Origin of the sequence: Acinetobacter sp. 826659, from assembly GCF_000588515.1 — a bacterium.
Lineage (GTDB): Bacteria > Pseudomonadota > Gammaproteobacteria > Pseudomonadales > Moraxellaceae > Acinetobacter > Acinetobacter pittii.
In genome coordinates this window covers 56,068-113,738 of record NZ_JFYD01000003.1, presented here as the reverse complement: position 1 = coordinate 113,738, position 57,671 = coordinate 56,068, and the positions used below count along the sequence as shown (strand labels likewise).

The following is a 57,671-nucleotide window of genomic DNA, read 5'->3' as shown; positions in this document are numbered from 1 at the left end:
ATGGCTAAAAGATACGCAAGTGAATAACGGTAACTCTTAATCGTTATTCTCAAGAACGAAAGTTCTGCAACAAGACGAGAAGCAATGCTTCGAGTTAAAGCATAATTCTATTTATTGAATAGTTTTATGTAAATTTAAAGGCTCTTTATAGACATATTGTCGTAAAGGGAAAGATAAACGGGTTGATATGCGCTTTAGCCTCTATCCCCAGCGGAAATTCAGACCTCTTCTGACTCCGCACATATTGGAGATTCCCACAATGAGTGGTAAACATCCTTTAGTTCAAGCTGTTGAAAATGCACAGTTAAAATCTGATATCCCTGCTTTTGCTCCTGGTGATACTGTCATCGTTCAAGTAAAAGTAAAAGAGGGTGATCGTGAACGTCTTCAAGCATTTGAAGGTGTTGTAATCGCTAAGAAAAACCGTGGTTTGAACTCTGCGTTCACAGTACGTAAAATTTCTAGCGGTGTTGGTGTTGAGCGTGTATTCCAAACTCACTCACCAGTTGTTGCTAAAATCGAAGTGAAACGTCGTGGTGACGTTCGTCGTGCTAAACTTTACTACCTTCGTGACTTGTCTGGTAAAGCTGCACGTATTCGTGAAAAATTACCAGCTCGTAAAGCGTAAGCTTATAGCGAGTAAAAAAATGCGCCTTTTGGCGCATTTTTTTGTTTAAAAACTATAGTCCTTGAAGTTTCAAACGGTTTGCGTGTTGACGATAAACTGATACAGGATCGGAAGCGAAAATAGAACGTATACCAAGTACTTGGTTCACTTCATCTAAATGATTCCAGTTGTAATCATCACGAATTGTTTTACCAAATTTGGCACTGCATCGGGAAACAAGTCCATCATTATCACCAAATGGATCAACCACTAAACTACTGCCTGTCAGCGCAATATCAAATGGATCTAATGGGTTGGTCAGCGCTTTATTCCCCGAGAAAGAATACATATAAATACCTTTCTCTTGATATGTTCCTTCACCACAAGAAGTAGTTGGTACACCCATAGGGAATTGAGCATTAAATTGAGCTGAACCTTGAGTTGATAAGCTATGAGCACCTGCTAAAGAGTCGTGCGGATAGCTTGTTGGGTCTAGGCCTCCTGCCCAAGTAATGGCTGCTGAAAACCAGTTTACTAACGTTGCCAGTCTAGACAGAGGAGTACCCTCAACGTTCAGGATCACATCTGCCATTGGTGATCCCTTGTGAGGTGCACCGATCGTGGTGAGTGAGGCAACTTTCTCTGGCATGATACCGGCCACATAGCGAATTGTCGGGCCCCCATGGCTATGACCGATCAAGTTGACTTTAGGCTTACCAGTAATGGCAATAATCTCTTCTACTTGCTGGGCAAGTTGTTCACCACGCACTTCTGTTGAGTTAAAAGGTGACACTCTGGTGGCCCAGACATTTCCTCCATTACGAGCAAGATCCGGAAGGATTTGGTACCAGTAATCGAGACCAAGTGTATCTGTCCCAACTCGGTTAAACCCTGCCATACCGTGGTTAAAAACCAGTGGATATTTGGTTTGTGCATAAGATGAATAGACGAACGAGTTTTTAACTTGTTCAGCATTTGTGGCATGGGCCGCTGAAACACTCAATCCTGAGAGCATTGCAGCGCAAAAAAACATTAACTTCCTTTTCATTTTTTACTCACTATTTTTATTTTGTATGAAAAGCAGCTTCTTACTGCTAGTGCTTGTTTAGCCAGTTCCTAAAAGAAAAGGCTTAATAATTAAATGGCAGTTCACCTCCCTGATCATGGACCGTTTCAAAAGTTCGAAGTCTTAATTGTTCTTGTGATGAGTTAAATTGTTGTTGGCGTAATTGTTGTATGGCTTGGTTTTTAGCACTATCGCTCATATTGCTTTTAATAATTTCATCTCGTCCATTCAAGTAACTTGTGACCCTTTGCTGCCAAGCACTACGCTGTGTATCTAAAGTTTCTAGCCTTTGAGTTGCTTCAGCTCCAACAAGTGCTGTACGCATCTGCCGAAGTTCTTCTGCTGAACCATGACGTGCTTTAATTTGTTTGGTCAGTGCATGTAAGTCATCAAGTTTAGAGAGTTCTTGTAGGTTCTGTTGCCAGTCTTCTGGTAGCTGTTCAAAGCGTTCTTTAAGCCTTTGAGCCTTTTCAATTTCGCTTAAAGAAGAGTCCTCAAGTATTTGCATACGATCTAGCGTGTAGTTCTGATAGATATCTTCAGTTGAGAAGAGCCCATCAATTTCAGCGGACGAAAAGAAACGTTTTCTTAGATCTTGAATTGAATTAAAGATTTTTTGAAAATAATTTTTATCTTGTTGTTTTGATGGAGGCGTTTGGATTTGAGCAAGCTGTTCACGGTATTTTAAGTAGCGGGTCCATAAATCCAGAATCTGTGAGCGAGCTGGCTCTAAATATTTTCCCTGAATAAATTGTCCAAAGTGATTTTTAATTTGCTCTAAATCATTTTCTCCATATTGAGTAATAAAATATTCAAAGCAGTCACGAGTTTGACTGTTAACCACCAAATGTTGGGAACTATCAATTTTTAACTGACAGTTAACTTCAGTATCTTGCTGACTTTTACTATGGTAATAAGCATCTGCATTTAGCGTTGAGTTATTTGTGGGTGGAGCTGATGCTAAATTTTGAGCTGTGTTTTCACTGACTTGAGTTGATGTGTTTTTTGAATCAGGACTTAACCAATATACACATGCAATGAGGCTCAAAATAAAAAATCCGAGCACGCACCACAATACCTTCTTCTGCATCCCTTGCATAAAGATATCTTCCTTAAGTTTTAATTTGTTGTTTTTTTACTCGATCATTAATGTGCCATAAAATAAGTGAAAAGGCACCTAAATATTGTGAAAATATCTTGCCGAATTTGCTAACATGTCGGCACTTTTTTCTAGCTTTGTGTTCCAGTAAAAATGACGACAAAAAATCAAAAAATTTCTCGTCGCCATATCAGTGGTGTATTTCTATTAAATAAACCATTAGGCTTAAGTTCAAATGCCGCTTTGCAAAAAGTGCGTTGGTTATATCGCGCCCAAAAAGCAGGCCATACTGGAGCGTTAGACCCCTTGGCGACAGGTTTGCTCCCGATTTGTTTGGGAGAGGCAACCAAGTTCTCACATTATTTGCTGGACTCAACAAAGCGTTATCAAACCACTGTTCGATTGGGACAGACCACAACAACAGGTGATGTGGAAGGGGAGATTTTACAAGAGCGTCCTATTCCTGTTCTTAACCAAGAACTTATTGAACAAACTTTAGAAAAGTTTAGAGGCGATATTCAACAAGTTCCGCCCATGTATTCGGCTTTGAAAAAAGAAGGTAAGCCGTTATATGAGTTGGCGAGAAAAGGTATAGAGATTGAGCGAGAAGCGCGTCCAGTCACGATTTATGCTTTAGAGCTTATTGAATTTACCGAAAATAGTATCACTCTGGATGTAACCTGTTCTAAAGGGACATACATCCGTGTATTAGGTGAAGATATTGGTGAAGCACTTGGTTGTGGTGGGCATTTAACGATGCTGAACCGGACTCAAACAGGACATTTTGAGCTTATACCGAGCTATACCATTGAATATCTGGAAAGTTTAACAGAAGAGCAAAGAGAGGCTTTGCTACTTCCAGTTTATGCACCAGTTGACCATTTCCTAAAAATTCAAGTTCCGGAAGGGCGTGAAAAATATTTTTGCAACGGTTTAGAAAGCAATATTGAGCATTCTGCAGAAGCAGAAGTTTTGGTATTTTCGGGTGAGCGCTGTTTAGGTTTAGCCGAGATTACCGATAAAAAACGGTTGGTACCTAAGCGTATCTTAAATTTGTAGTAGATGTAGAGTATAGAGCATGGGCATGGAATGGGACGTTATCCTTAGTTTGATCTTTTTTGCGTTTACTGCAGGAGCAATTGATGCTGCTGTAGGCGGCGGTGGACTTATCCAAATTCCCGGGATCATGAGCACTTTTCCTAACATGTCGACTGCTACGGTGATTGGTACCAATAAAGTCTCATCCATTTTTGGTACTGCATCGGCGGCTTATACATTTGCTAAAAAAGTAAAATTGCAATGGAAGCTTTTAGCCGTTATTGCCATTTGTGCTTTGATTAGTTCTTTTGCCGGCGCTGCATGTTTGTCACTTATTCCTCAATCGGTATTGCGTCCTTTCGTTTTCGTGATGTTGATTGTGATTGCGATTTATACCCTAGTTAAAAAGAACTTCGGTCAAGTTCATACCGAGCAAAAAATTACCACGAAAATGTTAATTTTAGCTGCTATTGGTAGTTTGGCTATTGGCTTTTATGACGGTATTTTTGGGCCGGGTACTGGTAGTTTCTTTATTTTCTTTTTTATCCGTTTTTTACAAGTTGATTTCTTGCATGCTTCAGCTTTGTCAAAAATTGGTAATTTTATGACTAACTTAGCTGCGCTGAGTTTTCTCATCCCGACTGGTCACGCTATTTTGCATATTGGTTTAATGATGGCGGCGGCTAACGTGCTAGGTTCTATTGTTGGGGTGCGTACTGCGCTTAAATATGGTAGTGGTTTTGTGCGAATTATCTTTTTAATCTTGGTGAGTATTCTGATTTGCCGTTTGGGCTATCAAATGTTTGTTACGGGTTAAATAAGATTAAAAAAGTATGAGCTGTCCCTAAAATGCAGTTCATACTTTTTTGTATCATTTGAAATTAGAAATATAAAAATCATTACAGAAGTTTACTAGAAAGAAAACTGTGTAAAAAATAGTCTCATTTTAAGCTACTTAAACATTATAAATTTCAACGTATGATAAACCTTGAAATAAAAAAGATTTTTTAGCTAAAAAATGAGGAAGAGAATGAATATTTTCGAAGCATTAAGAGAAAGCCATGAAAATCAACGTAACCTTTCTGAACAACTTATTCAGACACATGGTTTAACTGAAGAAAGAAAAGAACTATTTGATGCATTAAAAAATGAACTTTATGCCCATTCAGTTGCCGAAGACCGTTACCTCTATATTCCTTTAATGTTTGACGATGTCGGTTTAGATATTACGAGACATGCTTTATCTGAGCATCACGAAATGGATGAGTTGGTTGAGCAGCTCGAAAAAACCGATATGAGTAGCCCAAGCTGGTTAGCAACCGCCAAACAGTTGAGTGAAAAAGTCCATCACCATTTAAAAGAAGAAGAGCATAAGTTTTTCCAGCAAGCTGGAAAAATTCTGAAAGACAGTGAAAAAGAAACGCTGGGTAATAAATATTTAAAGGAATATAAAAAGTATAAAAAGCAGCAGTAGAGCAAACCTACGCAGCTTTTCTAGTGCTTCTTAAAGTAACCCCAATCGAGGCCAACATTACACAAGCCAAAGCCACCCATTGCAGCATGCTGATTTCTTCGTGAAGCAATAAGAAACCCGTTAATGCTGCCAATGCAGGTGCTAAACTCGTTAGAGTCCCGTAAGTTAATTTATTGAGTTGTTTGAGAGCCATTAAGTCGAGTGCATATGGAATTGCAGTCGCTAACACCGCAATAAGTAAGGCTTTACCCCAGTACTGTGTCTCAAGTAATGCAGGAGCATTATGCCAGATTCCAATTGGCAATAAGGCAAGTGCAGATACACCGATCCCAATCGTTAAGGCGTGCATCCCGATATTTTGGGTCACAACTTTATGACCGAAATAGATATAGAAGGCCCAGCAAAGTCCTGCACCTAGCGCACATGCTGCACCTACATACGAGAAATGGTGTTGAATAGGGTTTTGCCAAGGTACCATGAGTGCAATGCCTAACATGGCTAGTGCTACCCAAATGTAGTCGCTCTTTTGTTTAATAGAAAGAAGCGCAAGGCCTAATGGACCAATAAACTCTAATCCAACAGCAATTCCCTGAGGTAATTTTCCAAGTGAGGTATAAAATAGGATATTCATTAAGCCTAAAGATGCGCAGTACATCAATAAATCACGCCATTTTAAATAGGGTAAGCGTGACCAGATTTTCCAAGATCGGAACATAATTGCGACAATAACCGTTGCAAAACTCAGCCTTAAAATTGTAACGGTGAGAGGGTCTAATGTTGCAATGAGCTGTTTGGCAAATGAAGCGCTGATTTGATACGAAACCATCGACAAAATCATATACAGCACAGCAATAATTGGAAGATTTTGCATGGAAAATACTCTAGCGCTTCATCTGATGTCTAAAAATAATGGTGGACAATTATAACGAATACTATGTTTTAGCTGGCAGATTTCATTAAATTAACTTGCTGCTTTTTCACGTTCTTGACGAGCTTTTTGGGTGGTTACGGTACAACCAACGGAAGCAGTGATAATAGTTGCAAGTGCTAGCCATTGATTCCATAAAAGATATTCACCCAAGAAGATAAATCCGGAAAGTGCTGCAACTGCGGGCTCTAGGCTCATCAATGTTCCAAAGCTTAAAGGTGTCAAATTGCGCAGTGCTAACATTTCTAAAGAGAATGGGAGAGCACTGGCTAAAATAGCCAAACCAATAAAATAAAAAAGATAGGGAAGTTCTATAACTTGTGCAATTGAGCCTGAAAAAAAGGTAATGGGTAATAAGATGCATGCACCTACACTCATTCCTAAACACACCGTATGATTACCTGAAATACCAGAAGGTTTCTGGCCGGCAATAATATAAAGCGCCCAACAAGACCCTGCACTAATTGCAAATAAAACGCCGATCCAATCTAAGCTATGAGCCTGATTGAAAGGGAAAAGTAAAATCAGCCCAATAATTGCAAAGCTGACCCAAACAAAATCATATTTTTGCCGTGCGTGATATAACGCCACACTTAAAGGGCCAATAAATTCAAAAGCAACCGCAATTCCAATGGGTAAGCGTTCGATCGACAGATAAAATAAGGCGTTCATGCCTGCAAGCGCAAATCCATAAGCTAAGATTGCTTTCCAGCGGACCTGATTAAAATTAATTCGCCAAATTTGAAAAATAATCGCAAGAATAATTGCACCTAAACATAGGCGCATTGCAGAAACAGTCAGTACAGGGAAGTTCTGAAACAAAATTTTAGCTAAAGATGCGCTACTTTGAACGCTTAACATGGCAAGAATAAGAAAACCCAAAGCATGTAGCTGAGATTTCTGGTTTAAAGTGGACATTTTATTATTTGATCAATTGGTATACTTTTCACATGATAATGTAAATACCCATAAAAAAGCCACAGACAATGCTGTGGCTTTTGAATTTACAGTCCGTATTAGAACAATACGCGCACGCGAATTGTACCTTCAACTTCATGTAACATATCTAAAGCTTCTTGAGAAGCAGAAGCGTCAACATCCATTACGAGGTAACCGATGTCACCTTTAGTCATAAGTGACTGACCAGAAATGTTGATGCCTTGTTCAGCAAACAAGTTGTTGATTTTAGACAATACACCTGGCACGTTTTTGTGGATGTGCAATAAACGGTGTTGGCCAGCTGTCAATGGTAACGCGATTTCCGGGAAGTTCACCGCAGAAAGTGTCATACCTTTGTCAGAGTAAGCAACAAATTTCTCTGCAACTTCTAAACCGATGTTTGCTTGCGCTTCCATGGTTGAACCACCAACGTGAGGAGTTAAAATCACGTTGTCTAGGCCGCGAAGTGGAGATTGGAATTCTTCACCATTTGCTTTAGGTTCTTTCGGGAACACGTCAACCGCTGCACCAGCAATATGACCAGACTTGATTGCATCAGCTAAATCTTCAATCACTACACATGTACCACGTGCAGCATTTAAGAAGATCGCGCCTTCTTTCATTTTCGCAAATTGTTCTTTAGTGAAGAAGTTACGTGTAGACGGAACATCTGGCACATGTAACGTTACAACATCTGCAGTTGCTAAAAGTTCATCTAAAGAACCAACTTGGCGAGCATTACCCATTGGTAATTTGGTTACTGCATCATAATAAATAACATGCATACCCATGCTTTCAGCAAGAACTGAAAGTTGAGAACCGATGGAACCGTAACCCACAATACCTAAAGTTTTGCCACGAGTTTCAAAAGAACCGACAGCAGACTTGTCCCAACCACCACGATGACAAGCCGCCGATTTTTCAGGAACACGGCGAAGAAGAAGAATCGTTTCAGCAAGTACAAGCTCTGCAACCGAACGCGTATTTGAATACGGTGCGTTGAATACAGGAATACCACGTGCCATTGCTGCTTTAAGATCAACTTGGTTTGTTCCGATACAGAAACAACCTACTGCGATCAATTTATTTGCAGCTTCGAAAACTTCTTCAGTCAATTGGGTACGCGAACGAATACCAATAAAGTGAGCATCTTTAATTGCTTCTTTAAGCGCTTCGCCTTCAAGAGCAGTTTTACGATAGTCAATATTGGTGTAACCCGCAGCGTTTAAAGTATCGACTGCGTTTTGGTGAACGCCTTCTAACAAAAGGAAACGGATTTTATCTTTAGGTAGTGAAAGATGTTGGCTCATTACGGCTCCGCTACAAAGGCCAAATTTGGTGGCGGTATAATAACATACTGGGCGGTGCTATAGATATTTCGTTTATACCATCGCCTTATGGCAATTTTATCTATGTCTAATCACTTCTGTTTATGGCTTGTCGAGCATTTTAAAATATGCTTGGTAGGGGGGTAAATGTGATTTTTCTCTGAAAGCCCCATAGAAAGCATTTATTTACGTTAAACATGTTTTGTAGTGACAGTATCTCTATTCTGAACTTTATCGCTTGCGCGGATACATGTAGAATATAGAAGTTCCTTGAACATTATGGCTTTGCTCAGGTGAGAACCTTGAGAATTATGAGGTCATAGTCCCACCACAGTTTACTTCTTGCTAGGTCTGCAAACGATGAATGCTCCAGTCGCTTTAACACCTGAGTTACTCACCCAATTAACAGCAATTGTCGGTGAAAACCGTATTAAAACTGATGCTGATAGTCTCGAAAACTGGGGTAAAGATCATACCAAGCATTTTAATCCGAACCCATCGGTCATCGTTTTTCCGTCAACGACTGAACAAGTTCAGGCGGTTGTGAAGCTTGCGAACCAATTTAATGTTGCGATTACACCATCGGGTGGTCGTACTGGTCTCTCTGCTGGTGCGGTAGCAACCAATGGCGAAATTGTCATTAGCATGGACAAAATGAACCAAATTCTTGAGTTCTTCCCGGCAGACCGTATGGTGCGTGTTCAAGCTGGTGTTGTGACTGAGCAATTGCAGAATTATGCAGAAGAACAAGGCATGTATTATCCGGTGGACTTTGCGTCAGCGGGTTCTAGTCAGATTGGCGGTAATATTGGTACCAATGCCGGTGGTATTAAAGTTATTAAATATGGCATGACACGTAACTGGGTACTTGGTTTAACTGTAGTGACTGGTAAAGGTGACATCCTGCGTTTAAACAAAGGTATGGTTAAAAATGCGACTGGTTATGCATTACAGCATTTATTTATTGGTGGTGAGGGTACACTAGGTTTAGTGACTGAAGCAGAAATTAAACTTGAGCGTCAACCACAAAACTTACAAGTTTTAGTTTTAGGTGTTCCTGATTTTGATGCAGTAATGCCTGTATTACATGCGTTCCAAAAAGACATCGACTTAACTGCATTTGAGTTCTTTGGTGAACTTGCAATGCAAAAAGTTTTAGATCATGGACATGTACAACGCCCATTTGAAACTCAATGTCCGTTCTATGTATTGCTTGAGTTTGAAGCACCATATGAGCCGATTCTCGATAAAGCAATGGAAATTTTCGAGCATTGTATGGAGCAGGGTTGGGTACTTGATGGCGTAATGAGCCAGAGCCTTGACCAAGTAGAAAGCTTATGGCGTTTACGCGAAGATATCTCTGAATCAATCGCGCCATTTATTCCATACAAAAACGATATTTCAGTATTAATTACTCACGTACCTGCATTTATTCGTGAAATTGATGCGATTGTTCAAGAAAACTATCCAGACTTTGAAATTTGTTGGTTCGGTCATATCGGTGACGGTAACTTGCACTTAAATATTTTAAAACCTGAAAACTTAACCAAAGATGAGTTCTTTGCGAAGTGTCAGGTAGTCAATAAATATGTGTTTGATACCGTGAAAAAATACGACGGTTCAATCTCGGCTGAACATGGTGTAGGCATGACGAAAAAGCCATATTTGGAATATTCACGTTCGCCTGAAGAAATTGAATATATGAAAGCTTTGAAAAAAGTGTTTGACCCGAATGGTTTGATGAACCCAGGTAAATTGTTTGATCTTTAAATTAGATCTATTTTGTAGGACTACATAGTTTCTACAGAGTAACCGACAAAGCCATAGCATCATAAAGCTATGGCTTTTGTTTTTGGTGATAAAAATGCAACGTTTATTTTTAATTTCAGCGCTTTGTGCTGGGCTTTTCACTGGGTGTGCGACGACCAGTAAATTAATTCCTTTTGTGGGGTCGGAAACTCCGATGCAACAAGTACTTAAAGCTCAGCCTGAGATCGTAAAAGAGCACAATAATACCTCAGTTCAGCAAGTATTTAACCGAGTAGAATCTCCAACAGTTTCCCGTATTACCGTGATTCAAACAGGTTTAATGGATGATTCTGTTTCTGCAATCCGAACAGAATATTCATTCAAATTGGTTGATGAAAAGTGGCAATTGCAAAATAAGCAAAAGAGCTACCAATGTGCGAGAGGGAAAGGCTCTAGAGGTTTCCAAACCCAGCTTTGCTCTTAAAAACAAAAAAGACGATAAATATATCGTCTTTTTTAATGACCTAAATTATACGCCGCTTTCTAAAATTTTAATTTTGACATCCACAACATCATCTTTGACTGCTTCATGATGCGCTTGCATATGAGGCGTCGCTAAATGCGCTTCAAGATGAGCAACACTTTCCCATTTTTCTAGCATGACAATCGTATCAGGCTCTTGGGTTTGGAAGCTCGCATTTGATTTGTGATCAACTAAAGGTTCATAACCATGACAACCATCTTCTGCTAAAACAGTTGGAATGATTTTTTGAAAGGCATCCAATACGTTCTGGCGATGCTGTCCACCCGATTTAGTACGAATTTCCGCAATAATGGTTAGCATGGATTTCTCCTTATTAGGCTGCTGCAAATACAGTATTTAAGTGTGCTTTATATTCTTCAACATAACTATCAACGTCAGGCATTTTAATCACGTCATTTACAATAAATGTCGGAAGGGTGCTCATGCCTAAGAACTGATTGGCTTTATGAAATGGTAAATAAACGCCATCTACACCTACGCCGTGGAAGAATTGATCTGCATCTTCAAATGCTTCCATTGGAGCATTCCAAGTCAAAGACAGCATATATTTTTTGTCATGAATTAAACCACCTGAACCATATTTTTTTGAGGCATCAGAACGGCTACGGCCATCACTTGCATAAAGTGAACCATGACCAGTGGTAAAGACATCATCAATGTATTTTTTGACTGTCCAAGGTGCGCCCATCCACCAGCCTGGCATTTGATAGATAACGACATCTGCCCATAAGTATTTTTCAACCTCACTTTCAGCATCATAGTTGCTGTCTGCACGGGTGACTTGGACTTCATGGCCGAGTTCCGTGAGGTGTGTGGTTGCTAGGGTGGTTAATGTGTCATTTAATTCACCGTTTGAGTGGGCAAATTGTTTAGCACCATTAATCACTAAAATCTTACTCATGGAGGTTGCTCTCATTAAATTCCTGTATTTGACGCATACTCTATGAGATTTACTGTTATATAAAAATGCATGAATAGGAAAAATATTGTTGATAAAAAATCAATAATGATTGTTAGATTTCTATTTAAAATTAATCTATCTCATTAATATCAATAAATTTATAACTATTTACAAAGCTCAAAAGGAAAAAGTGGCCTATTATCTTTAGCATTAATTTTGAGTAAATAGAGGGGAAGAGTGATGAAAAAGAATGGTTTGTTGATTATTTTCAGCTTAAGCATATTAACAGCTTGTGCTCCCCCTCAAAATTCTTCTGCTCAACTTGCTGATAGTCCTATACAGGCTGTATTACTCGATCAACCAGATCTTTTAAATGATGCAAGCAATTTAGATATTTCACAGCAAATGAATGCTTCGGATGACCCTTCCAATGCTCAAGTTACTATTTTGCAAATAGAACCTAGTCCAGATGCGGTGTCGAAAACACGTACTGAATATTTATTAAAACGAGATCAGCAAATCTGGAAAATTGTGAATAAAAAGCAAAGCTATCAATGTACAAAAGGAGAGGAAACTACAGATTTTCAAGTTAATCCTTGCCCATGATGCTTAATTTTTTATCGAATATGTGGATAACTTTGAGTTTGTGCACAACCATAATTTGCATGCCCTTTTGTGCAAAAAACTGAAATTTAAGCTTCTTGAAATTGCATGATTGCTGATCAATTTAAAAAGTGCTATTGTTGCGCTCGGCAATTGTGCCAATTGGTAAAAATTACCGAATCTCACGTCATATATTTTTTCTTGTTTTAGACACCTTGTGAATACGGTGTTTCACACTCTAAACATGCACTCTCACGGCATATAACAACTTAACGAAAGATTGATTGACCATACATGTCATCGTCATGACTACATCTTATTTTATAGGTAGTCGTACAGACATATGGCCGCTATTTTGAAGTGTACAACTCATGAAAAATATTCAAACGACAACGTTGAACCGTACAACGTTGATGTTTCCGTTGGCCTTAGTGCTATTTGAATTTGCGGTTTATATTGGTAATGACCTGATTCAGCCAGCCATGTTGGCAATTACTGAAGATTTTGGTGTAAGTGCAACTTGGGCACCATCTTCGATGTCATTTTATTTATTAGGTGGCGCATCTGTTGCATGGTTACTTGGTCCTTTGTCGGACCGTCTCGGACGTAAAAAAGTACTATTAGCAGGAGTTTTATTCTTTGCTCTATGCTGTTTTTTAATTTTACTGACGACGCAAATCGAGCAATTTCTAGCTTTAAGATTCTTGCAGGGAATTGGCTTAACCGTAATTTCAGCAGTTGGATATGCGGCTATTCAAGAAAGCTTTGCTGAACGTGATGCGATTAAAGTCATGGCACTCATGGCAAATATCTCATTACTTGCACCCTTGCTAGGACCTGTACTTGGCGCTTTCTTAATTGATTATGTGTCTTGGCACTGGGGCTTTGTCGCCATCGCTGTATTGGCATTACTCAGTTGGATCGGGTTGAAAAAACAGATGCCAAGCCAGCAAGTCAGTGTAACCAAGCAACCTTTTAGTTATCTTTTTGATGATTTTAAAAAGGTGTTTGCCAACCGCCGTTTTTTAGGTTTAAGCCTCGCATTACCTTTAGTGGGTATGCCTTTAATGCTATGGATTGCTTTATCTCCAATCATTTTAGTAGATGAATTAAAGCTCACCAGTGTGCAATATGGCTTAGCTCAATTCCCCGTATTTTTGGGTTTAATCGTAGGCAACATTGTCTTAATCAAAATTATTGACCGTTTGCCTTTGGGTAAAACCGTCATGATGGGTTTGCCGATTATGCTAACTGGTACACTCATTTTAATATTAGGTGTAGTGTGGCAAACCTATCTCATACCATGTTTGCTTACAGGCATGACACTGATTTGTTTTGGTGAGGGGATTAGTTTCTCGGTCTTGTATCGTTTTGCGCTCATGTCATCTGAGGTATCAAAAGGAACTGTTGCAGCAGCAGTTTCAATGTTACTGATGATGAGCTTCTTTGCAATGATTGAACTTGTACGTTATCTCTATACACAATTTCATTTATGGGCTTTTGCATTGTCTGCATTTACTTTTATTGCTCTTTGGTTTAGCCAACCGCGAAGTGCTTTGAAGCAGGAAATGCAAGAAAGACTTCAACAAGGCAACAATTAAATAAAAAAATACCGGAATTGATATTCCGGTATTTTTTTATTCTACTTAATCTCTTGTTCTAAAAGTTTGTCTTTAAGTGTTAATAATTCTGGCAAGGTTTCTAGCAATAAACTGATTTGTTTTAACACGAGTGTGTAATTCTCTGAAAAGTGCTCATGAGTAGTTAGGCTTTGAATTTGCGCTAAAGTCTGCTCAAGGAAATTGAAATCAATATAAGCCGGATCAAATAAGCTCTGTTTAAGAATTTGCTGACAATCCAGTAAGAGTTGTAATACCTGTTGATCATCAATTTTTTGTCGTTGGCTTCCTAACGCTGCTACGTAACTCAGTTGGCTGTGGCTATAAACCAAATAACGAAAAGCATAATGGATGAGTTGAGGGTTCGGGTTCGGTTCAGCACTTAAGCTTGAAATCATGTTGGATAGCTCAATCTGAGCGTTATGTGCAGCACGGCGAATTCGGCGGTACTCTATATCCTGATTTTTGCCATATTGATATTGCTCAACAATCACATTGAAATAATCTAAGGTCGATTTGCTGCTTTTATTAATATTGTTGGGGATGTTCCGAAAGTTCCAGTCGGGCCAAATAAAGTTTACGGCGAGCCATGCAATAAAGCAGCCTAATAAGGTATCTATCAGTCGAGGTAAAATAATACTGTAGCCAGCGCCTTTTAAGTTGAAAATTAATAGCACCATAAGGGTGGCCATGAGCGTAGCCAAAGCATATTTCTTTTGACGTAAGTAAAAAAAGCAGACTCCACAAATAATTGTAATGATGAGCTGGCCTTCAATACTCGGTACAAAATATAAAATTGGTATTCCTAATAAAACACCGAGTAGAGTACCAATCGTTCTTAATTTAAGACGGCTTTTAGTCGCAAAATAAGTAATCTGACAGACAAATAAACTGGTGAGTAAAATCCAGTAACCATGCTGCGCAAACGGTAATAATGAAATTGCGTAACCTGCGGCAAAAACCACAGCAATTCGTATGGCATGCCTAAACAGCGCTGACTGTGGCGTAAGTTGTTGCCGAAGTTTTAAGATAAGATCTGAAAATCCTTGAATATCATCATCAAGTAAATTTAAGTGTTCTTGTCTTGTTTGAGTGTTATTTTCAGGAACAGGTTGGGCATATTGCAGTTGTTCAAACTGTTCATGCATTCCTTTTAAATTATCAAAAATAAGTTTTAAATTCTTAACTTCAAAATTTTGTGGATGTTGTTGTATCCAATCTTTTAAAGAACTTTCCAAATGTCCTAATACTTTCTGACTTTCTTGCGAAGGCTGATATGGCTGGGTATATAAAATACATTGAGCTAAGTCTTGGCATGCTTGTGCTTGTAGACGCAGGTTTTTTTGGAAACGGAAAATAAGATCACTACGGCTAAAATTCTGTTGAATATGTTCGTAATGTAAATAATTAGAGGTTGCTTGCTCGTGAATGTCCCGCGCAAAAAAATACAGGTTTAGCCAATAGATACTTTTATTACTGACTCTGGAAGCTTTCAATCGAGTAAGTAGTGAACTGCGTATTTGATTGAGACTTTGGGCAACTTGAGTATTTTGTAGAGATAACTCATATAAAAGCTGCTCAACATTCTCTTTATTGTCCGGATCAAACAAACGAGCTTTTGCTTGTAGTAGAACAGAAATTTCTTTAAAAATTTGTGAGAGCTTATCTTGTAAGGGAAGTGTCGGTTTAATAATAAAAAATAAAATAGAAGTTAAACCGTACCACAGAGCACCATAAACAAAATAAGTAGGTTGTTGATACCAATGTGCGTATTCGCCTAAACCGAACATACTATAAATAGAGAGCAGAATCGTGCCAAAAGAAATCGTGGCATAACGTTGCCCTAAGGCGCCTAGTAATATAAAAAAAGCGCTTGAGATAGAGAGATATAAAATAAAGAAAATTTTGTAAGGAGCTAAAAAGCCAAGAATACTACTGACTGTAAAAAAGAGCAGGCAGACATAGACCAAGTTGCGTAATCGAATACTTAAGCGATCATCAAAGTCTGTTAATGCTGCTGCAATTGCGCCTAAGGTTACGGGAACAATAAGTTGATTATAGCCCAGCCACAGCAAACCTAAAGTTGTGCCAGTCAGTACAATCAGAATTTGCAGGCAATAAATTAAAATAGAGTTTGTCTTAAAGCTATTAAATATTTGGGTCAGATAATTCACGGCTTTTGTTCTAAATTAGAGAATACGTGAGAAAGCAGTATGTAACTTTAAATTTTTATTACTTCAAAAATATTATTCTTTTTATCTACAAAAGTCAGTCATTTTTTAAGATTTTATTAGGCTTACATCAAGTTGTAACGATCAATAAAGTAACAAAATTGTGGATATCTTTTTAGATACCCACAATTTGAAAAATATATAAATTATTTAATCACACCACATGCAATTCGTGCTCCGCCACCGCCCAGAGGTTGAGGTGAGTCTGAATAATTGTCACCACCCGCATGGATCATAATCGCTCGACCCTGAATATCAGCAAGTTTTAATCGAGGTGCGATTACGGCAGTTGTTGCAACACCTGTATTATCGACAACTAAAACAGGTAGATCGCCTAAATGGCCAGTCGTTGGAGTACCGTGATGAGGGGCTTGGTTCGGGTTATAGTGGCTACCTGCAGCTAAAGCAGCGCCAGGTTTTCCATCTTTTACAGCAGGTGCACAAGAAGCGTTTTCATGAATATGGAAACCACGAGTACCACTTGGTAAGTCAGCAAGAGCAGGGGTAATAATTAAACCTTTGTCACTATCTTGAAAGCTAATCGTACCTATTTTTTTGCCAATACCGTTAGCTGTCACTTCATTTACATCGACCACTTTTTTTGTATGCATTGAGGTTAATGCTTGAGCTGTGTCAGATACAGTTTTAGTTACCGAACTACAGCCAACGGTAAAAAGGGCTGTAAGCGCACAGACTGCGCCAATTTTATTAAACATCTGCATGATTGGATGTCCTTATAAATATATATGATTGTTTGATTCAAACAAACAGAGGTCTGACCTACAAGTTAATTTAAATAGTTAATTTGTATCTAGAAACATTTTTAAATTAAATCGCTATGTCACTTTTCATCACTAGACGATTCACTCTCAGAATCATAAATCATGGTCGTTTTTGGCATAGGTTCGGGTTCAATCGTTTCATGTAACCATTCACGCCAAATTGCCAGTAAAATAGCCAAAATTACAGGACCAATAAATAATCCAACCAAGCCAAAACTCGCAATACCGCCTAATACACCAAACATAATTAATAAGAACGGAATTTTGGTTGCACCAGAAATGACGAGTGGCCTAATCACATTATCTGAGCTACTGACAATCAGCACACCCCAGACCACAACACCAATTGCCTCCATAGTTTGTCCCTGAGAGAACAACCATAAGCCAACGCCTAAATAAGAAATTGGAGTACCAAATGGAATTAAAGCCAATAAGAAAGTAACAATAGTGAGTACCATAGGGTTTGGTACACCTGCTACGAAGTAACTTAATCCAGCTAAAACGGCTTGAGCAATTGCAGTTAAACCCACACCATAGACTACTGCACGAGTTGTTTCAGAAATTGTATCGAGATAATGATGAATACGAGGGCCAATGACCATTTCTAAAGCTTTACTCACTTGAGATAAAATCATTTGTCCATCACGATAGAAGAAAAATAGGCTAAATACTGCAAAGCCAAGTTTGACAATATTTTTACTAATTTCACCAAGCAGCACACGGCCATAACTTAAATGGCTTTGTACCCAAGCTGCGATATTTTGAATCGTGCTGTTAGGATCGTTATTTAACTCATTGAGTGTACGAGAAATCTCTTTTCCAACAAAAGGAAGGTCACGAATAAAATCTGGAACGCTTAAATGACCCGAAAAAACCTGACGTTGTAAATCAAAATATAAGTTACGTCCCTCATGCTGCAAAATAAAAACCGCGCATGTAAAGGGGATGCCAACTACCAAAATGACCAGACTAATCATTAGGGTTGCGTTTAAAGTATTACGTGATTCTCCAAAAAAGCGCTGAATTCTTAAATAAATAGGCCAAGTCATATATGCAATGATGGCAGCCCAAAGTACAGGAACAATAAAATATTTCAGGATATTAAATCCTAAAAAAATCAAAATAAAAAACAGCCCAAACAATAAAACGCGCTGTAAATTAGGAGCGTATGGATGCACGAACAATATTTCTCTAATTTTCTACATAGAATAAAGTCATATTAACTGAAAAATAACCTGAGGCAAATTTTAAGGCCGTAATGTAAAGAACCTTATACATCCAGTTTCAAAGGCTAAAATTCCTTTAAAACCACTCAGCTTTATCTTCAATTAACTTGTTTAGAACAGGTTGCCATTGATTTTGGATACTAATAAAGTTCTTTTGCGGTTTATCAAAAATGCTTAAACCTTGCATTGCTAAGCTGCCATAGGCAGTGCGTTCAGCAATCCATGCAACAGGTTCCTGTTCAATTTTTTCAAAGAACTGCTGGATATCTTTTGAGCTTGCACTGTTTGGTTTTACACGGTTAGCAAGAAGCAAAATCTGTACTTTGCCTTTGCGAATACGTTTAATATCTTGTAAATGCTTCAAAAATCGACGAGTACTGTCTATGTCAAAAAATGAAGGCTGAAGCGGAGTAATAATGGCATGAGCTTCACTAATAAGTTGTTCAGCATGCTCACCTGAAAGTGCACCAGGTGCATCAATAATTAAATAGTCCAGATTTTTGGGTGCATCACCAATTGATTTCTCATGACGCCAGTCTAGGCTTTGAATCGTTGCAACGGTATCAGGGCGCTGTTTTAACCATTGTAAAGCCGATTTTTGATTGTCCGAATCTGCTAATGCTACTTTATATCCTTTTTGTGCCAATGCTGTTGCCAACGTAATGGCCGTCATGGTTTTTCCGCATCCGCCCTTTTGATTTGCAATAAGTATCGTTTTCATAAATCCAATTATTTTCAGCAGCACATTTGTTTATGTTTTATACCTTAGCATCTTTTTATGTGAAGGAGATGACCACATTTGACAAAAGTTTAAGCTGTTTCGTTATTTTAGATATGATTAGATCTGTAATCTTAATTCGTGCTTTTTAAGGAAAATTTATGTCTGTATGGCTTGCCATGCTTATTGGTGCTGGAATTGGCATCATTATCACTACACTTATTTTATCAAATACACGTAATGGACGAATTAAGGCTGAATATGAGCAATATATTGCTGAACTTGAACTAGAGCATCAACAAGCGCTCACTCAAGCACAAAAGAGAAGTGTAAATACAAGTCGTGCGGTGTTGAAAGGAAAAATGGCAGAACAATTTGCTCCGGTTTTACCTGAATTTCAGTATTTACCAAGCGATGCAAAATTCATGGGCGATCCGGTGGACTATATTATTTTTGATGGATACACCGATTTTCGCGATGGCGATGGTACGGCAGAAGATATTAATATTATTCTGCTTGATGTAAAAAGTGGTGGAGCTAGACTTACGAAAGGTCAACAGGCAATTGCACAAGCTGTTCAACAAGGTAAGGTTCGTTTTGAAACGTTGAGAATAGATTTCGAAGATTAACAAGCTGTTTAATTCAGCACAAAAATAGACGAAATTGATCTGTATTGTTACTAAATTTCGATATTTTTTTCATCGCTTAAAGCTATTATAAATTGAAGATCTATTCACTTTGATCGAGCAATATTTGAGGTGTAACACGATGAAAAAACAACGTTTGATGATGGGCTTACTCGCCGCCATTGGCATGAGTTCAACATTTGCATCGACCTCAAGTGAATATAATATTGCCAATGGTTTGAGCCCGATAGAAAAAGATCAATCTATTTCTGTATTACAACCTTTTCAAGGCAATTTCAGAATCTTGGGTTCAAAAGTTTATCAAAATGATGAACAAGCTAAATTTTCTCCTATTGACTATGCCGTAAGTTGGGGATTGTTTGCACAACCTGAAATCGCACGTCATATTTCAGTGAAACAATATGACCGTTATTTAAACTGGAAAATTCCTAAATTACCTGTTCCAGCAGAGCAAGCAATGCAAATGGTGTCTAACATGCACATCATTCCTGCAAACCCTGAGATTGCTCAGCAGATTAAACAGGTTAAACGTGGTGATTTAGTTTATCTAAAAGGTGACCTTGTCGAGATTAAGGACAAAAATTTGGTCTGGAAATCTTCACTTACGCCGACTGATACGGGTGATGGTGCATGTGAGTTATTCCGCGTTCAGGCAATTCATTGGGTTGAAAAGCAAAATATATAATTTGAAAAAAAGCCTTCATAAGTTTGAAGGCTTTTTTATAACCACTACATTACTTATTTCTGTTGCGATGCTTTCCAATATTTTAATTGATTTTGTGCTTGTAAATAGTCGGCAAGATCATTGATCTGTTCATCTTTATTGGCTTGCTTATCACCCAAGTGTTTTTTTTGGTTTTCCCAATATTGATAAAGTAGACCCTGAATGTAACGGCCTTGCTCAGTTTTTAAATCTAAATCTTTTAACATGGTCAGAGAAGAGCGCACATTATCGAGAGTACGCTGTTGCTCAAACTCTGTAGTGAGGGTTCCAGCTTCATGCATTTTTGCTAATTCACTTTCCATCTCGTCACTCATTTCTGTAAAGCGACGGTCATAATCCTCTAACAGCGCAATATCGTGTGCATCATCAGCAGTGGCAGGGAAGGTCTTAACAGGTCTTTCATTCAGTTTTTCTAAAACCTGATCGGTAGATGAGGTACTAGAAGGTTGCTCCGTCTTAGCAGGCTCATCCGCTTTTTTACAAGCAGTCAGAAATAGGCTAGAGCAAAGCAAAGACATTAATATGATTTGAGGTGTTTTCTTCATAACTTTCAACCAAACCTATTCACTAATTATTTAATGGGTAACGTACTTTTCTGAAAGTGATATGCATACGTAATATATGGAAAATCAATCTGATCTTGAGGACCTAATCCCGTAAAATCATAAACAATTTTTTCAAACTGTGCTTTGAGTTGTAATTGATCTTTTTCAGTCATTGCAGCAATAAAACTTGTAGAGAGTAAACGTTTACTCACGACTTGTTCGACAGAACCATGTTGTGACTGTGTGAATGTTTGTAGGCTATCAAATACAAATAAATCTTGTTGTTCAAACACACGTTTCCACTTTTCACTATGATAACGAGGTGTGTCACCTTCAAGAGGAAGTAGGAAGTCAGCTAAAGCCTTGACCCAATCTGTACGTTCGTCGCGTTGATTCCAAACTAGCCCTAAATGTCCTTCTGGTTTTAATACTCTATGCATTTCTGTTAGGGTGTCGAGGTTGTCAAACCAGTGAAAAGATTGCGCACAAATAATGGCATCAATTTTATGGTCTGCTACAGGAATTGAATTGCTAAAAGCCTGTAATGTTTTGATATCAGGATAAACTTGTTGAAGCTGCTGTAACATCTCGCCAATTGGCTCAACTGCAATAACATCAGCATGTGTTTGTTTTAAGTAGGGTAAGAATTTGCCAGTACCCGATCCAAGATCAATAACAGTAGAGTTTTCCTGTATTTGTAGGCAATTTTGCAGCCAACTTACTATTTCTGCGGGATAATTGGGTCTAACTTGCTGATATAGTTCAGCAGCTGAACTGAAGCCTTTTTGAGCGGCAGGATGTAAGGATTGTGTCATATTTTGCGCTTTTTAATCTGACTGGCATCTATAAAATAAGATACTCCGCAATCATAAATTGGCAAAACACCTATTTTGTTTCATTTTTGACGTTGTATGTGGGAGTAAATTTTCTTTCGGTGTGAGCATGGATAAGCAAATTATTTTTGAAGACGAACACATTAGAGCCATTTTTTTACCAGGCGATTCTAATACATTAGTTCTCTCTTTTGGCGATTTGATTACCCGAGCGAGTGGCTTATCTATCAATGCTGAAAAGTCTCTAATTAAATACCAATATAATGTTATTGGGGTAATGCCAAAACAAAAATCATGGTTTCCTCAAGCAAGCATGATTGAGCTGGCAAAAGCAATTTCGCCTATTCTAGAAGGCTTTAAAAATATTGTGGGTTATGGCGGTTCAATGGGCGGCTATGCGGCAATCAAATATTCTAATTTATTGAATATGAACCGTGTGATTGCATTTGTGCCTCAATATTCAATTGACCCAGAGCATGTTGAAGACCGACGCTACGCTGAGTTTTTTGATTCGGTAGCAAACAAGGACATGCAGATTCAGCCGCAAGATGTCGATTCAGCGCGTGAATACGTTATTGTTTATGACCCATATTTCTCGATTGACCGTGAACATTACTTAAAAATAAAAGAGCTGTTACCAAGCTTACATACGATTCATTTGCCATTTACTGGTCATGAAGCATTGTCTGTATTGGCTAGTTCAAGTTTATTACATGATTTTATTGAACATGATTTCGATGAAATCTATTTTTATCAGCAAGTTCGTAAGGTCAAAAAACAAAGTAAGTTTTACTTCCGTAATGTACTTGCGCATGTTCTTACCCAACATGATGAAATGTTGTTAAAAATATTGCGTCAAAATGATTTTCAGTTAGATGAACGTTATTTTGATAACCCACTTAAACAGACTATTACACGTAGTCTGATAAAAACAAATCAAGCAACTGAGTTAGACTTTCAAAAGCTTGGTATTAAAGTGCTGCGAATTCAAGAAGATGCAAATTACACAGAAGGCTTGCAGACTAGCTTTGGTTTAATTTTGGTATTTAACCTTATCAATTCAAAGTTTGAAAGTTATACAGTAGATACTCTACTGGTGAATAAATCTTATTTGGTTCCAATTGTGGCTGAGCAAACCGGTGTAGTGCATATTGAATTAAATAATGAAATTTATTTGTTAGCGATGAATGATCGTAAGATTATTAAATTGTTCAAGAGTGAAGAGCCTTTAACATTGGATATGAGTCCTTTTGTAATCAAAAAATATTCGGATTCTTTTGCGATTAGCTATAAGCAACTAAATTTATCTTGTGATGAACAAGGGCTGTGTGAATTTACGGAAGGTTCAATTCAACCTACAGAGCAGTTGACCACCATCAGCTATTAAAACTTTATAGTGTTTAAATAAAGCTCAGACCTTTAGGTTTGGGCTTTATTTTTTGCTTAAAAAATATTTTTTTATAAACTTATTTGTATATTATTTTAAAATTCATTATTTAAATAAATAGTAGGTTTATTATATGGTGATCTGCTGTATTTAAAGTAGGCATAACTAGTAATATATATAAATACTATATTTAAAGATAAATGGGTTTTAACAATACATAAATTGTAGAAATAATATAAGATTAATTAAAATACAGTCCTAGCTATAAAAAAATATAACTAAATGTTTTTATTATATATTTTATTTTTGCCTGAAGAGCTTGGTTAAAATAAGTTCACTATTCAAAGATAATTGCATATTTATTTTTTTCTCCTAAAATGATTTTTTACTAAATTGTCGTTACAGTTTTTTATATGCAATCATTAAATTATCGGAATAATGATGCATCGCAACATGGAAGTTCTGCACCTTTGAAACGAGCAATGAGTACTCGACATTTGGTGATGATCTCCCTTGGCGGTGCCATAGGTACAGGTCTTTTTTTAGGGTCTGGTGATGTAATTTCCCAAGCAGGCCCAATTGGCGCAATTATTTCTTATTTTTTGGGCGGTTTAATTGCCTATACCGTGATGTTATGTCTTGGTGAGCTTGCGGTTCATGTACCGGAATCAGGTTCTTTTGGTGAATACGCCCGCCGTTATATTGGTCCGGGTACGGGCTATATGATTACTTGGCTCTATTGGTTAACTTGGACTGCAACTTTGGGGACTGAGTTTACTGCGGCAGCTTTATTGGTGCAGGAGTGGTTTCCATCTACCTCGGTATGGGCTTGGACTCTTTTTTTTGGCGCCTTAGTTTTTTTCCTTAATATCAGTTCAACTCGATTATTTGCCGAATCTGAATTCTGGTTGGCACTCGTCAAAGTTATTACAATCATCTGTTTTATTGGTTTAGGTTTGCTGGCAATTTTTGGTTTTATTCCTTACCACGGACATGAAACAGCGCCATTATTTAGCAACCTGACTGCTCACGGTTGGTTCCCAAACGGTCTCTTCCCAATTTTTGCTACTATGCTGATTGTTAACTTTGCTTTTTCGGGCACAGAATTAATTGGAGTAGCGGCGGGGGAAGCCGAGAATCCAGCACAGACAGTTCCTAAAGCAATCAATGCGGCTATTTGGCGTTTACTGATTTTCTTTGTTGGTACAATTGTGGTGATTAGTTCATTACTGCCGTTCCAGCTTGCAGGCCTTAGTGCAAATGAAGTAAGTAATAGTCCTTTTGTGACGGTATTTAACTATATTGGTATTCCATACGCAGAAGACATTATTCGCTTTGTAATTATTACGGCTTTACTATCTGCTGCAAATTCTGGTTTGTTTGCTGCTTCACGTATGATGTGGTCGCTTTCGGCAAAAAATCAATTACCAAAAATATTTTCTAAATTAACTCCTTCTGGAACACCGATTGTTGCCATTACTGTAACTATGTTTGGTGCAATTCCTGGATTGCTTTCAGAACAATTCGCGCCAGAAACAATTTTTAAGAATTTGTTGGGCGTTGCAGCTTTTACAATGGTTGTGGTTTGGATTGCGATTTGCGTTTCACAGTTTAACTTCCGTAGACAGTGGTATAAGTCGGGTAAAACAGCAAAAGATTTACGCTTCGCGGCACCTCTTTTTCCTCTTACTCCAATTGTAGGTGGGCTGTTCTGTATCGTTACCTGTATCAGTATGGTGTTTGACCCATCTATGCAAGTTGGTTTTATCTGCTGCATTATTTTTATCATTTTATGTTATGCAAGCTACTTCATTTTTTATCGAAAGAAAGATCTAGTGCAAAGCTAAGCTTTTTAGTCGAAAAATGTGTTTTTAAAGGTCCCGAAAGGGGCCTTTTTTTGTGCCTTAGAGGAACTACAAAAGAAAGAATTTCTGTATTTTTTTTAAAAATGAAGTTTTATTTTTGATCATGAAAACAAATATTGTTTTATAAAATTACCATTTATCGGATTCTTATTAATATTTATTTATTATTAATAGTTGATTAAGTCTATGTTTAGCTTGGTTATTTGATAAAGAGGTTTTTGGGTTTTTATAAAATATGAATTAGAAATGGACTTATTATAGATTTAATGTAGAGAGGGTATAATTTTTTGACAAATTCATAAAGGTGATTAATTTTTAAGTTATTGTTATTTATGATTTTAATTTGGTGTATTTTTTTAAATTATGATTTTGTGTTTTCTATAAATTTTTTTTATTAAAGTTAAGCTTTTTTTAATATTTGTTGTTTTTTTATTATAAAGATTAGTGCGATTTGATTATTTTTTCTCTGCTTATTTATTTTAAAATGTTCTAAATGAGTGTGCTCTATGCTATATTTATTGGAAGATTTTATAGCTATGTTCCGGCTTAATTTTAAGCGGTGTGTGTAGAGATAATTAATCTGTAGCATTATTGAACAATGTTTATTTTTAAAAAGACTAATGGAGGGATCTATCGATTAGTCAAAATAATTTTTATGGACATATGATTTTTTTATAAATCATCGTTCTTTTTAACTCCCAAACGGTTATGCCATTTCTTTTGTATTTATATTTCAGCCGACTGGATTAAGTGGGTTGTGGTTAAACTTTGCTTTTATAAAGATAGCTTTATAAACAGTAAGTTACATGAAAGAAAGCTTGTAAAAGATATCGATATATAAAAGTAGATCATACTTTTAGTATCAACAAATGGAATTTAAAAAATCTAATGCTTTAGAAGAGCAGAAGGTTTAGTAAATAAACTAAGACTTTGTTATTGCAAGGTTTTGGTTGCTGAATAATAAAGACTACGGATTTATCAAATCTGAGTCTATGAAGGTATATAGGAAAAAAGATGTCAGATCTTTCATACGTAAACGAACATAGCGATGCATGGCAAACTTACTTGGCACAAATTGACCGTGTAGCGCCATATTTAGAACACTTAGCTGATTATATCGATACTTTAAAACGTCCTAAGCGTGCGCTTATTGTTGACGTGCCAATCGTGATGGATGACGGTTCGATCCAGCACTTTGAAGGCTACCGTGTACAACACAACTTGTCTCGTGGTCCGGGTAAAGGCGGTGTTCGTTACCATCCGAATGTTGATTTGAATGAAGTAATGGCGTTGTCTGCATGGATGACAATTAAAACTGCTGTTTTGAACTTGCCATTTGGCGGTGCAAAAGGTGGTATCCGTGTTGATCCACGTAAATTATCAACTCGTGAATTAGAGCGTTTGACTCGTCGTTATACGACTGAAATTGGTCATATTATTGGGCCTCAAAAAGATATTCCTGCTCCAGACGTTGGTACGAATGCCAATATCATGGGTTGGATGATGGATACTTATTCTACTAGCCAAGGTCACACGGTAACTGGTGTTGTAACTGGTAAACCAGTCCACTTAGGCGGTTCTTTAGGTCGTGTGAAAGCAACTGGTCGTGGCGTATTCGTTACAGGTCGTGAAGTAGCAGCAAAAATTAATTTACCAATTGAAGGCGCGAAAGTTGCTATTCAAGGTTTTGGTAACGTAGGTAGTGAAGCAGCTTTCTTATTTGTTGAATCAAAAGCGAAAGTTACACACGTTCAAGACCATACTGGCACAATTTTCAATGCTGATGGTATTGATCTTGAAGCATTACGTGATCACGTAAATGCAAATCAAGGTGTTGGTGGTTTTGCTGGTGCGCAATCAATTGCTGACGAAGATTTCTGGACAGCTGAAGTTGACATTATTGTTCCAGCTGCATTGGAAGGCCAAATCACTGTTGAACGTGCTCAAAAACTTAAAGCTAAGTTGATTTTAGAAGGCGCAAACGGCCCGACATATCCTAAAGCTGAAGACGTATTAGTTGAGCGTGGCATTGTTGTAGTTCCTGACGTGGTATGTAACGCCGGCGGTGTAACTGTAAGTTACTTCGAATGGGTTCAAGACATGGCGAGCTACTTCTGGAGCGAAGAAGAAATCAACGAGCGTTTAGACAAATTGATGGTTCAAGCTATGGAAGATGTTTGGAATACAGCAAACAGCAACGCTTGTACTTTACGTACAGCGGCTTACATCTTGGCATGTGAGCGTATCTTAAAAGCTCGTAAAGAACGCGGTATTTTCCCAGGCTAATCTGCGGAAATTACTTTTAGAAAAAGTGGTCTGAACAAATATAAAGGATGTTATAGGGTTTATTTGTTCAGCCCCTTTTTCTGAATTATTCAAATTTAAGTGTTATCGAATATATTAAATAAATACTGAGGTAAGCATGGAACAGCCAATTTCTGTAACTCGAAGCAACTTTAACGACTGGATGGTTCCAGTTTTTGCACCGGCAAATTTCATTCCGGTACGTGGCGAAGGTTCACGTATTTGGGATCAAGAAAATAAAGAATATATCGATTTTGCAGGCGGGATTGCAGTAAACGCATTAGGTCATGCGCATCCAGTGGCAGTAAATGCTTTAACAGAACAAGCAACAAAACTTTGGCATGTAGGCAATGGTTATACAAATGAACCCGTTCTACGCCTTGCAAAACAACTCACTGAAAATACATTTGCAGATAAAGTATTCTTCTGTAACTCAGGTGCAGAAGCGAATGAAGCGGCATTAAAACTAGCTCGTAAAGTTGGACTCGACAGTGGTGTTGCTGGCAAAAGCGGTATTGTGGCATTTAACAATGCTTTCCATGGCCGTACCTTATTTACCGTTTCGGCGGGTGGTCAACCTAAATATTCACAAGACTTTGCACCTCTTCCAAATGGTATCAACCATGTTGCCTTTAATGATTTAGAAGCTGCAAAAGCGGTCATTAATGAACAAACTTGTGCCGTGATTGTTGAGCCAATCCAAGGTGAAGGAGGCGTTATTCCTGCTGACATCGAATTTTTAAAAGGCTTAAGAGCACTGTGTGATGAGTTCGGTGCCTTACTTATTTTTGATGAAGTACAAACTGGTGTTGGCCGTACAGGTGCACTATATGCCTACATGAACTCTGGCGTTATTCCAGATGTATTAACCACTGCAAAAGCATTAGGTGGTGGTTTCCCAGTCGGTGCAATGCTAACAACAGATAAATTTGCTCCGCATTTTTCGGTCGGTACACATGGTACGACTTATGGTGGTAACCCGTTAGCAAGTGCGGTTGCTGGTGCAGTCTTTGAGTTTATTAATACGCCTGAAGTACTTGAAGGCGTAAAACATCGTCATCAATATTTCCTAGACGCATTAAATAAATTAAATGCTGAATACCCGATTTTTGAAGAAATTCGTGGTCAAGGCTTACTCATTGGTTGCGTATTAAAAGCTGAGTATGCAGGGAAAGCGAAAGACATTACGACTTGGGCGGGCGAAGAAGGTTTGCTGGCTTTAATCGCGGGACCAAACGTGGTTCGTTTTACACCGTCTCTGATTATTCCTGAACAAGATATTGATGAAGGAATTGCTCGTTTAAAACGCGCATTGGCAAAGTTGGCTAAATAAAAAAAAAGGAAAGCTAGCCATGATGATCGTCCGTCATGCCGAGTTTCGAGACCTTGAAGATATTTATAAATTAGCAGGTAAGTCGGGTGTAGGCCTGACTTCCTTGCCGCAAAATATGGATACACTTTCGGCTCGAATTTCACGTACTCGCAATACTTTAAATGGCAATGTCCATAAAAGTGAACAAGGTTATTTATTTGTTCTTGAAGATACAGAAGCTCAACGTGTTATTGGATTAAGTGCAATTGAAGTTGCTGTAGGGCTCATTGAACCTTGGTACAACTTTCATGTTGGTACTCAAGTACACGCTTCAAAAGCATTAAATGTCTATAAGTCATTACCTACTTTATTTTTAAGTAATGACAGAACAGGTAGTAGCGAACTCTGTACACTATTTTTAGATCCAGAGCGTCGTGAAAACCAAAACGGTAAGTTCTTATCGAAAATCCGTTTTATGTTTATCGCTGCCTTTAAGCAATATTTCGAGAAAAAGTTAATTGCTGAAATGCGTGGTTTCTCGGACGAAAATGGATGTTCTCCATTTTGGGATGCGATTGGTCACCATTTCTTTAATATGGATTTTTCAACAGCAGACTATTTGAGTGGAATTGGGCAAAAAGTGTTTATTGCAGAGCTTATGCCACGTTTCCCAGTCTATGTAGATCTCTTGCCAAAAGATGCGCAAGAGGTAATTGGAAAAATGCATCCACAAACTTTGCCTGCTTATCATGTGCTTGAGTCGGAAGGCTTACGCTATCAAGGATATGTCGATATTTTTGATGCTGGTCCAACCATTGAAGCCAATATTGATGAATTGCGAGCAGTAAAAGAAAGTCAGTTACTAAACGTCAAAATTACAAGTGAAGCTGCGGTCGGTAAGACCCAATATCTCATTGCCAATGATAATTATCATGACTATAAGGCAATGCTGTTAAAGCTTGATCTTGTTGATAACACAATAAATTTAACATATGAACAAGCTGAAAAACTCGGTGTACAAGAAGGTCACGTTGTTCGTGTGTTATCACTAAATCCAATGGAAGTATCCTGATGTCAAACTCTTTATTTATAAACGGTGTCTGGTTACAAGGCAGCGGCGCAACATTTGAAAAAACAAATCCTGTTGATAACCAAACTGTATGGTCTGGTGCCGAGGCTACTGCTACTGATGTAGAGCAAGCTTGTCAGGCAGCGCGTACTGCGTTTCCAGCTTGGGCGCGTTTACCACTTGCAGAGCGTGTAGCGATTGTTGAAAAATTTGCCGCTTTGCTTGAAGAAAATAAAAAGCATTTAGCAGAAGTCATTAGCCAAGAAACCAGTAAGCCATTTTGGGAAACGTTAACTGAAGTTCAATCAATGATTGGCAAAGTTGCGATTTCGATTCGCGCTTACCACCAGCGTACAGGCGAAAGCTCAACTGAAATGGCCGATGGTGTAGCATCTTTACGTCATCGTCCGCATGGTGTGCTTGCAGTTTTCGGTCCATATAACTTCCCGGGCCATCTACCAAATGGGCATATTGTTCCTGCATTGCTTGCTGGCAACACAGTTGTATTTAAACCAAGTGAATTAACGCCTTGGACTGCTGAAGAAACTGTAAAACTTTGGCAACAAGCTGGTCTGCCAAATGGTGTGATGAATTTGGTTCAAGGTGGACGCACAACTGGTGAAGCCTTGGCTGCCTCACATGAAATTGATGGTTTATTGTTTACCGGAAGTGCAAACACTGGTTATCACTTGCATAAGCAAATGGCGGGGGCACCTGAAAAAATTCTTGCGCTTGAAATGGGTGGCAATAATGCATTGATTATTGATGAAATTGTTGATGTCGATGCAGTAGTTAATCTTGCTATTCAATCTGCTTTTGTTTCGGCAGGTCAGCGTTGTACATGTGCGCGCCGCATCTTGGTAAAAAATGGTGCTGAAGGTGATGCATTTATTCAACGTTTTGTTGAAGTTGCTAAAAACCTAAAAGTTGGTCGTTGGAATGATGAACAACAACCATTTATGGGTGGCGTTATCTCGTCGGTTGCTGCAACAAACATGATGCATGCTCAGCAAAAATTACTTGAGTTGGGTGCAAAAAGTTTATTAGCCATGACACGTCCTCAAGAAGACAGCTCATTACTTACTCCGGGTATTGTTGATGTCACAGGCGTGAAAGATATTCCAGATGAAGAATATTTCGGTCCACTTACCACCATTCAACGTTATGACAGTTTTGATGAAGCATTAAAAATTGCTAACGCAACTCGTTTTGGCTTGTCAGTTGGTTTGGTTTCACCAAAACGTGAACTGTTTGATGACTTACTCATTGAAGCACGTGCAGGTATTGTGAATTGGAATAAGCCATTAACTGGTGCTTCAAGTGCCGCACCGTTTGGTGGTGTAGGGGCATCAGGTAATCACCGCGCGAGTGCTTTTTACGCTGCCGACTATTGTGCTTGGCCAATGGCATCACTTGAAAGTGGCAGCTTAACCTTACCAGAAAAATTATCTCCAGGGATTGTGTTGCCTTAAACACTAGGGAAAGAAAAAAATGAAAGGATATGAAGTAAATTTCGATGGTTTAGTGGGACCAACACATCACTACGCGGGTTTGTCGTTTGGTAATGAAGCATCGACAAAAAACCGTAATAATACCTCGAATCCAAAATTAGCAGCTAAACAAGGTTTGCTAAAGATGAAAGCTTTGGCTGACATGGGAATGAAACAAGGTGTACTTGCTCCGCATGAGCGTCCACATGTTCCAATGTTACGCCGTTTAGGTTTTACAGGTGATGACATTAGCGTTGTTGCTCAAGCAATGCGTCATTCACCTGAACTATTATCATCTTTAAGTTCAGCTTCTCCAATGTGGACTGCCAATGCGGCTACCGTTTCACCTTCGGCAGATAGCCAAGATGAGCGTGTGCATTTCACAGCAGCGAACTTGAATAATAAGTTTCACCGTTCAATTGAAGCTGAAACTACAAGCCAAGTTTTACAAGCGATCTTTAAAAATGAACGTCACTTTGTACACCACGAAGCATTGCCACAAGTGGCTTTGTTTGGTGACGAAGGTGCAGCCAATCACAATCGTTTAGGGGGTGATTATGCTAAGCGCGGTGTTCAGGTGTTTGTTTATGGTCAACAACATTTAAATAATGGCTTACCGGGACCAAAACGCTATCCAGCTCGTCAAACGCGTGAGGCAAGTGAAGCAATTGCACGTTTGCACCGTTTAGATGATGCACATACCGTTTTTGTTCAGCAAAACCCGGATGTGATTGATCAGGGTGTTTTCCATAATGATGTAATTGCGGTAAGTAACCAGCAGGTTTTATTCCATCATCAACATGCCTTTTTAAATCAAGATCAGGCTTTTGCTGAAATTCGTCAAAAAATGGCAAGCATCGGTGAAGACTTTATTTCAATTGAAGTCCCTGAAAACCGTGTTACCGTTGACGATGCCGTAGCAACCTATTTATTTAATAGCCAAATTTTGACTCGTCCTGATGGTGGAATGACTATTGTTGTACCGGAAGAGTCTCGTCAAAATGCAGCAGTCTGGGGCTATTTGAATGACATGATTCAAATGGGCACACCAATTGATGCTATTCAGGTATATGACTTACGTGAAAGTATGCGTAACGGTGGTGGTCCAGCTTGTCTACGTTTACGTGTAGCTTTAAACGAAACTGAGTTAAATGCCGTAAATCCAAAAGTACTCATGAACGATCAGTTGTTTGGCACACTCAATCAATGGGTTGATAAACATTATCGTGATCGTTTAGCACAAGAAGATTTGGCTGATCCGCATTTGTTAATGGAAAGCCGTATGGCACTTGACGAACTGACCAAAATTTTAGGTTTAGGTTCGGTTTATCCTTTCCAAAAATAATGAGGAGGTGACATGCAAGATTTTCTAGCATTAACCTTACAAGGTGAGCAGCCTACAACTCGCGAAGCAAAACAAAATAATTTTTCTTGGCGCTGGTTGGGTGAAGGACTTCTTGAATGTACGCCAAACGCACAGTACGACAAAGCTGTCGTACTGTCAGCTGGAGTGCATGGTAATGAAACAGCACCAATTGAATTATTATCTCATCTTTGCACGGATTTATTTGCAGGGCGTTTAAACCTTGCTGTGAGGTTGCTGCTTGTATTGGGTAACCCTTATGCAATGCGTCAAGGCAAACGCTATGTGCATGACGATGTAAATCGAATGTTTTGTGGTGGATATAAAACTCTAGGCGTGTCTGAAGAATCAAAGCGTGCTGAAGTTTTAGAGCAAGTTGTCACAAATTTCTTTCAAGAAAGTGCAAGTGATGCTAAACGCTATCACTATGATTTACACACAGCAATTCGTGCTTCATTGTTACCAACGTTTGCTTTATTTCCATATCAAACGCATGGCTATGATGCTGATTTAACAGCAAGTCTTGAAGCAGCCGATTTAGATGCTTTGGTTTATCACAATGCGGTAGGTAAAACGTTTACACATTTTACGAGTGAGAATTTTAAAGCGGCGAGCGCAACTTTAGAGTTAGGCAAAGCCTTGCCATTTGGGCAAAATGACTTGAGCCAATTTGCTGCAATTGATGAAGTTATTCGTAATGTAGTTTCTGAGCAAGCCTTACCGCTACGCAATAAAACAAAAATTCGAGTCTTTAAAGTGTCTGATTCTTTAATTAAAAAAGATGAAGACTTCCAGATGAATTTATCTGCTGAAGCTCCGAATTTTTCGACTTTTACCAAAGGTGAAATCATTGCAACTCAACCTTCTGGTAATTATGTGGTTGAGCAAGATCAGGTCTGGATTTTATTTCCAAACCCAAATGTGAAGCTTGGTTTGCGTGCAGGCTTAGTTTTAACTGAAACGAGTTGAATACTTGATTTTGAGAAATAAAAAAGGGCAATTAATTGCCCTTTTTTATTTATAACGGATTAGTTATTACCGAAAAGACCTTTAATAAAAGATTTCTTTTCAGCTTTTTGTGTAGACGCTTGAGCGCCAGCATTTACATTTGCGTTTGTGTTAACTCCAACAGGACCAACATTAACACCAACATTTACACCAGTTTGAGCATTAATTGCATGTACTGGTTGAGCTGCATTTAACTTTGCTTGAGCATCTGCTTTTGTGTCAGCTACAAACTCTTTTTGCTCAGCTTGGTTTTGAGCTACACGAGTTTTTACAGCATCTACATGCGCTTGAGCATTAGCTTGTTTTTCAGCAGTAAATTCTTTTTGATCTGCTTGTTTTTCTGCAACTTTAGCTTTTACAGCATCAACACCTGCTTTTGTATCAGCTTTCGCTTCAACTGCTAGGTTTTTAGTGCCGTTTGCAGCTTTAGTCGCTACATTTTTAGTTCCTGTTACTGCTTCGGTAGCAAAATGTTTTGTACCAGTTGCGGCTTTAGTTGCTACATTTTTAGTACCTGTCGCAGCTTCGGCAGCAAAATGTTTTGTACCATTTGCAGCTTTAGAAGAAAGTTCAGTCACTTTTCCTGTTGTTTTTTTTGTTGCTTTAACTGTAGTGTCAGCCGCTACATGACCAGCATGCTTCGCTGAGCTACCTACATTATGAGCAGTATTTTTGACTGTGTTGGCTACGCCACTAACAAGACCACCCGGTTGTACATTTACTTGAGCAGAAGCACCTGCATTAACACCCGCACTTTGTGCAAAAATAGAGGCAGAAGCAAGAACACTTGCAGTAACGATAGCTGTTTTCATCATTTTCATTGCGATATCCTTCAAAGAATATACCCTTTTAGTGAGGTATTTCATAAACGCAAACGAATCATAGCCAAGGGAATATAGTCTTGTGAACTGTCTTCATCAAAATGTTACAACAGTGTTACGTTGAGTAAACAGACTAGGGATAAATTGTGAAGATTAATAAAAATTAATAATAAAGTGAAAAAGAACATTTATTTGTTAGATATTCTAATTAAGCTCGCTTATCTTTCCTTTTTTAAAAAATATCCTTTAATTTTTTCTCTTTCGGTTTTTCTCGACTTGTCCTTTATATCTTTAAATGTGATGTGAATCTAATTATTTATTAGAGGAAACGGCATAATTATTGCTTATTATGAGAATAGAGTGTTTTTTTAGCACTTTTTTGAACCATATTCTGCCAGAAATATAAATGTATAGGGCAGAACTGTATTTTTGCTTATTCGGGAAAAAGTACTTTAGCTTTTCTCAGGTTGGTATATTTCATGAAATAGAAATTTCACATGAAATATATTTAAAGAAATAGCACTTTATTTCGAATAATCAAAAATAAAAATAGATATCTATAAACAAAAAAACAGAGATATGACAGATGAAAATTATTGCTTCCCTTCTTGTATTGGTCGGCTTGGTCGCCGTTGTTCTCTATCTTAAGCCAACAAGTGGTGCATCTGATGTGTTCAATTCTGCTTTACATGAGTCGAATTCGCCACAACCAGACACATCGTCCTTTCTTTCTAAACTTAAGGAGCCTACTCAACCTAAAAATCTATCTCAACATTCAACTTATCCTCAATCGGTATCAGCTGATACTGTTCCTTTTTATGACACAAAAAGTGATCTTTCTATTCAACCGATTGATCCAGAAAAAGATCCAGCAAATGAAATAAAAGCGAAATAAGCAAATTGTTAGTTGAAAAACTACGGAGAAAAATAATGCAAAGTAAAACGTTATTTCTATTAGGTCTATGTACGATATTAAGTACAACTGCATCCGCTCTTCCTTTAGATTCTCAAGGTGCTAAACAGCGGTTAAATCAAGCAGCAAAACAAAAAGTATTTCAGGGCAAAATCGATTTGGATGCCTTGGTCAATAATGATTCGAATGATTTAATCGTCGAATACAATATTCCTTCGGTGAGTGTGCCTTCCGGTTTAGAGCGGCGGAGTTATATTGCAACAAATAAAAAGAATATACAGGCAAGGTTTAACCGTGCTGGTGGTGTCCAAGTACTTCGGGACTACAATAATTTGCCTTTAGCTTTCTATCGAATTAGTAATCGCGAAGCTTTGGTGACTTTATTAAATGATCCAAATGTTAAAGCGGTTTATCCGAACCGTATTAACCAGACTACGACCAATGAAAGTTTACCTTTAATTAATCAACCACAAGCGAATACCAATGGTTTTACGGGTGAAGGCTCTAGTGTGGCAGTAATTGATACAGGTGTGAATTATCTTCATTCTGATTTTGGCTGTACGGCAGTAAATACACCATCAAGCACATGTCGAGTGATTTATTCATTTGATAGTGCACCAGATGATGGCGCTTTAGATGATGATGGGCATGGGAGTAATGTTTCAGGCATCGTATCTAAGGTTGCTACCAAAACCAAAATTATAGGTATTGATGTCTTTAGAAAAGTGAGATCCCAAGGTAAGTGGGTAAGCACAGCTTATGATAGTGATATCCTCGCAGGGATTAATTGGGCTGTAAATAATGCACAAACCTATAATATTAAAGCGGTGAATTTGAGCCTTGGCGTACCAGGTGTTAAATATACCTCGGAGTGTAGTGATAGCAGTTATGGAACTGCATTTGCTAATGCACGAGCTGCTGGTGTGGTGCCTGTAGTCGCTTCAGGCAATGATGCATTTTCAGATGGAATTTCATCTCCTGCCTGTGTTGCTGGTGCAGTAAGAGTAGGGGCTGTTTATGATAGTAATATTGGTGGTGTGTCATGGGGGAACCCAGTGAAATGTTCGGACCCAACCACAGCGGCAGATAAGGTAGCGTGCTTTAGTAATGGTGGTAGTCTTGTGACCTTATTAGCACCAGGAGCAATGATCACGGCGGGGGGGTATACCATGGGCGGGACATCTCAAGCGACACCACATGTGGCAGGTGCAATTGCTTTGTTACGAGCGAATAGCGTGAGTCCAACAGAAAGTATTGATCAAACCATCAGCCGTTTAAAAACGACAGGTAAACCAATTACTGATTCAAGAACGGGCTTGGTTTTCCCACGTATTGATTTACTGGCAGCAACAAATGGTTTAACCATTAATTAATAGCTTATTTATAATTTTTTAAATTAGGTCCAAGAAATTTTTAAATAGCTATAACCCGTTGCAAAGGGTAACTTCTGCAACGGGCTTTTTATGTAAAAAGTATTAATTACACTTTGCTAGATTCGCTGGATTAAAGTTGTTTTGGAGTTTCTTGAAATTATTCTGAATTTCTGGATCTTGAATATTAAATGTCGTTGAGCTTTTGGTTGTGGAGTTGGTTGCCTGATTTAATATGCCTGATTCATCAGGATACTGCATAGTCGATGAGGTCGCTGAAATCAGACCATTATTATTAAAAGTCCAGTGCTCAGTTACATGTCCCCCCCCTAAATAGCCAGTAAATTCAATCATACAAGCCTGTTTATCTTGTTTAATGAGTTTGGCTACATTACCTGTGGTAGAGGGATAAGCCTCGATATTCGTATCTTGTTCTAAAACTTGTGCTTGAGAATAAGATGAAGGAGGTGTAGAGGTCGCACATGCAGTTAATGCTAAGCAGCATAGTGTTGAAAAGAGGAGTTTTTGACTATTCATAAGGCAGATTCCTAGCTTTCTTATACTTAATGACATTATTTCTAGATGAATATCTGTGTTTATAAGCGCGCGAAGTTATCGCGCTATCCAAAAAATTAGTTAGCTGTTGTGCTCGATTTACTTAATTCACCTTGCTCAATTGGAATATTTTCACCATTTCGGCTACTGGTAATATTTTGTTTGGCTTGCTCTATTTTCTGTTCAGTAAATACTTTGGCTGTATCTGCTTTTTGTTGAACGACTTCTGCTTTTTCAGCAGTAAATTCTTTGGTGTTTTGCCATTTCTCACTAATTTTATTCGATGTCTTTTCAGAAGCACCTTGAATAGAGTTTCCTAAATTTTGTATGCCTTTGCCTGTTTTATACAACAGTACGCGCCCTAAGCTAGGATTGTCACCATAAGGTTGTGTTTTAGGTGTCGTTTCAACAACTTGTTGTGGCTGTGTTGTTTCTGCAAATAAGGTTGATGAAGCCAATATAGAACTTGCAACGCATAACACTTGTAAGGTTTTCATATGGATCAATCTCCCCAACCAGAATCAAAAGATGAAGTGGTGATCTTACTGTTAAAAATAAAGCTTGTACTGCAATGAGATAAAACCCATACGATTTGATTACGATAAATCATCATTTAATGGCGCTAAACCAATCATTGCAATGATTCATAAACTAAATTCAGTCTTAATCAATTCTATAAACATGTCTCTGGCTTTATGGTTGCTCACATTTTTGTGCCAGAAAAAGTGATTTTGCATAAAAGCAAGATATTCAAATTTATAACTTTGGATATGGGCCAAATTCTTATATTGCTCATAAATACTTTTAGGCACCAGAGCCACCCCTGAGCCTGCACTGACACAACCAATAATTGTGGCATAGCTAGTAATGCTGGTAATAGGAAGAGAGATATTCTTCAGTTTAAGCCATTCTTCAAGGGCTGCACGGTAAGGACAGCCTTCAGTCCACATAAAAATTTCTTTACCAATCAGGTCTTCTTGGCAATGAATCTCTCCCAAAGAGTGAGATGCAATTAAGACCATATCTTCTTGGTAAATACTGAGTTTATTGAGCATCGGAAAATCAATATTACCCGCGACAATTGCACCATCAAGTTTGTGCTGAGAAATATCGACTAATAACTGTTTCCATGTGCCTGTAATAATTTGAATGGAAACCTCTGGAAAACGTTGATGATATTTTGCAAGTAAATTGGGGAGGCGAGTTGTGGCAGAAGATTCAATCGCTCCAATTCTGAGTGGGCCAGAGGGCGGTGCATCAGGATGAATACCTCGTTTCGCTTCATCGCATAGCGCTAAAATTTTATGGCAATAATTAAGAAAGATCTCACCAGATGGAGTGAGTTTTAAAGCTTTAGCTTCACGATAAAACAAAGGTGCTCCAAGCTCTTCTTCGAGTTGTTTAATCCGTGTCGTAATGTTAGATGGTACACAATGCAGTTGCATTGATGCCTTAGCCATTGTTCCGCACTCAACCACGGTTTGGAACATTTTTAACTGAGCGATATCCATGTTTTATCATTCACTTTTAATGAATAGTTAACTCAATATAAGTTAATTTTATTCAACTATCCATGCGCATATGATGAAAGAGTTCCATTTCATTAGTGCAGATTTAACATGGCAATTTCTCTTGCTGCCGAAACCCAGCCTCCCGCATTTAAGCTCTATTTATGTATTGCTGTGACTGTCTTTTGTTGGGGCTATTCACCTATTGGCGTACATAGTGCCTTGCATTCATATACACCGCAGCACATTGCCTTGCTCCGCTTTTTGATCGCATCATTTTTTTTACTGCTTTTGGTCATGAAAAAAGGCATTCAACCTTTAAAGTGGAAAGATATTCCTGCGCTTGCTGTATTAGGATTTTTCTCTGTGACGCTGCATCATCTGCTTATCAATACAGGGCAGCAATATGTGACTGCGGTTGCCTCTAGTATTTTAAGCCAATCTATTCCGTTATTTACCTTTATTATTTCAGCTTTGCTTTTTAAAGAAAAAATTAGTTTTAAACAGTGGTTGTGTATTTTGCTTGGCCTTTGTGGCGCCGTATTAGTGGTCAGTGGTGACCATGGTTTTGGTGTACCGAGTCCTTATAGTTTGTTGATTGTTTTAGCTGCAATTGCATGGGGTCTCTACTTTAATTTATATAAGAAATTTGCTTTAAATTATGATGCCTTGAGCATGATGTGCTACATCATCTGGTTCGGAACCATTCCTTTACTTTTTTATAGTGCTCATTTGCCTAGTGAAATTTTACATGCCACTTGGCAAGCTAATATGTCGGTTATCTTATTGGGTATTTTCCCAAGTGCGATGGCTTATGTACTTTGGGGATATGTACTTAAAAATATGCCATTAACGATTGCATCGAATTTTTTATATTGTTCGCCCATTGTCGCAATGAGTTTGGCTGTGCTTTTCTTAAATGAAAAACCATCCATGATGGTGCTGTTAGGTGGAGTAATTATTGTGGGAAGTTTGGTGTGGATGAATTGGAAAAAATAATTCTTTTACCAAGCTGAGTAGATAATAATGTGGTAGTTATTGAGTGCTGTTTTAAAAATAGAAATATTAATTTTATTAAAAAATACATTTAAATCAGCATACTGAAATAGTTTTTAGAATTTACTTTTATTGATTTTACTATAAAAAAGTTTGGTTATAGCCAAAAATTAAATTATTCGACTCTTTCGACTTTTTCAATATGACTAGAAGAATCATATGTAATCTCAATTACTATTTTCTCTTTGTTAAGTGCTGAGTCTGAGATTGATACCGTTTCGTCCACAGAATCGAGCGATAATTCACTCGGCATTACATTATGTAATGTCGACACGATTGTATTCGCTATTAAACCGTTATAGAAAGCCATTCCATATGCTTTTGGTTTATTGTTAATTTTATAATAAGTGATCGTATCTATCCTTTTCTCACCAATGAGTCTACTTACTACGGGTGGATGGAATTTATTTAGAAATTCATTTCGAGACATTCCAACTAAATTAATCTTTTCTATAGCAGGCGGATTGGTAGTGTCTGGTAAATTGATCCGATGAGGGTTTATAGAACAGGCCATTTGTCCAATGGATAAGATAGAAATAACAAGTAATAAAATATTCTTCTTCATTTATATAATCTTAATTAATAAAAGCTGCTAATTTATAACGATATTTTTTGTAAATATCAATTATTATAAAAAGTTTTAATGTAGATGAATTGGGGGAATAGGCGTACTATCGAATAATCTATAGATCATTAAACTATCTATAGACTAATGCTATGTTATACGCTAATTGCTTTAAGAGAATAAGATGATTGTTGTTACCTTGACCTATAAAAAACCATTAGCCGAAGTTGATGCTGTATTAAAAGAACATATTGCATTTTTAGATCATTACTATGAGCAAAAGAAATTTCTGGCATCGGGGCGCCGAGAAAATAGAGTAGGTGGGGTAATTTTAGTTCTAAGCTCTTCGATTCAAGAAGCTGAGGAGATTATGAAAAATGATCCGTTCTATATTCATGATGTGGCCGATTATGATTTCATGTGGTTTGAGCCATCGAAAAGTTTAGAAGAAATTAAAGAATTTGTTTAACTCAAAAAAATAAAGGGGTCTATAAAAGATCCCTTTTTTCATAATAAGCTAATTAGTCCTGCAACACGCTCACATCAGCCACAGCAGTAAACAAGTTATGTAACTGAGCCAATAAACGTAAACGGTTTGCTTTTAGGTCAGCATCATCTGCCATAACCATTACACCATCAAAGAATGCATCAATCGGTGCGCGAAGTGCTGCAAGCTTAGAATCTTTACTTAAACCATTTTCTAAAGCTCTGGCAAAAAGAAGAACAGCACAATAGCTCCAAAAATTCCGCTTAAGATCAGCCAGTCTTTTTGACGCATATCTGCAAGGCGAATCACCGAAAGATAAACACTGCTGAAAAAAAACAAAACAAAAACCAACAAAACTAGCGGGTTATTGAAGAAGAATTTGCTGATGCCAAATAGTACGAAAATAATGGTACTAGAAACCCAATACAGCAGAGCCAAAATAAATTTGTTCAATGATAAATTACGAACAGAACGATCTAAACGAGGCAGAGTTACAGCTAGCATAATCAGCCCTGCAAAACCGCCTAGAATAGAGATAATCATAAAGAACAGGCCGCTCATATCTGGTTTGGTCTTTATATGAGGATATAATTTCCATAGGCCATAACCGATTACCAGTAAAAGGGTGTGGCAAAGAACAAGATAAGCATCTATACGATAAAAATTTTTAATTGAAGAGGTATTCATTATGATGACTGCGGATTTATTTTTAATATTAAAAAACCCCACTAATCTATAGAGGGGTTCTTATTAATTTACAACTAATAAAGGCTTAGCCCTGCAACACACTTACATCAGCCACAGCAGTAAACAAGTTACGCAACTGAGCTAATAAACGTAAACGGTTTGCTTTTAGGTCAGCATCATCTGCCATTACCATTACGCCATCAAAGAATGCATCAATTGGCGCGCGAAGTGCTGCAAGCTTAGAAAGGGCAGCAGTGTAATCTTTTGCTGCAAGTAATGGCTCAACCACAGGTGTCACTGCTTGAAGCTCAGCAAATAATGCTTTTTCAGCAGCTTCAACCAAGTTTGCTTCAACTACAGAACCTTCAGGTGTTGCTTCTTTGGCAAGAATGTTCGCAACACGTTTGTTTGCAGCAGCAAGCGCAGCAGCTTCAGGTAATGTGCGGAAGTGGTTAACAGCATTTACACGCTTATCAAAATCAAGTGGAGATTTCGGTGCAAGAGCTTGAACGGCTTGAAGCACATCAACAGCAACGCCTTGGTCTTCGTACTTAGCACGGTAACGACCTTCCAAGAACGCAACAGCATCAGCGCGAGTTTTGTCGTGGTCTTTAACGATATCGCCATAACCTTGAAGCGCAAGATTCACTAACTCTTCAATCGTTACGTCTAATTCATTTTCAATGATTAAACGTAAGATACCAATTGCTGAACGACGAAGAGCAAACGGGTCTTTAGAACCTGTAGGCGCTTGTCCAATACCGAAAATACCAACCAGCGTATCTAAACGGTCAGCAAGGGCAATCGTTGTACCTGTTTTGGTTTTTGGTAAAACATCACCAGCAAATTTTGGTAAATATTGCTCACCTAAAGCTTCTGAAACTTCAGCGTTTTCACCTTCAATACGTGCGTAGTAAGTACCCGCAATACCTTGAAGTTCTGGGAATTCACCAACAAGCTCAGAGGTTAAGTCGCATTTAGCAAGTAATGCAGCTTTTTCAGCATCGGCTGGGTTTGCACCAGTGATTGAAGATAATGCAACTGCAAGTTTTGCAATACGTGTTGATTTGTCCCAAAGCGTGCCAAGCTGTGCTTGGAATACCATGTTTGCTAATTTTTCTTTACGAGATGCAAGCGGTTGCTTTTGATCTTGTAAGAAGAAGAACTCAGCATCAGACAAACGAGGACGAACAACTTTTTCGTTACCTTCAATAATTTGAGTTGGATCTTTAGACTCAATGTTTGAAACAGTAATGAAGTAAGGCTGTAATTTACCTTCCGCATTGATCAAACAGAAATACTTTTGGTTGTCTTGCATTGTCGTAATAAGTGCTTCTTGAGGAACAGCTAAGTAGCGCTCTTCAAAAGTTGCACGTAAAGCCACAGGCCATTCAACCAGACTTGTTACTTCATCAAGTAAGTCGGCTGGAACAATCGCAGTCGCGTTAACTTCATCAGCTAACTTTTTCACTTGTTCTTGAATGGTTGCTTGACGCTTTTCAAAGTTCGCAACAACGTAAGCTTTTTCTAAAGCCTCTAAGTAGTCATTTGCATGCGCTAAAGTCACAGCTTCTGGGGCATGGAAACGGTGACCATAAGTCACATTACCAGCTTTGTGATCTTGAATAGTTGCGTCGACAATTTGGTCGTCTTTGAGTAAAAGAACCCATTTAACCGGGCGTACAAACTCGGTACGACTTGCAGCAGAACGCATACGCTTAGCAATTGGTAAATTGTCTAATGCAGTTTGTAAAATTTGTGGAAGTAAAGCGTCAAGGCTTTGACCTTTCACATCTTTTAAATAGCAAACTTTTTCAACTTTACCTGCTTGGAAAGTAGAAAGCTGATCAACTGTAATACCTTGACCACGCATAAAGCCTTCGAGCGCTTTAGTCGGTTTGCCTTCTGCATCGTAAGCCGCTTGAACAGCAGGACCGTCAAAACGTTTTTGTGTATCTGCTTGAGCAGCATCGATATCAACAATTTTAAGCGCTAAACGACGTGGAGCAGCATAAGCTTCAATTGATGCGAAGTTTAAGCCTGCATCTTTTAAACCTTTTACCGTTTCTGCCTGTAATGCATCACGTAAAGTTTTTAAGCTTTTTGGTGGAAGCTCTTCACAGCCAAGTTCGAATAAAACAGTATGTTTGCTCATTAGTTTTTCTCCGCCTTTGCTGCTTCACTTTCAGCTTGTGCTTTTAGCTGTGCCAATACTTCATCACGCAAGTGTGGTTCTGCCATTGGGAAGCCAAGCTCTGCACGTGCTTGTACATAACTTTGTGCAATAGCACGCGCTAAAGTACGTACACGTAAAATGTAACGTTGACGCTCAGTCACAGAAATTGCGCCACGTGCATCAAGCAAGTTAAAGGTATGAGATGCTTTAACCACTTGCTCATAAGCAGGAAGAGAAAGTTTTGCTTCAATTAAACGGTTTGCTTCTGATTCGTAAAAATCAAATAGTTCAAATAGTTTTTCAACTGGAGCGTATTCAAAGTTGTAAGTCGATTGCTCAACTTCATTTTGATGGAATACGTCGCCGTAAGTTACAGTACCAAATTGGCCTTTCGTCCAAACAAGGTCATAAACCGAGTCAACACCTTGAAGGTACATTGCAAGACGTTCTAAACCGTAAGTGATTTCGCCTGTTACTGGGTAACATTCAACACCACCAACTTGTTGGAAGTAAGTGAACTGAGTTACTTCCATACCGTTAAGCCAAACTTCCCAGCCTAAGCCCCAAGCACCTAGCGTTGGAGATTCCCAGTTGTCTTCTACGAAACGGATGTCGTGAGTAAGCGTATCAATCCCAATTGCTTTTAAAGAATCAAGATAAAGCTGTTGAATGTTGTCTGGATTTGGCTTAAGTACCACTTGGAACTGGTAGTAGTGTTGCAAACGGTTCGGGTTTTCACCATAGCGTCCATCTTTTGGACGACGTGAAGGTTGAACGTATGCAGCATTCCAAGTTTCAGGCCCTAAAGCGCGTAAGAATGTTGCGGTGTGGAATGTTCCAGCGCCCATTTCCATGTCGTAAGGTTGTAGTACGACGCAGCCTTGTTCGGCCCAATAGTTTTGTAGGGCAAGAATTAAGCCCTGAAATGTATCAATGTGCGAGATGGCGCGACTCATGTAGCATCCACGAATTTATGAGAAAAATTGCCACTAAGTATAAGGATTTTGTGGGGGAGTGGCAAAGGCTTAATCACAGGAATATGTGTTTAGCCGATTTGTTTTCGCCTCAGCCATTCCAAGCCTAACCTGTAACAAAAGCTGGTAAATAAAATCATAAGATAAAAACTATAGATCTTATAAATATGCCACCAAGGAGAAGGGAATGAACCGACAAAAATTAAGCGCGTAATAGGGCTAATCAAAATCCAGATGACAGTTGCGCAGATAAAAATACTTATCAGATTTAAACGATTTTTACGCGCGAGAAAATATGAAGTGATATATGCGAAAGGAATAACCAGAAGGCCATAAAAAAGTAAATAAAATAAGAAATGGGCTAGAAAAATAACTGCAACCGAATAAAGACTAAATTCCGTATTGAAGATGATTATTCCTAAGGCAGATATACTCAACAAAGGGATGGGAGCTAGCGCAAGTGCGCGAATAATCATTTTTTTGTTATATTGAAGCATATTAAAAATTATAGAATCGAGAATAAATTATGCTGAAATTTTGCTGCAAACTCATTGTTTTATCCAGCCTTTTTTGTAGTCCATGGCTATATGCGCAGACTGATGCTGACGAGCAAGATGAATACAACCAATGTGTAGAGCAGACTATTAAAGAAATGCAGCTCGAGAGTATTAATAACATGGTTGTGCATAGTTGCTCTGAACGAGCTAAAAAGACTTATGAAGAAAAAATAGTTGCTCTCATTGATCAGATTCGTACACAAAGCGAAGAATACAAACAGCCAGAACGTTACCAAGATATTTTAAAATCTCAGCGACTTTGGAAAGCTTATGTAGATCAGGAATGTAGTAATGCAGGCTCATACATTGGCTCACCGATGTATTCGTATTGCCCAATGCAAGAGTATGCGGCGCGTGTAAAACAGCTTGAAGAATACGTTAATTAAGACAAATTATTTTAAACGTCACCTCATGACGCCGAGCGTACTCTGCTGGATTAAATTTAAGAATGCAAAATGATATTTTTTAAACGATGCCATAAATGAGTCGTTTGATATGTCTGATCGCATTCGAGAAAAACTACAGATTCTTGCTGATGCTGCTAAATATGATGTGTCTTGTTCATCAAGTGGCAGTGACCGTAAAAATAAAGATAAAGGTTTGGGAGATGCCAGCCATTCAGGAATTTGCCATAGCTATACTGAAGATGGCCGCTGTGTATCTCTCTTAAAAATTCTATTTAGTAATGTATGTATTTTTGATTGCGCCTATTGCGTTTCACGTCGTTCTAATGATGTCCAGCGTGCAGCATTTACGGTGCAAGAGGTTGTAGATTTAACCATTAATTTTTATCGTCGTAATTATATTGAAGGCTTATTTTTAAGCTCAGGCATTTTTAAATCGGCTGATCACACCATGGAGCGTATGCTTCAAGTCGTAAAGAAATTGCGCCTTGAAGAAAACTTTAATGGTTATATTCATCTAAAAACGATTCCGGGAGCATCGCCTGAACTGATTCATGAAGCAGGTTTATATGCTGACCGGATGAGTATTAATTTAGAGATGCCGACCGAGGTTGGGCTAAAAACTTTTGCACCAGAAAAATCACATCAGGAAGTGCAAAAAGATTTAGGTTTGGTCCGTGACAGGCTGATTCAGCTTAAAGATGAGCGACAAATCATTAAGCATGTCCCAAAGTATGTGCCAGCAGGGCAGACCACTCAAATGGTAGTGGGTGCACATCAAGAGTCGGATCAAGATGTTTTGTTTATGGCAGACAAGCACTACAAAGAATTTAAACTCAAACGCGTCTATTTTTCTGGTTATATTCCAATTAATACTGAAAATAATTATTTACCAGCAGTGGGTTCTGCACCGCCACTACTACGGGAAAACCGACTCTATCAAAGCGATTGGCTCATGCGCTTTTATGGTTTTCAGGTTAATGAAATCGTCAATGAAAAACACCCAAACTTAGACCTTGATGTAGACCCGAAATTAAGCTGGGCTTTAAGGCATCCTGAACAGTTTCCAGTAGATTTAAATCGTGCCGACTATCAAATGATTTTGCGTGTACCGGGCATTGGCGTGAAATCGGCCAAGAAAATTGTGCAGGCTCGTCGTTTTGGAAAAATCCATATCGATTTACTTAAAAAACTCGGTGTAGCCTATCAGCGTGCAAAATTCTTTATTCGCTGTGAAGACAGTCCTAAATTCCAAAAAGAATTATCCTCAAGTTTTATTCGGCAGCAGATTTTAACGCAGGGATCTTCGAAATATGTGCAGCAACTCTCGCCACAATTAAGCCTTGGGTTTTAGTTATGTTTAATGATGAAGTAGCTTACTATTTTGATGGTTCGATGGTTGGGCTGCTGAGCTGTGTTTTTCGTGCATTTCAATTTAAAGAATTACAGGTCAGACTCTGCTTGAATGATACGGCTCAACATGGCTTATTTGCCGATAAAATTGAGGTTTCAAATAACGAGCAACATGCAGAACGTGTTTGGTCCGCGCTACAAAAAAAGCTTTCATCTTCTTCATTAAAACAATTCTATTTTGCTTATTTATCTGAATCGTTAGACGCTTATCAGCATTTATTTAATTACTGTATCTATGTGTTTACTAGTCATGTTTCCATAGAAAAAGATTATTCAAATCCTAGTGTCTTAGCGATTGCAAAGTGGACGAAAAAGGTCGGGCGAGAGAAGCATCGGATGGAGGCTTTTATTCGGTTTAAGAAAACCAAAGATGAGCTTTTTTTGAGTTTAGTACGTCCTGATTTTAATGTTTTACCGCTTATTCAGCCGCATTTTAAACGGCGCTATCAAGATCAGCGTTGGCTTATTTATGACGAGCAACGCAAGTTCGGACTGTATTATGATTTACGAGAAATACATGAAGTTTCACTCGAGGCTTCTGAAGTTGACCGCAATTTAAAAAATGGAATGAGTCAAAGCTTTCAGCTTGAGCTTGATGAGCAGGAAGTTTTATATGACCAGCTTTGGAAAGATTATTTTAACAGCGTAAATATTACTGAACGGCAAAATATAAAACTTCATGTGCAATATTTGCCGAAGCGTTATTGGCGTTATTTAAATGAAAAATTGATGGAATATTAAAGTATTAGAATAGTAAGAATAGGTTTAATAAGTTTTCTGATAGTTAAAAGGTATAATTTAAATGCACTTTAAGTGGCTTTGGGCGTATACTTTTGCCCGTTATAAATAACGGCATATCCCCAAAGGTGTACTGTGAGTGTTATACAGCGAGAATGGTTACAGATTTTAAAGCCAAATTTTAAAGTTTTACCCTTAAAAGAACGGTTACTTTGCGGTATTGGAGCGTTGTGTGGTTTAGCAATTTCCTCCTTAATTAGCTGGTATGTTCTCGGTGGAATTAATGCATGGTATATCGCCCCAATGGGTGCCTCATCTGTTCTTCTTTTTGCTGTGCCGACTAGTCCCTTAGCTCAACCATGGAATGTAATTGTTGGTAATACCTTAGCCGGCATAATTGGCGTTGCCTGTGCACAGTGGATTCCGGATTTAACCACGGCTTTTAGTGTGGCTGTGGGTTTTGCTATATTTTTAATGATGACCACCGACTCTTTGCACCCGCCGAGTGGAGCGGTTGCGATTACAGCCGTGCTGGGTGGGTCAGCAATTCATAAGTTGGGCTTTTACTTTATTTTTTATCCAGTTTTACTCAATTCGTTACTTCTACTTGGGTTTGCTGTTTTCTTCAATCGATTGATTGGGCGACATTATCCGGTTACCGCGCATGTAAATGAACGTAGTAAAGACCCAACGCCAACTCAAAAAGTATCAATTCAGCCGAAAGATATTGAGTATGCATTAGGCCATCACACTGAACTTTTAGATATTAGCCAATACGACTTAGAAAAAATCATTTTAGAAGCTCAGGAACATGCCAATGAGCGTATGGTAAATCAATATATCTGTCAGGATATTATGAGCCGTGATGTGATTAAACTACATGAAGATGATGATATTCATCAGGCACTCGATAAGTTTAAACAAGTGAACTTAATGAGCCTACCTGTAGTAAATGCAGAAAACCATTTGGTCGGAACTTTAGCGTTATATGAAGTCGTAGAGTGGTTTAAAGGTGCAGCCGACCCAAGGAATTCTTGGCAGCATTACGTAAAACAAATTATGAGCCGTCGAGTGGTTACCGTACTGCCAACTCAACCTATTCAAGATTTGGTGCCATACTTTGTTGAAAAGTCGTTTAACTACATTCCTGTGGTTGAAGAGCGTAAGCTCGTAGGAATGATCAGCCGTGCAGATATGATTGCTGCATTACAGCAACAGTTAAATCGAAAGCTATAATTTTTAGAATAAAAAAAAGCTACGGTTGATTAGGGGATGCAACCGTAGCGACCAAAGTTATGAATTAACGTACTTGTTCTTCATTTACTGTTCGGACGGATTGTCGATAGCCTTCAATATGTTCTGGCTGTTTTTTCGGAATCACTAACCATAAAACCAGATAAACTAAAATTCCTGGAAAGGCAGCACTCATAATTGAGATCAAAACAAAAATGACACGTAGTAAAGTTACGTTCCAACCAAAACGTTCAGCAATACCACCCATTACACCGGCGATCATGCTGTGTCGGTTCGAGCGATATAAACCAGAACTGGCCATCTAATTCTCCTTAAAGATAAAAGTTACAAGAAGCTATTGCTCTTGCTTAATAAAAATATGGAGACGAAATAACGGGTTTAAAGTCCTTTAAAAAGTAAAATAGTTAAAATATGTAAAGGATTGAAAGGAACGAAACCAACATCTACTAAAATGCACCCTTTCAGGGCTTAAGAGTTTAAAGCGGCAATCAGCTAATACTTGATTTGAAGTGTAAATAGAGCTGTTGCTGTTATCTGTGAATAATGTATATGTCTTTGAAGTGGTCTCGTTTTTCAGTTAAGCATGTGGTTGTAGTGGCTGCGATGTGCATGACACTGAGTGCTTGCGATATAAATCATACCAATTCAAAAGATCATTCAAATACAAGTTCTAGTTCTAATCATGAAGAAAATTTAATAAAAAGTAGTACGTCTATAAAAACATTGGATTATGTCGCTGGACGAACTTTCTTACCTGAAGATACCTCAGATCAAACCCAAAAATTAAACGCAGCCTCATTGCAATATGTAGGGCGATATCATACTCGTATTTCATGCGAGGATGCTTTTGCTGATTGTGAATCAGGCGAAGCAGAGTACATTTTAAATTTATTACCAAATGGGTCGGCTTATTGGAATGTTGTTCATTTTGGTCGTGTGGGAAGTAAGGACGGTGCTAAAAGTGCCGCTGTAAATCAATTATGTCCTACTCTAAATTGGAAAGTGGATGAAAAAGAGCGTGAGTTAACGATTCAATGTCCATTATCTAAAGTTAATTTTTATTTTAATATTGATTCAAATAAAAGATTGGTCACAAATTTAGAAAAATTACTTTATAGCGACTATGGAAAAAATCGTGAATTTTTAGAGCAAAACTATTTTGTTCCAAATCAGGCTTATGTTTTAACTAAAGAATAGATATCCGATAAATATAAAAAAGAGCGCAATATTAAATTGCGCTCTTTTTATTTTATGATTTAAAAATCATTAGTAGTCGAAGCTAAAGTGTTCAACTGGTAATGATGTTAGTGTGCGAGATGTGGTCACCATTGATTCTGCATGACCTTGAGCGCGTGGCAATAAACGATCAAAGTAGAAATCAGCAACTTTGATTTTTGCTTTATAGAATTCAGCAGTTTCTTGGCCGTTACCTGCTTCTAATTTTTCAGAAGCAACCACAGCTTGTTGAGCCCAGAAATAAGCCATCATCACGTAGCCTGAGAACATCAAGAAATCTACAGAAGCAGAAGATACGATGTCGCGGTCTTTACGTGCAGCAAGCATGATACGAACTGTTAAAGTGTTCCACTGAGCACAAAGCTTAGTTAAGTCCCAAGCAAAACGACGTAAATATTTATTACGTGCATGTGCAGCACAGAATTTTAAGATTTCAGCAGTGTATTCACGAACTACTTTACCTTTTGAACTTAACAACACTTTACGACCAATTAAGTCGAGTGCTTGAACACCAGTTGTTCCTTCATACAAAGTCGCAATACGTGCATCACGTGCAATTTGCTCCATACCCCATTCTTTAATGTAGCCATGGCCACCGTAAACTTGCATACCGTGGTTAGCAGCTTCTAAACCAAGTTCAGTTAAGAAACCTTTTAAAATTGGTGTATAGAAACCAAGTTTATCATCGTAGTCTTCAAAAGCAGCTTGATCACCACGTGCTAAAGCATCTGTCATTTTGTCAGCGATTTGAGCAGCGTAGTAAATCATAGAACGACCGCCTTCAGCGATTGCTTTTTGAGTTAACAACATACGGCGTACGTCTGCATGGTGAATGATTGCATCAGCAACTTTATCCGGATCTTTTTTACCAGAAAGCGCACGCATTGACATACGATCTTTGGCATATGGTAATGCACCTTGGAAAGATAACTCAGCGTGTGCAATACCTTGAACAGCAGTACCAATACGTGCTGTATTCATGAAGGTAAACATTGCATGTAGGCCTTTGTTCACTTCACCGATTAAATAACCAGTTGCATTATCAAAGTTGAGTACCGCAGTTGCAGATGCGCGGATCCCCATTTTGTGTTCGATTGAACCACAAGCGACTGTATTACGCTCACCAACACCGCCATCAGCTGTAGGCATGAATTTTGGTACGATGAATAATGAGATACCGCGCGTACCAGCAGGTGCATCCGGAAGGCGTGCAAGTACGATGTGAATGATGTTTTCAGTTAAATCATGTTCACCAGCAGAAATGAAGATTTTTGTACCGGTGATTTTGTAACTACCGTCTGCTTGAGGTTCAGCTTTAGTTTTTACCTGCCCTAAGTCTGTACCACATTGAGGTTCGGTTAAGCACATTGTGCCGCTCCAAGTGCCTTCAACAAGCTTAGGCATGTATGTTTGTTTTTGCTCATCAGTACCGAATTGCAAAATAGTGTTCATACAACCAGAACTTAAACCTGGGTACATGGTAAATGACCAGTTTGCAGTACCCATCATCTCTGATTTAATCAGGTTTAAAGACATTGGAAGGCCTTGACCACCAAATTCTTCTGGGTAAGAAAGACCTTGCCAACCGCCCATTACGAATTGGTCATAAGCTTCTTTAAAGCCTTTAGGAGTAGTTACTTCGCCGTTGTCAAAATGGCAACCTTCTTCATCACCAGATTGGTTAAGTGGCGACAATACGTTTTCACAATAATCTGCCGCACCTTCAAGAATCATATCAACAGTATCTGGATCTGCATTTTCACCATTTGATAAAGTTTTATAGTGAGCAGGGTAATCTAGTACTTCATTCATTAAGAAGCGGATATCGTGTAGCGGGGCTTTATATGCTGGCATGGCTTTAATCCTAATTTTGAATCATTGTGGGATTATCTGTATCGATGATTTGATTATTCACTCACATGATAAAAATACAATGTTAATCGCACCCGAAAGAAATGTCAGAAAAGCGAATTTTGTCGAAAATAAATACACCTGAAATTATAATTTCTGCTACATTCAGGACTTATACTTTTATGTGAAAAAACAACTAATTTTCTTATTTTTAGCAAGTTTTGTTAAAAAGATGAAGCGATAAGGTTTTAAAAAAGGTTATGCATTTAAAATATCTCAGTTTATGTTTATTTAGTTTGGGTTTGACCGCTTGTGCGCAGCATAACCTACGTCCATCGGTAGCATCTACTCAGTTAGATCAAAAAGTCATTCAGGGTATGAATGCAATATATGAATACCCAAGCTATGACTATCGTGGGCATTTTAAAGTTAGTGTTGATCCAAATCAGTCAAAAAAAATAAATAATGTAGAAAAAACAGTGCAGCTAGATGCTGCAGTGCAAAAAAAAGTAGATCAATATTTACGTGAACAAAAAATTAATTTGAATAAAAAACAGAAGCAGGCGCTGTATGCCGCAATTGCAAATGAGCAAGCGGACTCGGGCATTTCTGGTGAATCACGCTCAGAAAAAGTAAACGCCGTATTAATTAATTTATTAAATGATCTTCAATTTAGTTACGATGGTTCGGTTCATTATCGTCAAAAAATGGGGTCTTTAAACCTTACAGCAAGGTATGAAAAACCGACACTTTTGGTACAGGCAAAATTGCCAATGGTACTTGATCTGAAGGATTATAAATTTTACGTTAATTATTTCGGGTTAATGCCTTATCTGGTCAATAAAGATAATCAAAATAATTTAGCGTATGTCGATTTTTCAAAGTATAAAAATCTGTTTACGAATGTCGATATGAAGAAATTCGTTGAATATGCGAAAGCTTCTGGCGCTGTATCTTATCGTTTGGCTGAACCACAAAATTTACAGCGTTTATCAGTTAGTGACGCTGAGCGTAAAGCGGGAATTGTAGAAAAAATTCGTTTAAAAGATACGGTTGAAGCGTTATTGCTACAATCGGAGCTCTATAGTCAGGTCAATGCTAAATATCTGCAAAAAAATGTTTTCGGTTTTGATGAAGAAAAGATTGCCGAAACTATAGCAACTGAATTAGCTGCTTCAGAAGCGAAGAGTAAAGAAGGTAATGCTGATGGGCAAAAAGTTTCTTCTGAAGATGCAGCCGCAGTTAGCCAACAACTTTACTCACTGATTAATGCTCATTTCGGTAATGCTCTAGATTCAGAATATGGTGATGAAGACCAATCAAGTGCAGTTCAAGCTGGTGCAGCCGAAGAGGATGCTTCTGATACGGCCCAAGCCGGAGATGTTGCTGTAGCAGATGCTGAAGAAGTCACACAAGATGAAGAAGTGGCTTCACTTACAGAAGATCAGTGTGTCGAATTACAGTCTCAAAAAAGTTCCGTTGCCTTAGGTGATATTAATTACTGTCAAATTTACGGTATTGATGTGCTTGATCAGAGCGCTGGAAATACCGAAAAAACTCAGATTAAAGCTCGTCAAGCTGCGTTGAAACAAACTTTTGCTGCTTATGATCAAAACCAGTTTGTTGATGATGAAGCATTCAAAGCTCTATGGAACAAGCATAAGGCAGAAATTGAACAAGCTTTACCAAAACAAAGAAATCCGGTTGCGATTGATGTCGGACTGGATGAAAAGGGCCGTTTAGTCAACGCGGATTATGATATTGCGTATACACCAGCTGAATTTAACCATCGCTTTAATATTAAAGCAGACATGCAAATTCTCAATTATGGTAAAGCGACCCCAATTAATCAGCAGCAGCTTAAACAGGCTAAATCAGTTGCAGAGGCAAGCAAAGGTTCTTTATTTGAAAACTTCGTAAAAGGATTTAGTGAAAAACTTGGACAGGGTGATGTTTCTGAGCATCCAGTTGGTGCACATAGCGATGTACAAGATTTAGATTCGAGTCTGGCGCTGTTGGCTAACCAAACTTATGATGCAACACATGCTTATGACAAAACTTATAAGGCTGTGTTTATTGCAAAATTAACTGCCGAAAAACCGTCATATATTAATTATTATTCAGTTCAACAGTTGCAAGAAATTGCCGAGGTTTATGCTTACTGGTTCTCTGAAGAGGAAACCTATAACCCACAAGGTAAAGCTTTAGAACGTATTGAGGCGTTGCAGAAAAAGCATCATCTTGAGCAAGAAGACCAATTTGATAATGACTTAGGCCGAGCTGTGGACCATATTGTGATCACAACAATACAAGGTGAAGCTGGGCGTGAAGCATGGCAAAAACTACAGAAACAATATAAGCAACCTGAACAGCTTTTCTCAAAACAGTATCAATTAGAGTTTGAAAAACAAAATGGTAGTTCTGATGAAGAAAAACATTTGTTGTCAGAAACAGCTGATATTTTAGGTAAAGTTTATGTCGCTGCTCGCAAACAGCAACTTACGGAAAAAACAATTCAGAATTTAAAACCTGAACATAATGAATTTATTGATTATGAGATTTTCCGAGATGTTTATAAGCAGATGGTTGCAGCTAAAAAATAATAGCTGAGATAAAAAAAGAACCTACCCCGTGTAGGTTCTTTTTTTGACTTATAGAAAATCTTTTAATTCTGGCTTTACGCCATTCCAGATATAAAAGGCTTCAATCGCTTGACCAACGAGCATGCCAAAACCTTCTGCATAAGGCACATTGCGTTGTTTCGCTTGATCAAGAAAGCTAGATGGCTTGCCATAGGCCATCTCATAGGCATATTTGAACTCTAGACTTTCTGGTAGTTGTAATGCATCACCAGACAAGCTTGCAGAAGTTGCATTAATTACAATATCAAATTTCCCTTCTAGCTCATTTAGAGAAATTGCTTGTAATTGAGCTTGAGGAACTGCTGCTTTTAAGTCATCTACAAGTTGTTCAGCACGAGCAAGAGTCCGGTTTGCAATCACAATCTTTTTAGCCCCAGCCTGCACAAGCGGGTAAATAACGCCGCGAGTTGCACCACCAGCGCCTAAAATTAAAATTGTTGTATTTTCTAGGTTCCAATCTAAAGCTTGAATTGCGGCAACTAAGCCTTGGCCATCTGTATTGTCACCATGTAATTTGCCATCTTTCATCCAAAGTGTATTTACAGCTTTGGCAATTTGAGCACGTTCAGTCAGCACATCACACAAAGCAAACGCCTGTTCTTTAAACGGCACGGTAACGTTCATGCCACTCCCGCCATTTTCAAAGAAACTACGCATACTCGGCTCAAAACCATCAAGAGGTGCGAGACGTTTTTGGTAGTCTAGGTCAACATCTGTTTTTTGAGCGAAAGCATGATGCAATTCAGGAGAGCGTGATTGTTCGATGGGGTTGCCAATTACTGCAAACTGTTTGGTCATTCTTATATCCAAAATTTTAAAATGGCATGAGGCAGATAAAGTCTGTACTGAATTTTCAGCAGGCCTCACTATAAGCCAAATTTTAATAAGAAAAAATATTTGAATGAGATTCAGAAAATTGGAAATAAAAAAGGAGATTCTTTAGGGTGGAAGCCAAAGAATCTCCGAAAAGCAAAAAATTAAGCAACTTTTTCTTTTAGGTTTAACCAATCACGTGGTTTTAAGTAATAGTCGGTTAAACGTTTCTCTGGTGAGTCTTCATCCCATTCTGGACGATATGACCAAGCTGCAAGATTAGGCAGGCTGACTAAAATAGACTCAATACGTCCACCTGTTTGTAAGCCAAACAATGTTCCGCGGTCATAGACTAAATTATATTCGACATAACGACCACGACGGTAAAGCTGGAACTCTCGTTGAGCTTCGGTATAAGGCTGTTCACGATGTTTTTCAAAAATTGGCAAAATGGCATTTAAATAACCATTGCCTACAGCTTGGATATATTTAAAGCAGGTTTCGAAATCCCAGCAATTTAAATCATCAAAGAATAAACCACCGACACCACGCTGTTCATCTCGATGTTTTAGATAGAAATAGTCATCACACCATTTTTTATGTTCAGCGTAGACATTGTCACCAAAAGGCTGGCATAGGTCATGTGCGGCTTGATGCCAATCGATAACATCCTGTTCATCTGGATAGAACGGTGTTAAGTCAAAACCACCGCCAAACCACCAAATTGGATCTTGTCCTTCAGGCTCTGCAACGAATAAACGTACATTGGCATGGGAGGTTGGAATGTTTGGGTTTTTGGGGTGAATGACTAATGACACACCAAGCGCTTGTGCTTTAGCACCAGCAATTTGAGGATGTCTTTCTGTAGCAGAAGCGGGCAGTTTACTAATATTGATGTGAGAAAACATCACACCACCTTTTTCAATCACGGTGCCATTTTGTAAAACTCGTGAACGACCGCCACCACCTTCTGGACGTTCCCAATCATCAATAATGAATTCACCCGTACCACCACCAGCTTTTTCTTGTTGTTCTAAACCAGCACAAATACGAGCTTGTAAATCGAGGAGGAATTCGCGGACACGTTGTATATCTGTTGAAGTCGGATGTTGCATAGTGACCCTCAAAGATGATTGAGATAGGAGATAGATACATCAAAACACAAAACCATAAAAAAAGTAAGGGATTTTTAAGAAATGTCTTAAAAATCCCTTCCAATTATTTTTAAATTTATAATTTTGTTTTAGAAATCATCTTTTTGATAAAGGTGATCCATGCGGTCACGTTTAGTTTTTAAATATTGTTCATTAAAAGGATTACGTCCAACCGTTAACGGAACACGACCAACCACATTAATACCTTGATCCTTGAGTGCCTGAATTTTCAAAGGATTGTTAGTAATTAACTTAACTTCTTTTACTTTTAAATGATCAAGCATAATGCTACACATGTCATAACGGCGCGCATCAGCTGGCAAATTTAAAAGTAAATTTGCATCTACCGTGTCATGACCTTGATCTTGTAAGGCATACGCACGAATTTTATTTGTAAGCCCAATACCACGTCCTTCTTGACGTAAATATAAAATAACGCCTTGACCTGCTTCGTTAATGAGCTTTTGAGTTGCCTGTAATTGAGGGCCGCAGTCACATTTTAATGACGCAAAAGCATCACCTGTTAAGCATTCTGAATGAACACGTACTAAAACAGGGCCTGTGGGTGGATTTTCTAACCCTTTAGAAAGTGCCACATGTTCTTCACCTGATACTGGATCTTGAAACACAGAAATATTGAATTCACCAAAAGCGGTCGGGAGTTTTGATGTTGCAATGAACTCTATAGGCACAGATTAACTCATCTTTTAACCGAAAACGGTTTAAAGTATAGCGTAATGCTGGGAGATTGGTCGAATTGTCATAATCATTTTGAGCACTAAGGTTTTCTTTTTTGTATAAAGAAGACGATAATAGTTGATAAATAGTCAGATTATTCAGGATAATCTGCCAACCATACCCATACTGTATGAGAGACTGCTTTGCATGACCTCGTTCGCAAATGTGGCTGATTGAAGGTGACTTCATTCGATTGTATGATCGACCCATTTTGACCCAGCTTAGGATTTGCCAGGCTTATAAAGGCTTTGCCACATATGTTGTATACCGAAATTCCAACTCAACGCCCTGTTACGCCATTGTTAGATGCAATTGATCATCCTCAACAATTACGTCAGCTCGAGCATAGCCAATTGGTTC

At 38.3% G+C, this 57,671-nt stretch carries 57 protein-coding genes and 1 pseudogene (2 of these 58 only partly in view); 30 read left to right on the top strand and 28 right to left on the bottom strand.

The annotated features are described in order from the left end of the window. On the top strand, positions 1-40 hold the final stretch of the coding sequence (gene trmD / locus J663_RS07530; protein WP_002116964.1) for a tRNA (guanosine(37)-N1)-methyltransferase TrmD. Its footprint begins 716 nt before the window's first position; only the last 40 of its 756 coding nucleotides appear in the window; its start codon lies beyond the left edge, outside the window; its stop codon occupies positions 38-40. 219 nt (positions 41-259) lie between these two features. Further along, positions 260-628: a 50S ribosomal protein L19 gene (gene rplS / locus J663_RS07525; RefSeq protein WP_002116654.1), complete on the top strand. Its 369-nt coding sequence runs from the start codon at positions 260-262 to the stop codon at positions 626-628. Between the two features lie 52 nt (positions 629-680). Here rplS and J663_RS07520 read toward each other — a convergent pair whose 3' ends face one another. Both J663_RS07520 and J663_RS07515 read right to left on the bottom strand, forming a co-directional pair. Continuing rightward, positions 681-1,622, bottom strand: a complete 942-nt coding sequence (locus tag J663_RS07520; protein ID WP_081404679.1) for a lipase family alpha/beta hydrolase — start codon at positions 1,620-1,622, stop codon at positions 681-683. Positions 1,623-1,737: 115 nt separating this feature from the next. Next, complete coding sequence (locus J663_RS07515; protein ID WP_033848859.1) at positions 1,738-2,772, bottom strand: lipase secretion chaperone; 1,035 nt, start codon at positions 2,770-2,772, stop codon at positions 1,738-1,740. 153 nt (positions 2,773-2,925) lie between these two features. Between J663_RS07515 and truB the strand changes: the two genes are divergently transcribed. The 3 genes from truB (at position 2,926) to J663_RS07500 (ending at position 5,284) form a co-directional block, all read left to right on the top strand. Then, a complete protein-coding gene (gene truB / locus J663_RS07510; RefSeq protein ID WP_032004865.1) occupies positions 2,926-3,831 on the top strand; it encodes a tRNA pseudouridine(55) synthase TruB in 906 nt (301 codons plus the stop codon). A 19-nt stretch (positions 3,832-3,850) separates the two neighbouring features. Further along, the gene (locus J663_RS07505) at positions 3,851-4,627 is read left to right on the top strand and encodes a sulfite exporter TauE/SafE family protein (protein ID WP_081404667.1); all 777 of its coding nucleotides are present in this window, start codon (positions 3,851-3,853) and stop codon (positions 4,625-4,627) included. A 213-nt stretch (positions 4,628-4,840) separates the two neighbouring features. Further along, the gene (locus J663_RS07500) at positions 4,841-5,284 is read left to right on the top strand and encodes a hemerythrin domain-containing protein (protein ID WP_001019905.1); all 444 of its coding nucleotides are present in this window, start codon (positions 4,841-4,843) and stop codon (positions 5,282-5,284) included. 7 nt (positions 5,285-5,291) lie between these two features. On the opposite strand, the gene J663_RS07495 is transcribed toward J663_RS07500, so the two are convergent. The 3 genes from J663_RS07495 to serA form a co-directional block, all read right to left on the bottom strand. Further along, positions 5,292-6,155 (bottom strand): EamA family transporter, encoded by an 864-nt coding sequence (locus tag J663_RS07495; RefSeq protein ID WP_005804554.1) that lies wholly within the window; start codon positions 6,153-6,155, stop codon positions 5,292-5,294. Positions 6,156-6,245: 90 nt separating this feature from the next. Further along, entirely contained in the window at positions 6,246-7,130 is an 885-nt protein-coding gene (locus tag J663_RS07490; protein ID WP_017481710.1) for an EamA family transporter, read from the bottom strand. A gap of 98 nt (positions 7,131-7,228) precedes the next feature. Beyond that, entirely contained in the window at positions 7,229-8,461 is a 1,233-nt protein-coding gene (gene serA, locus J663_RS07485) for a phosphoglycerate dehydrogenase (protein WP_002116919.1), read from the bottom strand. Positions 8,462-8,839: 378 nt separating this feature from the next. On the opposite strand from serA, the gene J663_RS07480 reads away from it, so the two are divergent. Together J663_RS07480 and J663_RS07475 are read left to right on the top strand one after the other, a co-directional pair. Next, positions 8,840-10,249: an FAD-binding oxidoreductase gene (locus tag J663_RS07480; protein ID WP_002116692.1), complete on the top strand. Its 1,410-nt coding sequence runs from the start codon at positions 8,840-8,842 to the stop codon at positions 10,247-10,249. 94 nt (positions 10,250-10,343) lie between these two features. Continuing rightward, entirely contained in the window at positions 10,344-10,712 is a 369-nt protein-coding gene (locus J663_RS07475; RefSeq protein ID WP_017400479.1) for a hypothetical protein, read from the top strand. A gap of 45 nt (positions 10,713-10,757) precedes the next feature. Here J663_RS07475 and J663_RS07470 read toward each other — a convergent pair whose 3' ends face one another. Both J663_RS07470 and J663_RS07465 read right to left on the bottom strand, forming a co-directional pair. Beyond that, positions 10,758-11,072 (bottom strand): putative quinol monooxygenase, encoded by a 315-nt coding sequence (locus J663_RS07470; RefSeq protein ID WP_033848856.1) that lies wholly within the window; start codon positions 11,070-11,072, stop codon positions 10,758-10,760. Between the two features lie 13 nt (positions 11,073-11,085). Next, complete coding sequence (locus J663_RS07465) at positions 11,086-11,673, bottom strand: NAD(P)H-dependent oxidoreductase (RefSeq protein WP_014207799.1); 588 nt, start codon at positions 11,671-11,673, stop codon at positions 11,086-11,088. 237 nt (positions 11,674-11,910) lie between these two features. On the opposite strand from J663_RS07465, the gene J663_RS07460 reads away from it, so the two are divergent. After that, positions 11,911-12,279, top strand: coding sequence for a hypothetical protein (locus tag J663_RS07460; protein WP_081404666.1), 369 nt, complete (start codon positions 11,911-11,913; stop codon positions 12,277-12,279). A 368-nt stretch (positions 12,280-12,647) separates the two neighbouring features. Further along, positions 12,648-13,877, top strand: a complete 1,230-nt coding sequence (locus J663_RS07455; protein ID WP_005067162.1) for an MFS transporter — start codon at positions 12,648-12,650, stop codon at positions 13,875-13,877. A gap of 41 nt (positions 13,878-13,918) precedes the next feature. Here the strand turns inward: J663_RS07455 and yccS are convergent, their stop codons facing one another. From yccS to J663_RS07435, 4 genes are all read right to left on the bottom strand, one after another. After that, the gene (gene yccS, locus J663_RS07450) at positions 13,919-16,069 is read right to left on the bottom strand and encodes a YccS family putative transporter (RefSeq protein ID WP_033848851.1); all 2,151 of its coding nucleotides are present in this window, start codon (positions 16,067-16,069) and stop codon (positions 13,919-13,921) included. Positions 16,070-16,272: 203 nt separating this feature from the next. Beyond that, positions 16,273-16,842, bottom strand: coding sequence for a superoxide dismutase family protein (gene sodC / locus J663_RS07445; RefSeq protein WP_075383285.1), 570 nt, complete (start codon positions 16,840-16,842; stop codon positions 16,273-16,275). Positions 16,843-16,967: 125 nt separating this feature from the next. Further along, on the bottom strand, positions 16,968-18,086 hold the full coding sequence (locus J663_RS07440) for an AI-2E family transporter (protein WP_033848850.1): 1,119 nt from the start codon (positions 18,084-18,086) through the stop codon (positions 16,968-16,970). Positions 18,087-18,210: 124 nt separating this feature from the next. Further along, entirely contained in the window at positions 18,211-18,855 is a 645-nt protein-coding gene (locus J663_RS07435; RefSeq protein ID WP_005804567.1) for a ParA family protein, read from the bottom strand. 158 nt (positions 18,856-19,013) lie between these two features. Between J663_RS07435 and J663_RS07430 the strand changes: the two genes are divergently transcribed. After that, on the top strand, positions 19,014-19,481 hold the full coding sequence (locus tag J663_RS07430; protein ID WP_002116954.1) for a Holliday junction resolvase-like protein: 468 nt from the start codon (positions 19,014-19,016) through the stop codon (positions 19,479-19,481). A 139-nt stretch (positions 19,482-19,620) separates the two neighbouring features. Beyond that, entirely contained in the window at positions 19,621-20,184 is a 564-nt protein-coding gene (locus J663_RS07425; RefSeq protein WP_017387028.1) for a hypothetical protein, read from the top strand. 53 nt (positions 20,185-20,237) lie between these two features. Here the strand turns inward: J663_RS07425 and J663_RS07420 are convergent, their stop codons facing one another. Both J663_RS07420 and J663_RS07415 read right to left on the bottom strand, forming a co-directional pair. Continuing rightward, positions 20,238-20,768, bottom strand: coding sequence for a hypothetical protein (locus tag J663_RS07420; protein WP_081404665.1), 531 nt, complete (start codon positions 20,766-20,768; stop codon positions 20,238-20,240). Positions 20,769-20,794: 26 nt separating this feature from the next. Then, positions 20,795-21,583, bottom strand: coding sequence for a class I SAM-dependent methyltransferase (locus J663_RS07415; protein ID WP_033848845.1), 789 nt, complete (start codon positions 21,581-21,583; stop codon positions 20,795-20,797). A 127-nt stretch (positions 21,584-21,710) separates the two neighbouring features. On the opposite strand from J663_RS07415, the gene J663_RS07410 reads away from it, so the two are divergent. From J663_RS07410 to astE, 8 genes are all read left to right on the top strand, one after another. Beyond that, on the top strand, positions 21,711-22,988 hold the full coding sequence (locus J663_RS07410) for a hypothetical protein (protein ID WP_033848844.1): 1,278 nt from the start codon (positions 21,711-21,713) through the stop codon (positions 22,986-22,988). A gap of 413 nt (positions 22,989-23,401) precedes the next feature. Continuing rightward, positions 23,402-24,835 carry an amino acid permease gene (locus J663_RS07405; RefSeq protein ID WP_033848842.1) on the top strand — a complete coding sequence of 478 codons (1,434 nt, stop codon included), beginning with the start codon at positions 23,402-23,404 and terminating at the stop codon, positions 24,833-24,835. Positions 24,836-25,867: 1,032 nt separating this feature from the next. After that, the gene (locus J663_RS07400; RefSeq protein WP_005078412.1) at positions 25,868-27,139 is read left to right on the top strand and encodes a Glu/Leu/Phe/Val family dehydrogenase; all 1,272 of its coding nucleotides are present in this window, start codon (positions 25,868-25,870) and stop codon (positions 27,137-27,139) included. Between the two features lie 136 nt (positions 27,140-27,275). Then, complete coding sequence (locus tag J663_RS07395) at positions 27,276-28,490, top strand: aspartate aminotransferase family protein (protein ID WP_032057338.1); 1,215 nt, start codon at positions 27,276-27,278, stop codon at positions 28,488-28,490. Positions 28,491-28,509: 19 nt separating this feature from the next. Continuing rightward, on the top strand, positions 28,510-29,541 hold the full coding sequence (astA, locus tag J663_RS07390) for an arginine N-succinyltransferase (protein WP_032004847.1): 1,032 nt from the start codon (positions 28,510-28,512) through the stop codon (positions 29,539-29,541). Next, the gene (gene astD / locus J663_RS07385; protein ID WP_033848840.1) at positions 29,541-31,010 is read left to right on the top strand and encodes a succinylglutamate-semialdehyde dehydrogenase; all 1,470 of its coding nucleotides are present in this window, start codon (positions 29,541-29,543) and stop codon (positions 31,008-31,010) included. Before astA ends, astD begins: the two co-directional genes overlap by 1 nt. A 19-nt stretch (positions 31,011-31,029) precedes the next feature. Further along, positions 31,030-32,373 carry an N-succinylarginine dihydrolase gene (astB, locus tag J663_RS07380; protein ID WP_002116805.1) on the top strand — a complete coding sequence of 448 codons (1,344 nt, stop codon included), beginning with the start codon at positions 31,030-31,032 and terminating at the stop codon, positions 32,371-32,373. A 12-nt stretch (positions 32,374-32,385) separates the two neighbouring features. Further along, a complete protein-coding gene (gene astE, locus J663_RS07375) occupies positions 32,386-33,360 on the top strand; it encodes a succinylglutamate desuccinylase (RefSeq protein WP_033848837.1) in 975 nt (324 codons plus the stop codon). A 59-nt stretch (positions 33,361-33,419) separates the two neighbouring features. On the opposite strand, the gene J663_RS07370 is transcribed toward astE, so the two are convergent. After that, positions 33,420-34,220: a hypothetical protein gene (locus J663_RS07370; RefSeq protein ID WP_017481694.1), complete on the bottom strand. Its 801-nt coding sequence runs from the start codon at positions 34,218-34,220 to the stop codon at positions 33,420-33,422. A gap of 586 nt (positions 34,221-34,806) precedes the next feature. On the opposite strand from J663_RS07370, the gene J663_RS07365 reads away from it, so the two are divergent. Both J663_RS07365 and J663_RS07360 read left to right on the top strand, forming a co-directional pair. After that, complete coding sequence (locus J663_RS07365; protein WP_017481693.1) at positions 34,807-35,115, top strand: hypothetical protein; 309 nt, start codon at positions 34,807-34,809, stop codon at positions 35,113-35,115. A gap of 35 nt (positions 35,116-35,150) precedes the next feature. Continuing rightward, positions 35,151-36,506, top strand: coding sequence for a S8 family peptidase (locus J663_RS07360; RefSeq protein ID WP_017481692.1), 1,356 nt, complete (start codon positions 35,151-35,153; stop codon positions 36,504-36,506). A gap of 102 nt (positions 36,507-36,608) precedes the next feature. On the opposite strand, the gene J663_RS07355 is transcribed toward J663_RS07360, so the two are convergent. The 3 genes from J663_RS07355 to J663_RS07345 form a co-directional block, all read right to left on the bottom strand. Then, entirely contained in the window at positions 36,609-37,040 is a 432-nt protein-coding gene (locus J663_RS07355) for a hypothetical protein (RefSeq protein ID WP_032006466.1), read from the bottom strand. A 95-nt stretch (positions 37,041-37,135) separates the two neighbouring features. Then, positions 37,136-37,555 carry a hypothetical protein gene (locus tag J663_RS07350; protein ID WP_017481690.1) on the bottom strand — a complete coding sequence of 140 codons (420 nt, stop codon included), beginning with the start codon at positions 37,553-37,555 and terminating at the stop codon, positions 37,136-37,138. Positions 37,556-37,702: 147 nt separating this feature from the next. Next, on the bottom strand, positions 37,703-38,569 hold the full coding sequence (locus J663_RS07345) for a LysR family transcriptional regulator (protein WP_032006468.1): 867 nt from the start codon (positions 38,567-38,569) through the stop codon (positions 37,703-37,705). A gap of 108 nt (positions 38,570-38,677) precedes the next feature. Between J663_RS07345 and J663_RS07340 the strand changes: the two genes are divergently transcribed. Then, positions 38,678-39,565, top strand: a complete 888-nt coding sequence (locus J663_RS07340; protein WP_033848833.1) for a DMT family transporter — start codon at positions 38,678-38,680, stop codon at positions 39,563-39,565. A 172-nt stretch (positions 39,566-39,737) separates the two neighbouring features. On the opposite strand, the gene J663_RS07335 is transcribed toward J663_RS07340, so the two are convergent. Beyond that, complete coding sequence (locus J663_RS07335) at positions 39,738-40,187, bottom strand: hypothetical protein (RefSeq protein ID WP_033848831.1); 450 nt, start codon at positions 40,185-40,187, stop codon at positions 39,738-39,740. A 184-nt stretch (positions 40,188-40,371) separates the two neighbouring features. On the opposite strand from J663_RS07335, the gene J663_RS07330 reads away from it, so the two are divergent. After that, the gene (locus tag J663_RS07330) at positions 40,372-40,656 is read left to right on the top strand and encodes a YciI family protein (protein ID WP_017390992.1); all 285 of its coding nucleotides are present in this window, start codon (positions 40,372-40,374) and stop codon (positions 40,654-40,656) included. A 52-nt stretch (positions 40,657-40,708) separates the two neighbouring features. On the opposite strand, the pseudogene J663_RS19750 reads toward J663_RS07330, so the two are convergent. The 5 genes and pseudogenes from J663_RS19750 to J663_RS18855 all read right to left on the bottom strand — a co-directional run. After that, positions 40,709-40,867, bottom strand: a pseudogene (locus J663_RS19750) (hypothetical protein); the annotation flags it as partial. A 20-nt stretch (positions 40,868-40,887) separates the two neighbouring features. Next, positions 40,888-41,361 (bottom strand): hypothetical protein, encoded by a 474-nt coding sequence (locus J663_RS07320; RefSeq protein WP_033848827.1) that lies wholly within the window; start codon positions 41,359-41,361, stop codon positions 40,888-40,890. An 85-nt stretch (positions 41,362-41,446) separates the two neighbouring features. Further along, a complete protein-coding gene (glyS, locus tag J663_RS07315; RefSeq protein ID WP_033848826.1) occupies positions 41,447-43,516 on the bottom strand; it encodes a glycine--tRNA ligase subunit beta in 2,070 nt (689 codons plus the stop codon). After that, on the bottom strand, positions 43,516-44,493 hold the full coding sequence (gene glyQ, locus J663_RS07310) for a glycine--tRNA ligase subunit alpha (protein WP_002044989.1): 978 nt from the start codon (positions 44,491-44,493) through the stop codon (positions 43,516-43,518). The genes glyS and glyQ overlap by 1 nt, the downstream gene beginning before the upstream one ends. A gap of 89 nt (positions 44,494-44,582) precedes the next feature. After that, complete coding sequence (locus J663_RS18855; RefSeq protein ID WP_081404664.1) at positions 44,583-45,008, bottom strand: hypothetical protein; 426 nt, start codon at positions 45,006-45,008, stop codon at positions 44,583-44,585. A gap of 29 nt (positions 45,009-45,037) precedes the next feature. Between J663_RS18855 and J663_RS07305 the strand changes: the two genes are divergently transcribed. The 4 genes from J663_RS07305 (at position 45,038) to J663_RS07290 (ending at position 48,859) form a co-directional block, all read left to right on the top strand. Further along, a complete protein-coding gene (locus J663_RS07305; RefSeq protein ID WP_033848825.1) occupies positions 45,038-45,454 on the top strand; it encodes a lysozyme inhibitor LprI family protein in 417 nt (138 codons plus the stop codon). A 109-nt stretch (positions 45,455-45,563) separates the two neighbouring features. Then, positions 45,564-46,826 carry a putative DNA modification/repair radical SAM protein gene (locus J663_RS07300; RefSeq protein ID WP_033848824.1) on the top strand — a complete coding sequence of 421 codons (1,263 nt, stop codon included), beginning with the start codon at positions 45,564-45,566 and terminating at the stop codon, positions 46,824-46,826. Between the two features lie 2 nt (positions 46,827-46,828). Continuing rightward, positions 46,829-47,626, top strand: coding sequence for a TIGR03915 family putative DNA repair protein (locus J663_RS07295; protein WP_033848823.1), 798 nt, complete (start codon positions 46,829-46,831; stop codon positions 47,624-47,626). A gap of 132 nt (positions 47,627-47,758) precedes the next feature. Then, positions 47,759-48,859, top strand: coding sequence for an HPP family protein (locus tag J663_RS07290; protein WP_032006472.1), 1,101 nt, complete (start codon positions 47,759-47,761; stop codon positions 48,857-48,859). Positions 48,860-48,923: 64 nt separating this feature from the next. Here J663_RS07290 and J663_RS07285 read toward each other — a convergent pair whose 3' ends face one another. After that, entirely contained in the window at positions 48,924-49,178 is a 255-nt protein-coding gene (locus J663_RS07285) for a PspC domain-containing protein (protein WP_002116779.1), read from the bottom strand. Positions 49,179-49,426: 248 nt separating this feature from the next. On the opposite strand from J663_RS07285, the gene J663_RS07280 reads away from it, so the two are divergent. Further along, the gene (locus tag J663_RS07280; protein ID WP_081309275.1) at positions 49,427-50,074 is read left to right on the top strand and encodes a hypothetical protein; all 648 of its coding nucleotides are present in this window, start codon (positions 49,427-49,429) and stop codon (positions 50,072-50,074) included. Positions 50,075-50,143: 69 nt separating this feature from the next. On the opposite strand, the gene J663_RS07275 is transcribed toward J663_RS07280, so the two are convergent. After that, positions 50,144-51,967: an acyl-CoA dehydrogenase C-terminal domain-containing protein gene (locus tag J663_RS07275; protein ID WP_002116803.1), complete on the bottom strand. Its 1,824-nt coding sequence runs from the start codon at positions 51,965-51,967 to the stop codon at positions 50,144-50,146. Between the two features lie 257 nt (positions 51,968-52,224). Here J663_RS07275 and J663_RS07270 point away from each other — a divergent pair, with 257 nt between their 5' ends. Further along, entirely contained in the window at positions 52,225-54,567 is a 2,343-nt protein-coding gene (locus J663_RS07270; protein ID WP_033848820.1) for a hypothetical protein, read from the top strand. A gap of 48 nt (positions 54,568-54,615) precedes the next feature. Here the strand turns inward: J663_RS07270 and aroE are convergent, their stop codons facing one another. From aroE to ribA, 3 genes are all read right to left on the bottom strand, one after another. Continuing rightward, the gene (gene aroE / locus J663_RS07265; RefSeq protein WP_033848818.1) at positions 54,616-55,404 is read right to left on the bottom strand and encodes a shikimate dehydrogenase; all 789 of its coding nucleotides are present in this window, start codon (positions 55,402-55,404) and stop codon (positions 54,616-54,618) included. 179 nt (positions 55,405-55,583) lie between these two features. After that, entirely contained in the window at positions 55,584-56,534 is a 951-nt protein-coding gene (hemF, locus tag J663_RS07260) for an oxygen-dependent coproporphyrinogen oxidase (RefSeq protein ID WP_005067232.1), read from the bottom strand. 128 nt (positions 56,535-56,662) lie between these two features. Beyond that, positions 56,663-57,265 (bottom strand): GTP cyclohydrolase II, encoded by a 603-nt coding sequence (gene ribA, locus J663_RS07255; protein WP_033848817.1) that lies wholly within the window; start codon positions 57,263-57,265, stop codon positions 56,663-56,665. Positions 57,266-57,568: 303 nt separating this feature from the next. Here ribA and dxs point away from each other — a divergent pair, with 303 nt between their 5' ends. Next, positions 57,569-57,671, top strand: partial view of a 1-deoxy-D-xylulose-5-phosphate synthase gene (gene dxs, locus J663_RS07250; RefSeq protein ID WP_033848816.1) — the 5' end (the start) only. 1,802 nt of this gene lie beyond the right edge of the window; 103 of the gene's 1,905 nt are visible here — the first part of the coding sequence; its start codon is at positions 57,569-57,571; the stop codon falls past the right edge of the window.

Excerpts from the sequence above, each read along its gene's own strand:
- rplS (WP_002116654.1), top strand. The coding sequence starts at position 260 with ATGAGTGGTAAACATCCTTTAGTTCAAGCTGTTGAAAATGCACAGTTA.
- J663_RS07520 (WP_081404679.1), bottom strand. The coding sequence starts at position 1,622 with ATGCTCTCAGGATTGAGTGTTTCAGCGGCCCATGCCACAAATGCTGAA.
- J663_RS07515 (WP_033848859.1), bottom strand. The coding sequence starts at position 2,772 with ATGCAAGGGATGCAGAAGAAGGTATTGTGGTGCGTGCTCGGATTTTTT.
- truB (WP_032004865.1), top strand. The coding sequence starts at position 2,926 with ATGACGACAAAAAATCAAAAAATTTCTCGTCGCCATATCAGTGGTGTA.
- J663_RS07505 (WP_081404667.1), top strand. The coding sequence starts at position 3,851 with ATGGGCATGGAATGGGACGTTATCCTTAGTTTGATCTTTTTTGCGTTT.
- J663_RS07500 (WP_001019905.1), top strand. The coding sequence starts at position 4,841 with ATGAATATTTTCGAAGCATTAAGAGAAAGCCATGAAAATCAACGTAAC.
- J663_RS07495 (WP_005804554.1), bottom strand. The coding sequence starts at position 6,155 with ATGCAAAATCTTCCAATTATTGCTGTGCTGTATATGATTTTGTCGATG.
- J663_RS07490 (WP_017481710.1), bottom strand. The coding sequence starts at position 7,130 with ATGTCCACTTTAAACCAGAAATCTCAGCTACATGCTTTGGGTTTTCTT.
- serA (WP_002116919.1), bottom strand. The coding sequence starts at position 8,461 with ATGAGCCAACATCTTTCACTACCTAAAGATAAAATCCGTTTCCTTTTG.
- J663_RS07480 (WP_002116692.1), top strand. The coding sequence starts at position 8,840 with ATGAATGCTCCAGTCGCTTTAACACCTGAGTTACTCACCCAATTAACA.
- J663_RS07475 (WP_017400479.1), top strand. The coding sequence starts at position 10,344 with ATGCAACGTTTATTTTTAATTTCAGCGCTTTGTGCTGGGCTTTTCACT.
- J663_RS07470 (WP_033848856.1), bottom strand. The coding sequence starts at position 11,072 with ATGCTAACCATTATTGCGGAAATTCGTACTAAATCGGGTGGACAGCAT.
- J663_RS07465 (WP_014207799.1), bottom strand. The coding sequence starts at position 11,673 with ATGAGTAAGATTTTAGTGATTAATGGTGCTAAACAATTTGCCCACTCA.
- J663_RS07455 (WP_005067162.1), top strand. The coding sequence starts at position 12,648 with ATGAAAAATATTCAAACGACAACGTTGAACCGTACAACGTTGATGTTT.
- sodC (WP_075383285.1), bottom strand. The coding sequence starts at position 16,842 with ATGTTTAATAAAATTGGCGCAGTCTGTGCGCTTACAGCCCTTTTTACC.
- J663_RS07435 (WP_005804567.1), bottom strand. The coding sequence starts at position 18,855 with ATGAAAACGATACTTATTGCAAATCAAAAGGGCGGATGCGGAAAAACC.
- J663_RS07430 (WP_002116954.1), top strand. The coding sequence starts at position 19,014 with ATGTCTGTATGGCTTGCCATGCTTATTGGTGCTGGAATTGGCATCATT.
- J663_RS07425 (WP_017387028.1), top strand. The coding sequence starts at position 19,621 with ATGAAAAAACAACGTTTGATGATGGGCTTACTCGCCGCCATTGGCATG.
- J663_RS07420 (WP_081404665.1), bottom strand. The coding sequence starts at position 20,768 with ATGAAGAAAACACCTCAAATCATATTAATGTCTTTGCTTTGCTCTAGC.
- J663_RS07415 (WP_033848845.1), bottom strand. The coding sequence starts at position 21,583 with ATGACACAATCCTTACATCCTGCCGCTCAAAAAGGCTTCAGTTCAGCT.
- J663_RS07410 (WP_033848844.1), top strand. The coding sequence starts at position 21,711 with ATGGATAAGCAAATTATTTTTGAAGACGAACACATTAGAGCCATTTTT.
- J663_RS07405 (WP_033848842.1), top strand. The coding sequence starts at position 23,402 with ATGCAATCATTAAATTATCGGAATAATGATGCATCGCAACATGGAAGT.
- J663_RS07400 (WP_005078412.1), top strand. The coding sequence starts at position 25,868 with ATGTCAGATCTTTCATACGTAAACGAACATAGCGATGCATGGCAAACT.
- J663_RS07395 (WP_032057338.1), top strand. The coding sequence starts at position 27,276 with ATGGAACAGCCAATTTCTGTAACTCGAAGCAACTTTAACGACTGGATG.
- astA (WP_032004847.1), top strand. The coding sequence starts at position 28,510 with ATGATGATCGTCCGTCATGCCGAGTTTCGAGACCTTGAAGATATTTAT.
- astD (WP_033848840.1), top strand. The coding sequence starts at position 29,541 with ATGTCAAACTCTTTATTTATAAACGGTGTCTGGTTACAAGGCAGCGGC.
- astB (WP_002116805.1), top strand. The coding sequence starts at position 31,030 with ATGAAAGGATATGAAGTAAATTTCGATGGTTTAGTGGGACCAACACAT.
- astE (WP_033848837.1), top strand. The coding sequence starts at position 32,386 with ATGCAAGATTTTCTAGCATTAACCTTACAAGGTGAGCAGCCTACAACT.
- J663_RS07370 (WP_017481694.1), bottom strand. The coding sequence starts at position 34,220 with ATGAAAATGATGAAAACAGCTATCGTTACTGCAAGTGTTCTTGCTTCT.
- J663_RS07365 (WP_017481693.1), top strand. The coding sequence starts at position 34,807 with ATGAAAATTATTGCTTCCCTTCTTGTATTGGTCGGCTTGGTCGCCGTT.
- J663_RS07360 (WP_017481692.1), top strand. The coding sequence starts at position 35,151 with ATGCAAAGTAAAACGTTATTTCTATTAGGTCTATGTACGATATTAAGT.
- J663_RS07355 (WP_032006466.1), bottom strand. The coding sequence starts at position 37,040 with ATGAATAGTCAAAAACTCCTCTTTTCAACACTATGCTGCTTAGCATTA.
- J663_RS07350 (WP_017481690.1), bottom strand. The coding sequence starts at position 37,555 with ATGAAAACCTTACAAGTGTTATGCGTTGCAAGTTCTATATTGGCTTCA.
- J663_RS07345 (WP_032006468.1), bottom strand. The coding sequence starts at position 38,569 with ATGGATATCGCTCAGTTAAAAATGTTCCAAACCGTGGTTGAGTGCGGA.
- J663_RS07340 (WP_033848833.1), top strand. The coding sequence starts at position 38,678 with ATGGCAATTTCTCTTGCTGCCGAAACCCAGCCTCCCGCATTTAAGCTC.
- J663_RS07335 (WP_033848831.1), bottom strand. The coding sequence starts at position 40,187 with ATGAAGAAGAATATTTTATTACTTGTTATTTCTATCTTATCCATTGGA.
- J663_RS07330 (WP_017390992.1), top strand. The coding sequence starts at position 40,372 with ATGATTGTTGTTACCTTGACCTATAAAAAACCATTAGCCGAAGTTGAT.
- J663_RS07320 (WP_033848827.1), bottom strand. The coding sequence starts at position 41,361 with ATGAATACCTCTTCAATTAAAAATTTTTATCGTATAGATGCTTATCTT.
- glyS (WP_033848826.1), bottom strand. The coding sequence starts at position 43,516 with ATGAGCAAACATACTGTTTTATTCGAACTTGGCTGTGAAGAGCTTCCA.
- glyQ (WP_002044989.1), bottom strand. The coding sequence starts at position 44,493 with ATGAGTCGCGCCATCTCGCACATTGATACATTTCAGGGCTTAATTCTT.
- J663_RS18855 (WP_081404664.1), bottom strand. The coding sequence starts at position 45,008 with ATGCTTCAATATAACAAAAAAATGATTATTCGCGCACTTGCGCTAGCT.
- J663_RS07305 (WP_033848825.1), top strand. The coding sequence starts at position 45,038 with ATGCTGAAATTTTGCTGCAAACTCATTGTTTTATCCAGCCTTTTTTGT.
- J663_RS07300 (WP_033848824.1), top strand. The coding sequence starts at position 45,564 with ATGTCTGATCGCATTCGAGAAAAACTACAGATTCTTGCTGATGCTGCT.
- J663_RS07295 (WP_033848823.1), top strand. The coding sequence starts at position 46,829 with ATGTTTAATGATGAAGTAGCTTACTATTTTGATGGTTCGATGGTTGGG.
- J663_RS07285 (WP_002116779.1), bottom strand. The coding sequence starts at position 49,178 with ATGGCCAGTTCTGGTTTATATCGCTCGAACCGACACAGCATGATCGCC.
- J663_RS07280 (WP_081309275.1), top strand. The coding sequence starts at position 49,427 with ATGTCTTTGAAGTGGTCTCGTTTTTCAGTTAAGCATGTGGTTGTAGTG.
- J663_RS07275 (WP_002116803.1), bottom strand. The coding sequence starts at position 51,967 with ATGCCAGCATATAAAGCCCCGCTACACGATATCCGCTTCTTAATGAAT.
- J663_RS07270 (WP_033848820.1), top strand. The coding sequence starts at position 52,225 with ATGCATTTAAAATATCTCAGTTTATGTTTATTTAGTTTGGGTTTGACC.
- aroE (WP_033848818.1), bottom strand. The coding sequence starts at position 55,404 with ATGACCAAACAGTTTGCAGTAATTGGCAACCCCATCGAACAATCACGC.
- hemF (WP_005067232.1), bottom strand. The coding sequence starts at position 56,534 with ATGCAACATCCGACTTCAACAGATATACAACGTGTCCGCGAATTCCTC.